Source organism: Natrinema sp. CGMCC1.2065 (genome assembly GCF_051225675.1).
In the GTDB taxonomy this organism is placed as follows: Archaea; Halobacteriota; Halobacteria; order Halobacteriales; family Natrialbaceae; genus Natrinema; species Natrinema thermotolerans.
Genome location: NZ_JBPJSJ010000001.1, coordinates 1 through 55767 on the forward strand (window position 1 = coordinate 1; position 55767 = coordinate 55767).

55 protein-coding genes and 1 pseudogene (1 of these 56 only partly in view) are annotated in these 55767 nt (G+C 66.6%); 33 read left to right on the forward strand and 23 right to left on the reverse strand.

What is annotated here, in order from left to right; all coding sequences use genetic code 11:
* The 3 genes and pseudogenes from ACSBP4_RS00005 to pheT form a co-directional block, all read left to right on the forward strand.
* Positions 1 to 629, forward strand: a pseudogene (locus ACSBP4_RS00005) (hypothetical protein); the annotation flags it as partial.
* Positions 630 to 909: 280 nt separating this feature from the next.
* Positions 910 to 2436 (forward strand): phenylalanine--tRNA ligase subunit alpha, encoded by a 1527-nt coding sequence (locus tag ACSBP4_RS00010; protein ID WP_435551005.1) that lies wholly within the window; start codon positions 910 to 912, stop codon positions 2434 to 2436.
* The gene (gene pheT / locus ACSBP4_RS00015) at positions 2436 to 4148 is read left to right on the forward strand and encodes a phenylalanine--tRNA ligase subunit beta (protein ID WP_435551006.1); all 1713 of its coding nucleotides are present in this window, start codon (positions 2436 to 2438) and stop codon (positions 4146 to 4148) included. The genes ACSBP4_RS00010 and pheT overlap by 1 nt, the downstream gene beginning before the upstream one ends.
* Positions 4149 to 4311: 163 nt before the next feature.
* Here pheT and ACSBP4_RS00020 read toward each other — a convergent pair whose 3' ends face one another.
* Positions 4312 to 4509 (reverse strand): hypothetical protein, encoded by a 198-nt coding sequence (locus ACSBP4_RS00020; RefSeq protein WP_006183297.1) that lies wholly within the window; start codon positions 4507 to 4509, stop codon positions 4312 to 4314.
* 222 nt (positions 4510 to 4731) lie between these two features.
* Here ACSBP4_RS00020 and ACSBP4_RS00025 point away from each other — a divergent pair, with 222 nt between their 5' ends.
* The 3 genes from ACSBP4_RS00025 to pheA all read left to right on the forward strand — a co-directional run bounded on the left by ACSBP4_RS00025 (position 4732) and on the right by pheA (position 7713).
* The gene (locus ACSBP4_RS00025) at positions 4732 to 5040 is read left to right on the forward strand and encodes a non-histone chromosomal MC1 family protein (RefSeq protein ID WP_006183296.1); all 309 of its coding nucleotides are present in this window, start codon (positions 4732 to 4734) and stop codon (positions 5038 to 5040) included.
* 451 nt (positions 5041 to 5491) lie between these two features.
* Positions 5492 to 6802, forward strand: a complete 1311-nt coding sequence (locus tag ACSBP4_RS00030) for an MFS transporter (protein ID WP_435551344.1) — start codon at positions 5492 to 5494, stop codon at positions 6800 to 6802.
* 92 nt (positions 6803 to 6894) lie between these two features.
* Positions 6895 to 7713, forward strand: coding sequence for a prephenate dehydratase (gene pheA, locus ACSBP4_RS00035; RefSeq protein WP_049965122.1), 819 nt, complete (start codon positions 6895 to 6897; stop codon positions 7711 to 7713).
* 24 nt (positions 7714 to 7737) lie between these two features.
* On the opposite strand, the gene ACSBP4_RS00040 is transcribed toward pheA, so the two are convergent.
* Entirely contained in the window at positions 7738 to 7899 is a 162-nt protein-coding gene (locus tag ACSBP4_RS00040) for a hypothetical protein (RefSeq protein ID WP_015298660.1), read from the reverse strand.
* Positions 7900 to 7990: 91 nt separating this feature from the next.
* Between ACSBP4_RS00040 and ACSBP4_RS00045 the strand changes: the two genes are divergently transcribed.
* The 3 genes from ACSBP4_RS00045 to ACSBP4_RS00055 all read left to right on the forward strand — a co-directional run bounded on the left by ACSBP4_RS00045 (position 7991) and on the right by ACSBP4_RS00055 (position 9892).
* Positions 7991 to 8449, forward strand: coding sequence for a peroxiredoxin (locus ACSBP4_RS00045; protein ID WP_435551007.1), 459 nt, complete (start codon positions 7991 to 7993; stop codon positions 8447 to 8449).
* Positions 8450 to 8511: 62 nt separating this feature from the next.
* Positions 8512 to 8931 (forward strand): Hsp20/alpha crystallin family protein, encoded by a 420-nt coding sequence (locus tag ACSBP4_RS00050; RefSeq protein WP_373633286.1) that lies wholly within the window; start codon positions 8512 to 8514, stop codon positions 8929 to 8931.
* A 160-nt stretch (positions 8932 to 9091) separates the two neighbouring features.
* Entirely contained in the window at positions 9092 to 9892 is an 801-nt protein-coding gene (locus ACSBP4_RS00055) for a hypothetical protein (RefSeq protein ID WP_049965125.1), read from the forward strand.
* Between the two features lie 13 nt (positions 9893 to 9905).
* Here ACSBP4_RS00055 and ACSBP4_RS00060 read toward each other — a convergent pair whose 3' ends face one another.
* Positions 9906 to 10676, reverse strand: a complete 771-nt coding sequence (locus tag ACSBP4_RS00060; RefSeq protein ID WP_435551008.1) for an SDR family NAD(P)-dependent oxidoreductase — start codon at positions 10674 to 10676, stop codon at positions 9906 to 9908.
* A gap of 90 nt (positions 10677 to 10766) precedes the next feature.
* The gene (locus ACSBP4_RS00065; RefSeq protein WP_435551009.1) at positions 10767 to 10982 is read right to left on the reverse strand and encodes a hypothetical protein; all 216 of its coding nucleotides are present in this window, start codon (positions 10980 to 10982) and stop codon (positions 10767 to 10769) included.
* A gap of 130 nt (positions 10983 to 11112) precedes the next feature.
* Here ACSBP4_RS00065 and leuS point away from each other — a divergent pair, with 130 nt between their 5' ends.
* The gene (leuS, locus tag ACSBP4_RS00070) at positions 11113 to 13809 is read left to right on the forward strand and encodes a leucine--tRNA ligase (RefSeq protein WP_435551010.1); all 2697 of its coding nucleotides are present in this window, start codon (positions 11113 to 11115) and stop codon (positions 13807 to 13809) included.
* A 304-nt stretch (positions 13810 to 14113) separates the two neighbouring features.
* On the forward strand, positions 14114 to 14878 hold the full coding sequence (locus ACSBP4_RS00075) for a YqjF family protein (RefSeq protein WP_435551011.1): 765 nt from the start codon (positions 14114 to 14116) through the stop codon (positions 14876 to 14878).
* Positions 14879 to 14924: 46 nt separating this feature from the next.
* On the opposite strand, the gene ACSBP4_RS00080 is transcribed toward ACSBP4_RS00075, so the two are convergent.
* From ACSBP4_RS00080 to rio1, 6 genes are all read right to left on the reverse strand, one after another.
* On the reverse strand, positions 14925 to 15923 hold the full coding sequence (locus ACSBP4_RS00080) for an ornithine cyclodeaminase family protein (RefSeq protein ID WP_006648623.1): 999 nt from the start codon (positions 15921 to 15923) through the stop codon (positions 14925 to 14927).
* 146 nt (positions 15924 to 16069) lie between these two features.
* Positions 16070 to 16393, reverse strand: coding sequence for a hypothetical protein (locus ACSBP4_RS00085; protein ID WP_435551012.1), 324 nt, complete (start codon positions 16391 to 16393; stop codon positions 16070 to 16072).
* 475 nt (positions 16394 to 16868) lie between these two features.
* Complete coding sequence (gene thsA / locus ACSBP4_RS00090; protein WP_006183280.1) at positions 16869 to 18533, reverse strand: thermosome subunit alpha; 1665 nt, start codon at positions 18531 to 18533, stop codon at positions 16869 to 16871.
* Between the two features lie 295 nt (positions 18534 to 18828).
* Entirely contained in the window at positions 18829 to 19386 is a 558-nt protein-coding gene (locus ACSBP4_RS00095) for a KH domain-containing protein (RefSeq protein ID WP_006648621.1), read from the reverse strand.
* Positions 19387 to 19493: 107 nt separating this feature from the next.
* Complete coding sequence (locus tag ACSBP4_RS00100; protein ID WP_006183278.1) at positions 19494 to 19994, reverse strand: metallophosphoesterase; 501 nt, start codon at positions 19992 to 19994, stop codon at positions 19494 to 19496.
* A 55-nt stretch (positions 19995 to 20049) separates the two neighbouring features.
* A complete protein-coding gene (rio1, locus tag ACSBP4_RS00105) occupies positions 20050 to 20925 on the reverse strand; it encodes a serine/threonine-protein kinase Rio1 (protein ID WP_049965130.1) in 876 nt (291 codons plus the stop codon).
* Positions 20926 to 21055: 130 nt separating this feature from the next.
* Between rio1 and nhaC the strand changes: the two genes are divergently transcribed.
* The 6 genes from nhaC to ligA all read left to right on the forward strand — a co-directional run bounded on the left by nhaC (position 21056) and on the right by ligA (position 27686).
* The gene (gene nhaC / locus ACSBP4_RS00110; protein WP_435551013.1) at positions 21056 to 22516 is read left to right on the forward strand and encodes a Na+/H+ antiporter NhaC; all 1461 of its coding nucleotides are present in this window, start codon (positions 21056 to 21058) and stop codon (positions 22514 to 22516) included.
* A gap of 136 nt (positions 22517 to 22652) precedes the next feature.
* On the forward strand, positions 22653 to 23024 hold the full coding sequence (locus tag ACSBP4_RS00115; RefSeq protein WP_006648618.1) for a 2Fe-2S iron-sulfur cluster-binding protein: 372 nt from the start codon (positions 22653 to 22655) through the stop codon (positions 23022 to 23024).
* A 60-nt stretch (positions 23025 to 23084) separates the two neighbouring features.
* Positions 23085 to 24497, forward strand: a complete 1413-nt coding sequence (locus ACSBP4_RS00120) for a selenium-binding protein SBP56-related protein (RefSeq protein WP_435551014.1) — start codon at positions 23085 to 23087, stop codon at positions 24495 to 24497.
* Between the two features lie 16 nt (positions 24498 to 24513).
* A complete protein-coding gene (locus ACSBP4_RS00125; protein ID WP_435551015.1) occupies positions 24514 to 24846 on the forward strand; it encodes a 2Fe-2S iron-sulfur cluster-binding protein in 333 nt (110 codons plus the stop codon).
* A gap of 63 nt (positions 24847 to 24909) precedes the next feature.
* Positions 24910 to 25335, forward strand: coding sequence for a DUF5518 domain-containing protein (locus tag ACSBP4_RS00130; protein WP_373633275.1), 426 nt, complete (start codon positions 24910 to 24912; stop codon positions 25333 to 25335).
* Positions 25336 to 25607: 272 nt separating this feature from the next.
* The gene (gene ligA / locus ACSBP4_RS00135; protein ID WP_435551016.1) at positions 25608 to 27686 is read left to right on the forward strand and encodes an NAD-dependent DNA ligase LigA; all 2079 of its coding nucleotides are present in this window, start codon (positions 25608 to 25610) and stop codon (positions 27684 to 27686) included.
* Positions 27687 to 27764: 78 nt separating this feature from the next.
* On the opposite strand, the gene ACSBP4_RS00140 is transcribed toward ligA, so the two are convergent.
* A complete protein-coding gene (locus ACSBP4_RS00140; protein WP_006648614.1) occupies positions 27765 to 27953 on the reverse strand; it encodes a hypothetical protein in 189 nt (62 codons plus the stop codon).
* A 226-nt stretch (positions 27954 to 28179) separates the two neighbouring features.
* On the opposite strand from ACSBP4_RS00140, the gene ACSBP4_RS00145 reads away from it, so the two are divergent.
* Entirely contained in the window at positions 28180 to 28917 is a 738-nt protein-coding gene (locus ACSBP4_RS00145) for a hypothetical protein (RefSeq protein WP_435551017.1), read from the forward strand.
* A 31-nt stretch (positions 28918 to 28948) separates the two neighbouring features.
* Positions 28949 to 29170, forward strand: a complete 222-nt coding sequence (locus tag ACSBP4_RS00150; RefSeq protein WP_435551018.1) for a hypothetical protein — start codon at positions 28949 to 28951, stop codon at positions 29168 to 29170.
* 95 nt (positions 29171 to 29265) lie between these two features.
* On the opposite strand, the gene ACSBP4_RS00155 is transcribed toward ACSBP4_RS00150, so the two are convergent.
* From ACSBP4_RS00155 to ACSBP4_RS00170, 4 genes are all read right to left on the reverse strand, one after another.
* Positions 29266 to 30240 carry an ArsA family ATPase gene (locus tag ACSBP4_RS00155; RefSeq protein WP_435551019.1) on the reverse strand — a complete coding sequence of 325 codons (975 nt, stop codon included), beginning with the start codon at positions 30238 to 30240 and terminating at the stop codon, positions 29266 to 29268.
* Between the two features lie 84 nt (positions 30241 to 30324).
* Positions 30325 to 31299 (reverse strand): ABC transporter permease, encoded by a 975-nt coding sequence (locus ACSBP4_RS00160; RefSeq protein WP_435551020.1) that lies wholly within the window; start codon positions 31297 to 31299, stop codon positions 30325 to 30327.
* Positions 31296 to 32228, reverse strand: a complete 933-nt coding sequence (locus tag ACSBP4_RS00165) for an ABC transporter ATP-binding protein (protein ID WP_006648610.1) — start codon at positions 32226 to 32228, stop codon at positions 31296 to 31298. The genes ACSBP4_RS00160 and ACSBP4_RS00165 overlap by 4 nt, the downstream gene beginning before the upstream one ends.
* Before the next feature lie 123 nt (positions 32229 to 32351).
* Positions 32352 to 32621 (reverse strand): hypothetical protein, encoded by a 270-nt coding sequence (locus tag ACSBP4_RS00170; RefSeq protein WP_006183266.1) that lies wholly within the window; start codon positions 32619 to 32621, stop codon positions 32352 to 32354.
* 120 nt (positions 32622 to 32741) lie between these two features.
* On the opposite strand from ACSBP4_RS00170, the gene ACSBP4_RS00175 reads away from it, so the two are divergent.
* The 9 genes from ACSBP4_RS00175 (at position 32742) to ACSBP4_RS00215 (ending at position 40674) form a co-directional block, all read left to right on the forward strand.
* A complete protein-coding gene (locus ACSBP4_RS00175) occupies positions 32742 to 33398 on the forward strand; it encodes a hypothetical protein (protein WP_435551021.1) in 657 nt (218 codons plus the stop codon).
* A 26-nt stretch (positions 33399 to 33424) separates the two neighbouring features.
* Positions 33425 to 35179, forward strand: coding sequence for an excinuclease ABC subunit C (locus tag ACSBP4_RS00180; RefSeq protein ID WP_435551022.1), 1755 nt, complete (start codon positions 33425 to 33427; stop codon positions 35177 to 35179).
* An 80-nt stretch (positions 35180 to 35259) separates the two neighbouring features.
* Positions 35260 to 35562, forward strand: a complete 303-nt coding sequence (locus ACSBP4_RS00185; protein ID WP_435551023.1) for a translation initiation factor — start codon at positions 35260 to 35262, stop codon at positions 35560 to 35562.
* Between the two features lie 76 nt (positions 35563 to 35638).
* The gene (locus ACSBP4_RS00190; protein ID WP_373633267.1) at positions 35639 to 36115 is read left to right on the forward strand and encodes a GNAT family N-acetyltransferase; all 477 of its coding nucleotides are present in this window, start codon (positions 35639 to 35641) and stop codon (positions 36113 to 36115) included.
* Between the two features lie 78 nt (positions 36116 to 36193).
* Entirely contained in the window at positions 36194 to 36676 is a 483-nt protein-coding gene (locus ACSBP4_RS00195) for an N-acetyltransferase family protein (protein ID WP_435551024.1), read from the forward strand.
* A 98-nt stretch (positions 36677 to 36774) separates the two neighbouring features.
* A complete protein-coding gene (gene nrfD, locus ACSBP4_RS00200; RefSeq protein ID WP_435551025.1) occupies positions 36775 to 38106 on the forward strand; it encodes an NrfD/PsrC family molybdoenzyme membrane anchor subunit in 1332 nt (443 codons plus the stop codon).
* Positions 38107 to 38295: 189 nt separating this feature from the next.
* Positions 38296 to 39522 (forward strand): putative manganese transporter, encoded by a 1227-nt coding sequence (locus ACSBP4_RS00205; RefSeq protein ID WP_049965144.1) that lies wholly within the window; start codon positions 38296 to 38298, stop codon positions 39520 to 39522.
* Positions 39523 to 39625: 103 nt separating this feature from the next.
* Complete coding sequence (locus ACSBP4_RS00210) at positions 39626 to 40087, forward strand: hypothetical protein (protein WP_435551026.1); 462 nt, start codon at positions 39626 to 39628, stop codon at positions 40085 to 40087.
* A 305-nt stretch (positions 40088 to 40392) separates the two neighbouring features.
* Positions 40393 to 40674: a hypothetical protein gene (locus ACSBP4_RS00215; protein WP_233274324.1), complete on the forward strand. Its 282-nt coding sequence runs from the start codon at positions 40393 to 40395 to the stop codon at positions 40672 to 40674.
* Here ACSBP4_RS00215 and uvrB read toward each other — a convergent pair.
* On the reverse strand, positions 40671 to 42728 hold the full coding sequence (gene uvrB / locus ACSBP4_RS00220) for an excinuclease ABC subunit UvrB (RefSeq protein ID WP_435551027.1): 2058 nt from the start codon (positions 42726 to 42728) through the stop codon (positions 40671 to 40673). The two genes, ACSBP4_RS00215 and uvrB, sit on opposite strands and share 4 nt — an antisense overlap.
* Positions 42729 to 42915: 187 nt before the next feature.
* Positions 42916 to 43653: a DUF4397 domain-containing protein gene (locus ACSBP4_RS00225; RefSeq protein WP_435551345.1), complete on the reverse strand. Its 738-nt coding sequence runs from the start codon at positions 43651 to 43653 to the stop codon at positions 42916 to 42918.
* 283 nt (positions 43654 to 43936) lie between these two features.
* Between ACSBP4_RS00225 and ACSBP4_RS00230 the strand changes: the two genes are divergently transcribed.
* Positions 43937 to 44206, forward strand: coding sequence for a DUF7553 family protein (locus ACSBP4_RS00230; protein ID WP_006648598.1), 270 nt, complete (start codon positions 43937 to 43939; stop codon positions 44204 to 44206).
* A gap of 27 nt (positions 44207 to 44233) precedes the next feature.
* Here the strand turns inward: ACSBP4_RS00230 and ACSBP4_RS00235 are convergent, their stop codons facing one another.
* Positions 44234 to 45364: an ORC1-type DNA replication protein gene (locus ACSBP4_RS00235; RefSeq protein ID WP_049965149.1), complete on the reverse strand. Its 1131-nt coding sequence runs from the start codon at positions 45362 to 45364 to the stop codon at positions 44234 to 44236.
* Between the two features lie 123 nt (positions 45365 to 45487).
* Here ACSBP4_RS00235 and ACSBP4_RS00240 point away from each other — a divergent pair, with 123 nt between their 5' ends.
* Complete coding sequence (locus ACSBP4_RS00240; RefSeq protein WP_373633260.1) at positions 45488 to 45826, forward strand: hypothetical protein; 339 nt, start codon at positions 45488 to 45490, stop codon at positions 45824 to 45826.
* Positions 45827 to 45874: 48 nt separating this feature from the next.
* Here ACSBP4_RS00240 and ACSBP4_RS00245 read toward each other — a convergent pair whose 3' ends face one another.
* Positions 45875 to 47917, reverse strand: a complete 2043-nt coding sequence (locus ACSBP4_RS00245) for a MutS-related protein (protein ID WP_049965407.1) — start codon at positions 47915 to 47917, stop codon at positions 45875 to 45877.
* Between the two features lie 210 nt (positions 47918 to 48127).
* Here ACSBP4_RS00245 and ACSBP4_RS00250 point away from each other — a divergent pair, with 210 nt between their 5' ends.
* Positions 48128 to 49087: a DUF368 domain-containing protein gene (locus ACSBP4_RS00250; protein WP_435551028.1), complete on the forward strand. Its 960-nt coding sequence runs from the start codon at positions 48128 to 48130 to the stop codon at positions 49085 to 49087.
* A 169-nt stretch (positions 49088 to 49256) separates the two neighbouring features.
* Here the strand turns inward: ACSBP4_RS00250 and ACSBP4_RS00255 are convergent, their stop codons facing one another.
* Complete coding sequence (locus ACSBP4_RS00255; RefSeq protein WP_435551029.1) at positions 49257 to 49826, reverse strand: DUF6789 family protein; 570 nt, start codon at positions 49824 to 49826, stop codon at positions 49257 to 49259.
* 114 nt (positions 49827 to 49940) lie between these two features.
* Between ACSBP4_RS00255 and larE the strand changes: the two genes are divergently transcribed.
* The gene (larE, locus tag ACSBP4_RS00260) at positions 49941 to 50786 is read left to right on the forward strand and encodes an ATP-dependent sacrificial sulfur transferase LarE (protein ID WP_435551030.1); all 846 of its coding nucleotides are present in this window, start codon (positions 49941 to 49943) and stop codon (positions 50784 to 50786) included.
* Between the two features lie 238 nt (positions 50787 to 51024).
* The gene (locus ACSBP4_RS00265) at positions 51025 to 51381 is read left to right on the forward strand and encodes a hypothetical protein (RefSeq protein ID WP_006183246.1); all 357 of its coding nucleotides are present in this window, start codon (positions 51025 to 51027) and stop codon (positions 51379 to 51381) included.
* A gap of 41 nt (positions 51382 to 51422) precedes the next feature.
* Here the strand turns inward: ACSBP4_RS00265 and ACSBP4_RS00270 are convergent, their stop codons facing one another.
* From ACSBP4_RS00270 to nasA, 3 genes are all read right to left on the reverse strand, one after another.
* Positions 51423 to 51707 (reverse strand): amphi-Trp domain-containing protein, encoded by a 285-nt coding sequence (locus ACSBP4_RS00270; protein ID WP_049965152.1) that lies wholly within the window; start codon positions 51705 to 51707, stop codon positions 51423 to 51425.
* Positions 51708 to 51785: 78 nt separating this feature from the next.
* Positions 51786 to 53552 (reverse strand): nitrite/sulfite reductase, encoded by a 1767-nt coding sequence (locus tag ACSBP4_RS00275; protein WP_435551031.1) that lies wholly within the window; start codon positions 53550 to 53552, stop codon positions 51786 to 51788.
* Between the two features lie 521 nt (positions 53553 to 54073).
* Positions 54074 to 55767: the 3' portion of an assimilatory nitrate reductase NasA gene (gene nasA / locus ACSBP4_RS00280; RefSeq protein WP_435551346.1), read on the reverse strand. The gene runs 421 nt beyond the window's last position; the window shows 1694 of its 2115 coding nt (coding positions 422-2115); its start codon lies off the right edge, out of view; the stop codon is at positions 54074 to 54076.

Here is a 55767-nt window from a genome sequence, read left to right on the forward strand (position 1 = left end):
GGCGCGAGCATCGTACCGAGCCGCCGGCGGGGAGCGTCGATGCGCTCATCGAGGAGGCAGAGCCCGCGCCGGGCGCGGCGGCGACCGACTCGAGCGACGGGGCGACGGCGCGAGCGTCGTCAGTCGACGGGTTCGAACTCCGGGGGACCCCGTCGGTCTCGCGGCGAGGCGAGGGGCCCGACAAGCGGGCCGAAGCGGGTGCTGCTGAGACTGGAGGGGCCGGTCGCTCGAGCAAGACTGGTGACTCACGAGCCGGCGATCGATCGACGGCCGTCGACGAGTCCGGGACGGATTCGGACGGGTTCGGGACACTCTCGGGGACCAGCGAGCGGACGCGGATCGGCGACGACTCGTTCGGAACCGATATCGAGGGTGCGTCGGCGCCCGATCGCTACCGCGCGCTCGGCGCGGCGCTCGATGCAGGCGGGGACGTCTCGGTCCGCGGGCTGCTCGAGGACGACGACTTTCTCCCCGAGTTGCCGGCCGCCGACCCCGACACGGTCCGCATCGAGTACGCCGACGGCTGCGATCCGGTCGATCCGTCCGAGGCGGCGGCCGTCGCCGAGGAAGACGGCTTCGAGTGGGTCGACGCTGGGGATCTCGAGACGACGCGGCTGGCCGGCGAGTAGCGACGGCGGTATGGTGAGGCGTATCACAACGTTTTTGCCCCACTCACGAGTGCCACCGAGTATGGCACCCGAATCCCACGAAGCCGGTGTCGGCGATCAGCTACGGCGACCGCGATCGGGATTCGGTTTCTTCTTCGCCCGGTGAGACCGGGCCGGTGGACCCGAGAGCGGTCACATCGATCGCTCGCGGCGAAACCGACCGTTCGCGACGCCGGCGGGACCCGTCCCGCACGGTATCGGAACCGCTAACTGACCGACACGCAGCCATTCAACCAAGCGAATGCAACTCCCATCACAACAGGTCGCGGTCCTAGAGGCCGCGAGCGCGGACGAGGCAACGTCCGTCGACGCCCTCGCCGCGGCGACCGACCTGCCCCCCGAAACCGTCACGGGGGCCGTCTTCGAACTCGAGGACGAGGGGCTGGTCGCCGTCAGCGAGCGGGTCGACGAAACGGTGACGCTCACCGACGAAGGTGTCGAGTATGCCGGCGACGCCCTCCCCGAGGTGCGACTCTACGAGGCCGCCCTTGAGGCCGGCGCCGACGAGGAATCGACCCAGATGGGGCAAGTCATCGGCACCTCCGGACTCGAGGGACCGCAGGTCGACATTGCGCTCTCGAACTACGCGCGGAAGGGATACGGCACGATCGACAGCGGTGAGATCACCGCCGATCCCGACGCCGACCCTGCGGCCGACGCCGAAGCCGACGCGCTCGCTGCCCTCGCCGACGCGGGCGAGACGCCGGTCGACGCCGTCGACATCGATTCGGACACCGTCGACCAGCTCGAGCGTCGCGGACTGGTCGACCGCCACGAGTCGACGGTTCGTGACGTCACGCTGACCGAACGCGCCGTCACCGAACTGATGGCGGGCATCGAGACCAGCGAGACGGTCGGTCAGGTCACGCCCGAACTCCTGACGAGCGGCGAGTGGGACGACGTCGAGTTCGCCGACTACAACGTCGAGGCCGACGCCGAGCGCTTCGACGGCGGCAAGGTCCACATCCTGCGCCAGACCGCCGAGCGGGTCAAAGACACCCTCGTCGGGATGGGCTTTCAGGAGATGGACGGCCCCCACGTCGACGCGGATTTCTGGATCAACGACTGCCTGTTCATGCCCCAGGACCATCCCGCTCGCACGCACTGGGACCGGTTCGCCTTAGAGCAGCCGACCCACATCGACGACCTCCCCGCGGACCTCGTCGACCGCGTCGAGCGCGCCCACAAGGAAGGCGTCGGCCCGGACGGCGAGGGCTATCACTCGCCGTGGGACGAGGACTTCGCTCGTGCGCTGGCCCTGCGGGGCCACACCACCTCGCTGTCGACCCGGTATCTCTCCGGCGAGGAAGTCGGCGATCTCGAGCCCCCACAGCGGTATTTCAGCGTCGAGAAGGTCTATCGGAACGACACGCTCGACCCGACCCACCTCCTCGAGTTCTTCCAGATCGAGGGCTGGGTGATGGCCGAGGACCTCTCCGTTCGCGATCTGATGGGGACCTTCGAGGAGTTCTACTCCCAGTTCGGGATCGAGGACATCCAGTTCAAGCCCCACTACAACCCCTACACCGAGCCCAGCTTCGAACTGTTCGGCACCCACCCGACGACCGGCGAGCTGGTCGAGATCGGCAACTCGGGGATCTTCCGCGAGGAAATGCTCGAGCCGCTGGGCGTCGAGTGCGACGTGATGGCCTGGGGACTGGCCCTCGAGCGGCTGCTCATGCTGATGTACGGCTTCGAGGACATCCGGGACATCCACGGAACGCTGTGTGACCTGGAACTGCTGCGGGAGACGGAGGTGACCTACTGATGCCCACGGTCGACATCGACCCCGACGAACTGCGCGAGCTGACCGGCAGCGAGGAGAAAGGCGACGAAGAACTCAAAGACGACCTGTTCGGGCTGGGCCTCGAGTTCGAGGGCCGGACCGAGGAGGGCGCGTTCGAACTCGAGTTCGCGCCCGACCGGCTCGACCGGCTCTCCGTCGAGGGCGTTGCCCGCTCGCTGCGGTACCAGTACGGCGACGCGCGGGGGATTCACGTCCCGTCGCCGAACTCGGCCGAGTGGACGATCGAAGTCGACGACTCCGTTCCCGACGAGCGGCCCTACGTCACGGGCGCGGTGATCCGCGACGTGGACCTCGACGACGAGGCCCTCGAGTCGGTCATCCAACTGCAGGAGAAGCTCCACGCGACGATGGGGCGCAAGCGCGCGAAGGGCGCGATCGGCATTCACGACCTGACGATGCTGAAAGGCACTGCCGCCACCGAAGGTAATCCGACCATCCAGTACGTCGGCCTCGAGCCCGACGAGGACCGGTTCGTCCCCCTCGATTCGGACGCGGAGATGACGCCCGCGGACGTCCTCGAGGACCACCAGACGGGCCAGACCTACGCCGACCTCGTCAGCGAGTATGAGCGGTATCCGGCGATCTACGACGACATCGGGCTGTTTTCGTTCCCGCCGGTGATCAACGGCCGGCGCACCGAGGTGTCGACGGACTCCCGTGACCTGTTCGTCGAGATGACCGGCACCGACCAGTGGACGATCGACAAGATGTTGAACATCGTCTGCTACGCGCTGTCGGCCCGCGGGGCCACCATCGAGGAGGTGAACGTGGAGTACCCGGATCACGAGGTCGTCCGACCCGACTTTGCGACGAAGACGAAGACGGTCGCCCACGACCGCATCGAGACGATCCTCGGCATCGGGCTCGATCCCGAGGAGGTCATCGACCTCGCCGAGCGCTCCGGGCTCGAGGCCGACCGCGAGGAGAACGACGCGGGCGACCTCGTCTACGAGGTGACGATCCCGCCCTACCGGGTCGACGTCCTCCACCCGCTGGACGTCATCGACGACCTCGGACGGGCCTATGGCTTCAACGACCTCGACCCGCGCTATCCCGACGTGGGGACCGTCGGCGGCCGTCACGAGCGCTCCCGGCTCGAGCGAGCGGCCCGCGAGCAACTCGTCGGGCTGGGCTTCGAGGACCTGCTGAACTTCCACATGATCAGCGAAGCGGAGAACTACGACCGGCTCGACGTGTTGCCCGGTGACGACGTCTACGGGGCCGGCGAACCCGCGACGATCAAAGAGCCCTACAGCGAGGACTTCACCATGCTGCGGACGTGGGTCATGCCTTCGCTGTTGATGGTGCTGGAGCGAAACACCCACCGCGCCTATCCCCAGAACCTCGCGGAGATCGGCTTCGCGGCCAACGTCGACGAGAGCGAGAATACGGGCGTCGCGGAAGGCCGTCGCGTCGGGGCCGTCCTCGCCCACCACGAGGCCGGGTACGAGGACGCCAAGGCCCGACTCCAGGCGCTGACCCGAAACTTCGGCGTTGACCTCGAGACGCCGCCGACCGACCACCCGACCTTCATTTCGGGTCGAACCGCGGCGGTCGTCATCGACGGTGAGGAAGTCGGCGTGATCGGCGAAGTCCATCCGAAGGTGCTGGTCGAACACGACCTCGAAGTGCCGGTGTCGGCCTTCGAGTTCGACCTCGAGGCGCTGCGCTGAGAGAAGGCGGTTTTCTCAGTTTAGCGGTTTGCCGCGATGGCGGCCCAGATACGGTACCGCGAGCGAAGCCGAAGGCTGAGCGAGCGGCCTTTTTGGTCCAGATTTTTGCGCTGAGTGGTTCGCTCGCGGAGCGAGCGAATCCCGAAGCGTAAAAAGGTGGGTCTTAGAACTCGTGTTCGACGTCGTCCTCGTCGGCTTTCTGGATGATGATCTTGCCGTCCCGGACTCGGACGAAGACTTCGTCACCGATATCCATGCCCGCGACCTCGAGTTCGTCCTCGTGGAGGTTCAGATGGACGTTGTGGTAGTTACCGTCTTCGTCTTTCGCACCGCTTGGACTCAGCTTCTTTTTCCGTACCATCGCGGGATTCTATCCCGAACTTCGCCGTAGGATATACTTAAGTGTTTTCGACGCCTTGGAGCGTGACCCGGACGGGTGGCGCACGCGGTGGCGGGACCGTCGACGCGGAAACTGCGGAAACGTGGCGGCCGCTGCTCACTTAAAGATACCGACGCAGTCGGTCGATTAGTGGGGATATCTTTATGTCGGATCGTGTGCTGGACTGACACGGAGGCGAAAATCATGGTACGCGAAGACGGGAAACGAAACTTTGCACTGCGCGAATCGGGCGGCGACGAATCGAGCGTCTTCTCGGGGAACACCCCCCGGCAGGCGGCGCTCAAGGCGGCCCGGCGACTCGAGCCCGGCTCGAGCGAGGAGTCGGCCGAGCGGGTCGAACTCAGACTGCGGGAGAAAGGTACCGACAAGGTCCACATCTACGACGGCTGGGCGTGGGAGGAGACGGCACCGGACGACAAGCCCGACTGGATGCCCGACGAGATCACGGAAGCGAACGTCTCGAAGAAGGGAATCGAACACTTAGACGAGTAAGTCGCCCGCTCGGTCGTTTTCTCGGTGTCTCGACGACACCGGCGTGGGCGCAGTGGAGAGCCCGTCACCAGCGTCGCCCGAAGCGACCGAGATGGGTCGGCCGCAACAGGAAGTCGACGATCGACCACCAGCCCTTCGTTATGATTTTGTATATCGATGGAAAGATCGTATAGTCTGCATTTGTCAGAACTACATATGGAATAATACTGGACGTACCTGTTGGGAAGTGACCCAACAGATGGGGTTGTTCTAATAAGTAGGTTTATACGGACGGTCGCGTTTCGCTCGAGCAGAGCATGTGGATGAACGTAGACTGTTTCACCGATTCATACAGCACAGATAAGAGTATATCGGCAATATTGGGGAAATTTGTCCCCTTATCTGCGCTATTAAGAGCCATATCGAAAAGAGGAATTGTTACCGTTTCAGGAGGTGAGCAGCCGTGATCAAGATGACCAAGTGGCGGACGTTGGTGTTGGCGACGATCGGGTTCAACTTCTCGTTTCTCATCTGGTTTTCCTTCGCGCCGTTTACCGGGCCGATGGCCGAGGAGTTCGGCCTCTCGGTGACTGAGATCGGGATTCTGGCGAGCGCGGCGATCTGGCTCGCACCGTTCGGTCGGATACTGACCGGCTGGCTCTCCGATCGCTGGGGCGCGCCGACGGTGTTCGCCATCGTGTTGGCGTACGTCGGCGTGTTCTCGATGGCGTCGGCGTTTGCCCAGTCCTACAGCGTGTTCTTCGTCACGCGGCTGATCGTCGCGACGGCGGGGATCACCTTCGTCATCGGGATCCAGCACGTCTCCGAGTGGTTCGACGAGGAACACCTGGGGACCGCCGAGGGGATCTATGCCGGCGTCGGGAACGCCGGTGCCGCCGGCGGCGCGTTGCTCCTCCCTCGCGTGTTCGGCGAGGGGTGGAGCGGCCCCCTCTTCGAGAGCAACTGGCGGGCCGCCTTCTTCTACACTGGGATCGTCTCGATCCTGCTGGCGATCGTCTACTACACGATCGGGGAGGCCGCCAAATCCGAGCAGCGCCGGCAGGCGACCGCCGAGAGCGCGACGCTCAAACAGTGGCTTCACACCGCTACTCGCTACGGAACCGTCGTCCTCGCGCTGGCGTACGTGATGAGCTTCGGCCTCGAGCTGTCGATGAACGGCTGGCTGGCGACCTACTACCGCGAGGGGTTCAACACGGAGAACCTCGTCCTCGCGAGTACGTTCGCGGCGACGTTCTCGGTCGCGGCCGGGCTGTTGCGGCCCTTCGGCGGCTACGTCAGTGACCTGCTCGCGCGCAAGGAGAAGAACATCCTGCCCGTCTTCACCGGCCGGTACCGCGAGCAGTGGACGTTCGTCTCGCTGTGTTTCATCGTGCTGGCAATGATTGGGATGACGCTGGCCGGACTGTCCGGACAGGTCATGCTCGCGGTCGCCGCCGGCTTCGTCGTCGGGATGGGCTGTGCGTTCGCCGAGGGCGCGATCTTCGCGCAGGTCCCGGCCATGTTCCCGAACAGTTCCGGGAGCGTCGCCGGCGTCGTCGGCGGCGTCGGGACGGTCGGCGGGATCGTCTACCCGCTCGTCTACGCCGCACCGGTGATGCCGAGCCTCCACACCGGCTACTCCGTCGTCGCGGCCACGATGATCCCCATCGTCTTGCTGTGTGCGTGGGTCTTCCAGCCCCACGTCGCCGAGCGGGCGACCGAGGACGGCTTCGTCGCCGCGAGCGCCGGGAGTACCGTCGCGGGCGAACCGTCCGACGACTGACCTGCGTTCGACGAGCCGCCGGCCGTGGAGCCGCCAGCACACCGCCGAGAAACCCAACGGTCTTTTGACCCGTAGCCTGCTATCGGTTGGTAATGGCTGCAGTCACGCTGGGACCCGAAGGGACCTACTCACACCGAGCGACGACGGCGGTCGCCGACGACGGCGAGATCGACTTCCGCCAGTCGGTCACGGCGATCGTCGACGCCGTCGACGGCGGCGAGTACGACCGCGGCGTCATCCCGATCGAGAACAGCATCGAGGGATCGGTCACCGAGAGCCTCGACGCCCTCGCGGAGTACGACGTCGCCGTCGTCCGCGAGATCGTCACGCCGATCAGACACGCCCTGCTGGCGCAAGGACCCGAGTTCGACACCGTCGCGAGCCACTCACAGGCGCTCGCACAGTGTCGCTCCTACCTCGAGCGCGAGTACCCCGACGCCACCCTCGAGGCCGTCGCGAGTACGGCCCAGGGGGTCGAGTTCGCCCGCGACGATCCGTCGGTCGCGGGGATCGGCCACCCGGCCAACGCCGACGACGGCGTCGACCTCGAGGTCCTGGCCGAGGACATTCAGGATCAGGACTCGAACGCGACGCGCTTTTTCGCGATCGCGCCCGCCGCGGAGCGATCGACGGGCGGCGGGAAGACCTCGCTGGTGGTCTACCCCAACGCCAACTACCCCGGCCTGCTACTCGAGTTGCTCGAGCCGTTCGCGGACCGCGACATCAACCTGACCCGCGTCGAGTCACGGCCGAGCGGGCAGCGACTCGGCGACTACGTCTTCCACGTCGACTTCGAGGCGGGTCTCTACGAGTCCCGAACGCAGGCGGCGATCGCGGACCTCGAGGAACTGGCCGAAAAGGGGTGGGTCAAGCGGCTGGGTTCGTACGATACCGAACACGTCGTCGAGTAGTCGACGGCACGACGACCCGGCGGATCAGTCGGTCGTCGAGCCGTCCGGGCGGAGCCACGCCCGAATGCGGTCTGCATACGCGAAGAGGCCGATCGCGAGCCCGGCGACGAACGAGAGCAGGGCCGGGACGACGATCCACAGGAGGTCGGGATGTTCCGTACCGGTGTGAAGAACGACGTCTTCCATGCGCGACCGTAGGCCGACGCCCGGCATAATAGTCGCGATCGATCCCGAACCGTACCGGAAGCCGTTTTCCGTGCCCCGCCGTAGCACGGGTATGGCACTCGATGCAGGCGACGACGCGCCGACCGTAACGGCACCGAATCAGGACGGCGAGGACGTCACCCTCTCGTTCGAATCGCCGACGGTCCTGTATTTCTATCCGAAAGACGATACCCCCGGCTGTACGGTCGAGGCAAACCAGTTCCAGCGCGAACTCGAGACCTACCGCGAGGCCGGCGTCGACGTCTACGGCGTCTCGATCGACGACGTCGACTCCCACCGTGCGTTCTGCGATTCGGCGGGACTCGAGTTCGATCTCCTCGCGGACCCCGACGCCGAGATTGCCGACGCCTTCGGCGTCGAACTGCGCGACAGCGGCGTGACGACGCGGACGACGTTCCTGCTTTCCGACGGCGAGGTACAGGCCGCTTACGACGGCGTCGATCCCGACGGCCACGCCCGCGAGGTGCTGCTCGACGCGCTCGAGGACGGCCTCGTGACGCTGCCGGAGTGACGACGACTTCTGTCGATACATCGCGGGCAGAATTTATCCCCGGTGGAGTTCTAGTAGTACGTATGCGACGAAATCCGTTCGACGAGATCGAGGAGATGCTCGACCGCGTGAGCAGTCAGGTCGAGGAGGGGATGACCGCCGGCGGGCTACAGGTCCCCGGCTCGGTGCCGGTCGACGTCGCCGACACCGGTGAGGAGTTCGTCGTCACGGCCGACCTGCCCGGCTACGAGACCGACGACATCGAACTGACGCTCGCGGACGGAACGTTGCGCCTCGAGGCCGCCCGGACCGACGAGGTCGAGGACGCCGAGAGCCGGTATATCCGCCGCGAGCGGACCGAGACTACCGCGAGTCGTCGGATCCGCCTGCCGGAGCCGGTCGACGAGGAGGCGGTCGCCGCCGGCTTCGAGAACGGCGTGCTGACGGTCCACCTCCCGAAGGTTTCGGAGGGCGAGGACTCGAAGCGGATCGATATCGAGTAGCCGGCGCCGGATCCCTCTGCGACGCCCGTTTTTTCGGTCGTGAGTACGAGGTCGACCAGCGACGCGAGCGCGGCGACGGCGTCCGCGCGGTCGCTGTGGCCCGCCGCCGAGATCGATCGTTTTCGGACAGTTATTATGTCTCGATGACAACAGCTCGGCCATGGTCCAAGTGTTCGCACTCGTCATCGCCGGGATCTTTCTCCTGTTCGGCGGTGTCACGTTGTCTCGAGCCGGCGAACTCGACGATCGAAGCGAAACGATCGGCGAACTCGCGTCGGCGAGCGACGAGCGGGTCGAGCCGGGCGGCGAAGCGACGATCAGCGGCCCGGTCCACGTCCTCGAGTCGGCGTCGCCGACGCGGACCGGCCCCGAACCGAACGGGGGCGAGTCGGCCGCGCTCTGGGCGTGGCGCGTTCGTCAGAAGGAGAACACGGGAAACGGCAGCCGGTGGCGGACCGCCGAGTCCGAACTGGCGATCGGCGAGTTCGCCGTCGATCAGGGTTGGGATCGCGTCCGCGTGGACGCAACGACGCTGGCGACCGACGCGGACGGCGACCCCTTCGACTCGCCGGGGCTGTTTCTGGGCGATCCCGAGACGGAGTCCTATCTCGGCGACCTCGATCCGGTCAATCGCTTCCTCGAGCGAACCGGGCTGGCGAGCGAGGACGGCGTCGTCAGCGACCTCGAGTTCAACGTGAGCGTCGGCGGAAAGACCACCATGCCCGACAAGTATCAGGCCACCGTCGTCCGTGACGGCGACGAACTGGTCGTCCGGGGCGAACTGATCGAGACGGCCGACGGCTACGCCCTCCGCGGAACCGACGAGACGCCGCTCGCGATCGCGGCCGGGAGCCTCGAGGACCAGCGCGAGCAGGTGCGCTCGTCGGTTCGGCTCCGTCGGGCGGCCGGCGGGGTTTTCGTCGGCGTCGGCCTGCTCGTCGCGGTTCTCGCCGTCCTCTGACTTCGGGCCGGCGCTAGTACCACGCCCCGCCCGACGAGACGTTGATGTCCTGGCCCGTGACGTGGCGCGACGCCGCGCTCGCGAGGTGGACGGCCATGTCGGCGACCTCCTCGGGCGGGACCAGATCGTCGATCATGAGGCTCTCGCGGACCTCGCCTTCGACCGCTTCGACGGGAACGCCCGCCTCCTCGGCCTGTCGCTCGAAGACGCCCCGAATGCGATCGCCCTCGACCGGGCCGGGACAGATCGCGTTGACTGTGACGCCGTCGTCGCCGAACTCGGCCGCCAGCGCGCGGGTCACGCCGATCAGCCCCATCTTCGAGGCGGCGTAGGGCCCCCGGTTGGCGTAGGGTCGCTTGCCGCCGATCGAGGAGATGTTGACGACGCTCCCTCGCTCGGACTCGCGCAGGTGCGGGGCCGCTGCCCGCGTGACACGTGCCACGCCGACGACGTTGACATCGAGCGTCTCGAGCCACTCGTCGTCGGTCGTCTCCTCGAGCGGCGCGGTGGGGCCGGCGATCCCGGCGTTGTTCACGAGACAGTCCAGCCCGCCGAAGGTCTCGATCGTCTCGTCGATGGCGTTTTCGACCGAGTCGGGATCGGTCACGTCCGTCTCGACCGTCAGCGTCCGCTCGGGGGCGTCGATCAGGTCTTCGGTCTCGTAGATCCCGTCGCTTCTGGCCGCGAGGACGACGTTCGCACCCTCATCGGCGAACGCGATGGCGATTTCTCGGCCCAGTCCCTGGCTCGCGCCCGTGACGAACACTGTGGAGTCTGCTACCATGACTCGAGATGGCGTGAGACGGGACTAAAATTCCTCGGCTACCGGAACCGCCGACGCCACCGATAGCCGGGCACCGGCGGCGACCGACCGCTACCGCTCGAGGTGGCGAAAGAGCTTCGCGGCGTTGTCGGCGGGGTCGGCCCGCCGCCACTCGAGTTCGAGCAGGACCAGCCGGTCGTCGCCGATCCCCGCGACGTCGACGGGGGTGCCGGCCAGCCGGTGTTCGACCTGCCACTCGAGGGCGGGATGCCGGGCGGCGAGGGCGTCCCGGAGCCGTCCCTGCGTCTCGCGTGCGAGTTCGCCCACGAGCTGGAGCTGGCCGCGGGGCGTCGTAAACGTTGCTCTCGACGACCGACCCGCGGGCGTTCGACCGGTCGATGGGGGTACGGTATGGAAAGCTATAGGGCGGCGTCCCCGCCTAGAGCTATATAAGCAAATGAGCGACGCGGGATACGACCACGCGACGGTCGAACGGCGCTGGCAAGAGGCGTGGGACGAGGCGGACGTCTACCGGACGCCCGACGACGTCGAGGATCCGACGTACGTCCTCGGGATGTATCCGTACCCGTCGGGCAAACTCCACATGGGCCACGTCCGCAACTACACGATCACGGACGCGTACGCTCGCTTCCGACGAATGCAGGGCGACGATGTCCTCCATCCGATGGGGTGGGACGCGTTCGGCCTCCCCGCGGAGAACGCGGCCAAGGAACGCGACACCAACCCCCGCGACTGGACGTTCGACTGTATCGAGACGATGACCGACCAGATGGAGTCGATGGGCTTTGGCTACGACTGGGATCGGGAGATCACCACCTGCACGCCCGACTACTACCAGTGGAACCAGTGGCTCTTCTCCCGGTTCTACGAGGAGGACTTGGTCGAACGCCGCGACGCCGAGGTCAACTGGTGTCCCCACTGCGAGACCGTTCTGGCCGACGAACAGGTCGAAGGCGAGGCCGAACTCTGCTGGCGCTGTGACACGCCGGTCGAACAGCGCGAACTCGAGCAGTGGTTCCTGCGCATCACCGAGTACGCCGACGACCTGCTCGAGGCGATCGACGACCTCGAGGGGTGGCCCAACTCGGTCCGGCAGATGCAGCGCAACTGGATCGGCCGCCAGTACGGGGCGGAGGTCGATTTCGAGGTCAGCGAGGCGCCACGCGCCTCGAGCGGACGCGGCGAGGGGAGCGAGCCGCGGGAGTACGGCCCGGTCACGGCCTTCACGACCCGCATCGACACCATCCACGGCGCGACCTTCTTCGCGCTCGCGCCCGACCACCCGATCAGCGAGGAACTGGCCGAGGAGGACGAGGAGATCCGCCGGTTCATCGAGGAGGAGGCCGACCCCGACGGCGACGAACCCAACGGCGTCGAGACGGGGCTGACCGCTACGAATCCCGCCACCGGAGAGGAGATCCCAGTCTACGTCGCCGACTTCGTCCTCTCGGACGTCGGGACCGGTGCGCTGATGGCCGTCCCGGCCCACGACGAGCGCGACCATGCCTTCGCCGAGAAGAACGGAATCGAGATCAGACCCGTCGTCGCACCCGACCCCGACGACGGTGAGGAGCCTACTGTGCCCGACGTCGAAGACGAGGCGTTCACCGAGGACGGCGTCCTGATCGACTCCGGCGAATACAGCGGCCTCGAGAGCGAGAGCGCTCGCGAGCGACTCACTGCGGACATCGAGGGCGCTGCGGAGGCCACACAGTATCAACTGCGTGACTGGGGGATCTCCCGCCAGCGCTACTGGGGGACGCCGATCCCGGTCGTCCACTGCGACGACTGCGGCCCCGTCATGGTTCCCGAGGCGGACCTGCCCGTCGAACTGCCGGAGTTCATCAACACGACCGGCAATCCCTTGGACGCCGCCGAGGAGTGGAAGCAGACGACCTGTCCCGACTGCGGCGGCGAGGCGACCCGCGAAACGGACACGATGGACACCTTCGTCGACTCCTCGTGGTACTTCCTGCGCTACGTCTCGCCGGACTTAGAGGACGCGCCCTTCGACCTCGAGCGGGCCAACGACTGGATGCCCGTCGACCAGTACGTCGGCGGCATCGAACACGCCGTGATGCACCTGCTGTACTCGCGGTTTTTCACCAAGGTGCTGGCCGACCACGAGGGACTCGACCACCGCGAACCCTTTACCAACCTGCTGGCACAGGGGATGGTCCAACTCGAGGGCGAGAAGATGTCCAAGTCCAAGGGCAACGTCGTCTCGCCCCAACGGATCGTCGAGGAGTACGGGGCCGACACCGCGCGGCTGTTCATGATGCAGGCCGCCCAGCCCGAGCGCGACTTCGACTGGAGCGAGGAGGGCGTCCAGTCGACCTACGCCTTCCTCGAGCGCCTGCAGGGGATGGTCGAGGAGTACGCCGCCGAAACGCCCGACGGCGACGACGACGCGATCGCGAGTTACGTCGACGCGGAGATCGACGCGACGGTCGCCATCGCCACGGCGGAGTACGACGACCTGACGTTCAACAAGGCGTTGCGTGAAACGCAGGACCTCGTGCGAACGCTGCGCCAGTACGTCGATTACACCGAGCCCCACGCCGAGACCTACGAGCGCGGGCTGTCGGCCGTGGTCCGCTTGCTCGCGCCGGTCGCACCCCACATCGCCGAAGAACTCCACGAGACGCTCGGCGACGACGGGTTCGTCGCCGAGGCCGAGTGGCCGACCGCCGAGATCGACCGCGACCGGGTCGAAAAGCGCCGGCAGTTGGTCGAGAACACCCGCGAGGACATCCGCGACATCGTCGAGGTCGCCGGGATCGAGGACCCGACGGGGATCGAGGTCGTCGTCGCCCCCGACTGGAAGTACGACGCCCTGGAGATCGCGATCGAGAGCGACGCCGACAACCTGATCGGCGAACTCATGAGCGAGTCCCACATCCGCGAGCAGGGCGACGCTGCGGCCGATTACGGCCAGGACCTGCAGGTCGAACGGGAAGCGCTCTCGATGACGCTCGGCCCCGACGAGGAACACGCGGCACTGGAGTCGGCGGCGTGGCTGATCGAACGCGAATTCGACGCCCCCGTCGACGTCGTCCACGCCGTCGACGCCGACGAGGGCACCCTCGCCAACGCCGAACCCGGACGACCGGCGATCGAGATCGACGACTGATACCGGTTGCCGTACCGGTGGAACACAGGGCGGTCGCGATCCCATTGCTCGTCGTTTCCGCGCTCTTTCTGGGACGCTCGGGAACGGTCGGTCCGACGGCCGAGGACCACTGTACCAACCGACCGACATCACCGTGTCCTGGCTCGAGTCGCCCGAAGAGTCGGTCGTCGACCCGGCCGACTGACGCCGAGGAGCGGCTTCGCTCCTCGGAGCCGCCGACGACTGCCATCGGAACTGACAGCTTGCTATCTAGTTTATACGCCACGCAGTCGTACGGGTCGCTACAGACCTGTTGGTTTCGAGGATGACCGAACAACGCACGGACCCCGTTCGATGGTCGTTTGCGAACGGCTCGTCGCCGAACGCACCACACGTCGTCTCGATGACCTGGCGAGACGGCCTGTTCGTCCACTGGCCGGTCGATCCCGACCGACTGCGCCCGCACGTACCTGACCGGCTGCCCCTCGAGACGCGGGACGGCCGTGCCTGGCTGAGCGTTCTCCCGTTCGTCCTGACGAAGGTCGGACTGCGCGGGACCCCGTCGGTGCTGCGACTCGCCTTTCCGGAACTCAACGTCCGAACCTACGTCCGCTACCGGGGCGATCCCGGCCTGTACTTCTTCAACATCGACGTCGACAACGCGCTGGTCGCGGCGACGGTCGGGCGGACGACCCAGTTACCGGTCTCCCGCGCACGGATGCGGGTCGGGGCAACCGACCAAAACCACGTGGCCTTCGAGAGCGAACGGGTGAGACACGAGGGAGGCGGACCCCCCGCCCGGTTCGCCGCGACCTACCGGCCAGACGGCGAGGTCTTCACCGCAGACCCCGGCACGCTCGCGTACTGGCTTGCGGAACGCCGGCGGTTCTACGCGCCCGATTCCACCGGCGTCCTGACCGGCGAGATCGCACACGACCCGTGGCCGCTCCAGCCCGCCGCCGTGACGATCCACGAAAACACGCTGCTCGAGGCCGCCGGCCTGCCGACGCCGACCGGCGAACGGGTGGTCCACTACGCCGACGAACTGTCGATGACGGGGTCGATTCCGCGGCGGTTGCGCGGTCGGTGAGTCGGTCGCCGATCGGTCGGCCGGCGACGTCGAGAACGGACGTCCCTTACGCCGAGTCGTCGACGCCGACGATATCGAAGGGGTGGCCGTCACCGTCCGCCGACGCCCGCTCGTAGACGACCCGTGCGGCGGCGACGTCCTGGATCGCGAGCCCGGTCGAGTCGAAGACCGTGTTGCCCGTCTCCGCCGTCCGTCCCGCTTTCGACCCGACGACAAGTTCGCCGATCTCGCCGTGGATGTCCGCGTCGGTCAGCACTCCTTCGTGGTACGGGACGTTGATCTCGCCCGAGTGGGTACACTGTTCGTGGTCGTCGATGACGATCCGCGCCGCCTCGAGCAGGGCGTCCTCGAGTTCGTGTTTCCCCTCGGCGTCGGCCCCGATGGCGTTGATATGCGTGTGGTCGCCGACGTCGTCGGGGCCGACGATCGGGTCCTCGACGGGCGTCACCGTCGACAGCACGTCGCAGTGGCCGGCCTCCGAAATCGAGCCCCCGCGAACGTCGAACCGGTCCTCGTAGGTCTCGACGAACCGTTCGACACGCTCGTCGTCGGGATCTGAGACCACGACTTCCTCGATCGGTCGCACCTCGCTGATCGCCTCGAGCTGGGTGTAAGACTGGACGCCGGCCCCGACGAGGCCGAGACTCGTGGCGTCCTCGACGGCCAGGTAGTCAGTGGCGACGGCCGCGGCGGCACCGGTCCGTTTCATCGTGAGCGTCGTCCCGTCCATGATCGCCAGCGGGAAGGCGGTCTCGGGGTCGGAGTAGATCATCGTCCCCAGAACGGTCGGCAGGTCGTGGTCCGCGGGGTTGTCGGGGTGGACGTTGACCCACTTGAGCCCGGCGGCGTCCCAGTCGCCGGTATCGAGGTAGGCCGGCATCGACCGGAAGTCGCCGTTGTACTGCGGTAGATCGATGTAGGACTTGGCCGGCATCTGCGTGTCACCGCGTTCGAAGGCCCCGAAGGCCTCCTCGACGGCGTCGATGACGGCCGCGAGTACAGCGTGTTCGTCGACGTCATCGCTGTCGAGTAGAAGTGTGTTCATACCCGCGAATATTGCGGGCTCGTACTTAGTTCGTCGTGACTCGAGGGCACCGTGTCAGACGGTAACTCGAGGCCGCCATGGCAGACGGGATCGCCCGGTATGGCCTCTGCTTCCATTCCCACAGTAACAGGTCCGGTTTCGGGGCCTCAGCCCGTCGCCCGAACCAACACCATGCCGGTCCGATACGACTCGAGTCGGCGCTCGTCTCCGCCGTCGTCGGCGGTCGCCGTCGCGACCATCTCGGGGGAGAGGTCGGCCGCGACGACCCGCGGAACGTCCCGGTCGGCGACGGCACCGGCGACGTGGCCCGCGCCGGTGGCCACGTCGAGTGTCCGCGTCGCGCCCGCGGTCCAGTCGGCGAGGCGCTCGAGGTCTGCGCCCGCCTTGAGGACGGTCCCGTTACGGTAGGCGTCCATCGCGCCGCTGAAGGCGGTCGCTACGTCTCGCTTTCTGTCAGCGTCGTTCGTCACGACTACTTCTTGTATCTAAATATACATGAGAGTTGGGAGGCGCCGGCGCTCGAGTCTCGAGCGATTCGTGGGAGCGCGAACTGCGGGAGTCGGTGTTCCGGGAGCGCTACCGAAAGAGAAAGTGATCAGATGGGCCGACTGCAGTGGGCGACTCGAACGGATCGACACTCAGTAACTCCGCTCGAGTCGGGCATCGGCGAGTGAGCGCAGCGCCACGCGCCGCGGAAATGCGAACGGGCGCGAAGCGCCCGTGAGCGGTTTGGAGAACCCGAACGACGCCGTTCACCGAGCGCGGCAAAGCCGCGCTCGGGCCGACGACCGATGTGAGCGGAGCGAACGGAGGGAGGAGTGCTTTTATACTAAATTTTGCCGAGGGGCGGCTTCGCCGCCCCGCAGAGCAAAATTTAGGTTTAGCTCGCGGGTCACTCCGTTCCCCGCTCGCCTTTCAGAGGTCTTCGCTTCGCTCAGACCTCTCTTACATCATGCCGCCCATGCCGCCGCCCATACCGCCCATGCCGCCGCCCATGCCACCGGGGCCGCCGGCGGGCATGTCGTCGTCATCGTCGTCGTGGGAGACCGCGAGGTCGCCCGCGGCGATGACGTCGTCGATGCGCAGCAGCATGACTGCGGCTTCAGTAGCGGACTCGATGGCCTGGGTCTTCACGCGCAGCGGCTCGTAGACGCCCTCGGCGTCCATGTCGATGGTGTCGCCGGTGTAGGCGTCCAGCCCGGCGCCGGTGTCGCCACCGTCGTGGGCGCTGCGGAGTTCGACCAGCGAGTCGATGGGGTCGAGCCCGGCGTTCTCGGCCAGCGTGCGCGGGATGACCTCGAGCGCGTCGGCGAAGGCCTCGACGGCCAGCTGTTCGCGGCCGCCGACGGAGTCGGCGTAGTCACGCAGCGCGAGCGAGAGTTCGATCTCGGGTGCGCCGCCGCCGGCAAGCACCTTGCCGTCCTCGATGGTCGTCCGGACCACGCCCAGCGAGTCCTCGATGGCGCGGTCGATCTCGTCGATGACGTGTTCGGTGCCACCACGGAGGATCAGGGTGACGGCCTGGGCGTCGTCGACGTCCTCGACGAAGATGCGCTGGTCGCCGGCGATCTCCTTCTGAGCGACACTACCTGCGGCACCGAGGTCGTCCTCGGTCAGGTCGTCGACGCTCGAGACGGGCGTCGCGCCGGTCGCGCGGGCCAGCTGAGACTGGTCGCTGGATTTGACGCGACGGACCGCGATGATGTTCTCCTGTGCGAGATAGTGCTGGGCCATGTCGTCGATGCCGCCGTCGACGAAGACGACGTCGGCGCCGGCGTCGGCGACTCCCTGGGCCATCTCCTTGAGCTGCTGTTCCTCCTGTTCGAGGAACTGCTCGAGCTGGTCGGGGTCGGTGACGTTGACCTCGGCGTCGATCTCGGTCTCTTTGATCTCGAGGTCGCCGTCGATGATCGCCACGTTGGCGTCCTCGGCGAAGTACGGCATGTTCTCGGAGACCCGTTCCTTGTCGACGATGACGCCCTCGACGAGTTCGGAGTTCTCGATGGAGCCGCCGACGACCTTCTCGACTTTGATGTTGTCCGTGTCGACGCCGTCGTCGCCGGCGACCGCGCGAACGGCCTCGACGACGAGTTCCGAGAGCAGGTCCTTGGCGTTCTCCGCGCCCTTGCCGGTCATCGCCGTCGCGGCGATCTGCTCGAGGACATCAGTGTCGTCCTCGTCGACGTCGATGGCGACTTCTTCGAGGGCCTCGGTGGCCTCCTCGGCGGCCTCTCGGTACCCCTGGGCGAGGGTCGTGGCGTGGATGTCCTGGTCCAGCAGGTCCTCGGCCTGGCTGAGGAGTTCACCGGCGATGACGACCGCGCTGGTCGTGCCGTCACCGACTTCCTCTTCCTGGGTCTCGGCGACTTCGACGATCATGTCGGCCGCGGGGTGGTCGATCTCCATCTCCGAGAGCAGCGTGACACCGTCGTTGGTGACGATGACGTTGCCCGAGGAGTCGACGAGCATCTTGTCCATCCCCTTCGGGCCGAGCGTCGTCCGAACCGACTCGGCGACGGCCTTCCCGGCCTGCACGTTCATCGACTGCGCGTCCTCCCCGGAGGTGCGCTGGCTGTCCTCCGAGAGTACGATAAGGGGCTGGTTGCCCATCTGCTGTTGAGCCATAGTCAGTCGAAGGATTGATTGTGATTCTATATAAGCTTTTTCCTATCCGACGAACAGGGACGGCTGAAGATGCCCCCGTACGGCGGTTTCGGTCCGAACGACGTAGGGGTATATATACTCACACTCGCTGAGAACCAGCGCGGAGACGGGCTATCGCGTGGAATTCCGACGGGCCGTGACTAACGATAGAAAAGCGGTTCGACGAAAACGGCGACGGTGGACGGACTCGACCGCTCGTTCGCAGGGCCGCCGACTGAAGCCAACCGACCGACCGCAGGGATCAGGACTGACCGCCGGGGAACCGGTGGTACTCCATCCCCTTGTGTTTCATCTCGTTGTGCTTCTCCTCGAGGAACGAGTACACCGCCCCGTGGGGGGCCCCATCGAGGAGCATCTCGGCGGCGGTGCGGACGGCGTCGACCTCCTGTGGTGCGCCGATGACCCCGAGCGTCGAGCCGTAGATGACGACATCGGCCCCGGTCAGTTCCTCCATCAGTTCGCGGGTCCGGCCGCCCTCGCCGATGAGCCGGCCCTTCTTGCGTTTCATGTCGTTTTTGTTGCGCGACGCGGCGTCGATATCGACGACGTCGAACAACATCATGTCGTCCTCGAGCAGTCGCAGGGCATCCTCGGGCGCGAACCCGCGGCCGATCGCGCGAACGATCTCGGGACCTTTGAGGCCGAGTACGGGGTCGCCGACGGTTTCGACGGCGACGGAGCCGTTCTCCGAGTCGATGTCGAGTCGCACTTCGGCTGCCGCCTCGATCTCGCGCATCGTCTCGCCACCTTCACCGATGAGAACGCCGATGCGGTCCTGCGGAATCTTCACGTGCTGCATACTGTTCGATACTCACTGGGCGAGGTTAAGCGCTTGGTCCGCGAGTACCGGGTGTTCCGTGCCACCGTCACGCGCGCCGTCTCGAGTCGTCGCGCGGCCGAACGGTCCTACTCGAGAAGAGAGCGGAACCGCACCGACTGCGATCGGGTATCGACGATCGCGACCGTCCGGTCGTCGTCGGCCGCCAGTACGTGTGCGCCGGGGTTGAGGACCGTCGTCCGGCCGTCCGCCGATAGCTCGCGCTCGTGGTGGTGGCCGTAACAGACGAAATCGTAGCCGTCGCCGGCCGCGATGGCGTCGACCTCCGCCTTGCTCTCGCCGTGGAGAACGGCAAAGGAGAGCCCGTCGAACTCGAGGTCGGCGAAGCGGCCGTGGAGTTGGCTCTCGCCGCCCAGCGAGTCGAACGCGCGCTGGAGGTTCCGGACGTCGCCGTCGTTGTTCCCGAGGACGCCGTGGAGTTCGAACCCCTCGAAGTAGTCGACCATCAGGGGTGCGACGAAATCGCCGCAGTGAACGACGATTTCGACGCCCTCCTCGGCGAAGATCTCGGTGGCGCGTTCGATGGCCTCGACGTTGTCGTGGGTGTCGGAGACGATACCGATGTGCATACGCGTTTCCGCGATAGCGATCCACTAAGGCGTTTGGACGACCGCGCGAACGCGATCAGTTCCGCGAGGGATCCGGCTCCGGGCTCGTGACGAACTCGAGTAAATCGTCTTCGGTCACCTCGAGCCCCTGTCGGGAGAAATAGCCCGCGACGTTCCGGCAGTCCCGCTCTAAGAACTCGCGGCTGTTGGGGTGGTGGACCGTGACGGCCTGTCCCAGATCGATCAGCACCAGTTGGCCCTCGCTCTCGTCGAAGACGACGTTGTACTCGCTCAGATCGCCGTGGATCAGCCCGGCCGAGTAGAGCCGACGCATGTACTCGCGCATGACCTCGTAGGCGGTTTGTGGGTTCTCGATGTGGACCTCGCCGAGCCGTTTCGCGCGGCCGTCGTCGGTGCCGATGTACTCCATGACCAACACGTTGCGCTCGGTGGCGAGCGGTTCGGGGACTCGGACCCCAGCCGCCTGCGCTCGCCGGAGGTTCGCCAGTTCCTTTTTCGTCCACGCGAGAACGACGTCTTTCTTTTTCCCACCGAGGCCCTCGAACCGGGGGTCGCCCTCGAGGTAGTCGCGCATCTGCCGGAAGTTCGAGGCGTTGATCCGGTAGATCTTGACCGCGACCTCGCGGTCGTCGCCCAGCGCGTGGTAGACGTTTGCCTCCTTGCCGGTCGAGAGCGGCCCGCCGAAGGCCTCGACGTAGCCGTCCTGGACGAGTTTGTACAGCGCCGCGAAGGTCGCGTCGTCGAAGACCGACTGCTCGACCTTGAACTGCTCGGCGTCCTTGATCCGCTCCTCGAACTGCTCGAACTCGCGGTCGCGCTTGCGGGCGATCCGGTCGGCTTCGGTATCCGAGACGTCGATCTCCTCCCACTCGTCGCCGGGCGAATCGACGTCCTCGAGGTCGACCAATCCGAACTCCGTTCCCTGACCCATCTGCTCGATCCTAGGCGCCCCAACGGGTAAAGTACCGGGTCCGGCCGACGGCCGTCGCCGGGCACTGGGCCCGGCGTCCGAAAGAAGATCTATTTATACCCGGTTTCGCAAACACGGACGAGACTCGCACATGGGAGTTGACTTCACACCGAAAGCCTACGACGACATTCCCGAGGACGAGCGACCGAGCCTGGGGGAAGCGCTCGTCCCGATCGCGGGCATGATACTGTTCCTCTCGGTCGGGATGATCTGGCTCGAGATGGACCCACAGATGCCGTTGTTGTGGGGGATCGCCTTCGCGGGGCTGCTCGGGCGGTACTACTTCGGCTATTCCTGGGAGCGGCTCTACGATGGCATCAGTCGCAGTATTCTGACCGGACTGCAGGCCATTCTCATCCTGTTCGTCATCTACATGCTCATCTCGTCGTGGATAGATGCCGGGACGATCCCCACGCTCATGTATTACGGACTGGAGTTCCTGTCGCCGGGGATATTCCTCCCCTTTACCGTCGTCCTCTCGGCGGTCGTCGCCTTCGCGATCGGGTCCTCTTGGACGACGGCCGGAACCCTCGGCGTCGCGATGATCGGGATCGGCTCCGGGCTCGGGATCCCGGAGGCGATGACGGCCGGTGCCGTGCTGTCGGGGGCCTACACCGGCGACAAGAACTCCCCGCTCTCCGATACCACGAACCTCGCCGCCGCGGTCACGAACACGGATCTGATGGACCACATTCGGGCGATGCGTCCCGGAACGATGATCGCGTTTACCGTCTCGCTGGTCCTGTTCGTCGTGTTGGGACTGAACACGAGCGGGACGATCCCCGTCGACCGCGTCGCCGAGATGCAAGCCGGCCTCGCGAACAGCTACGTCGTCTCACCGATCACGCTCCTCCCACTGATCGTCACGTTCGCGCTCGCGTTCTATGGGTTTCCGGCGCTGCCGTCGCTCGGCGTCGGCATCTTCGCCGGCGTCGGGATCAGCACCACCGTTCAGGGAGCGAGCTTCGCCGCCGCCTGGGAAGCCGTCCACAACGGAACGAGCCCAGAGACCGGCCTCGAACTCACGAACGAACTGCTCGCGAGCGGCGGCCTCTCGGGCTCCGTGTGGGTCATTACGATCATCGTCGCCGCGCTGGCACTCGGCGGGATCCTGCAGGAGATCGGCGTGCTGGCATCGATCGCGTACCACATCGGCCAGGCCGTCAGTAGCGTCGCCGGGCTGACCGCCGGGACGGCCGCCGGGACGATCGCGATGAACTTCCTCGCCGCGGAACAGTTCATGGCGATCGTCGTGCCCGGGATGACCTTACAGAACCTCTACGACGAGTACGACCTCGAGAGCCAGAACCTCTCGCGGGCGGTCGAAGCCGCCGGGACGACGACGTCGGCGTTCGTTCCCTGGGGATCGGGCGGCGTCTTCATGGCGTCGACGCTCGGCGTGCCGGTCATCGAATACGCGCCGTACTACTTCTTCGGGATCCTCTCGCCGCTGGTCCTCATCGCGATGGGCGTGACCGGCTGGGGAATCGTCTACAAGGAGTCCGCCGAGGCGGAACCGACGGCGGAGACGGCGACGCCGTCCGTCGACTGAGCCGACTCGTCGCACGGCCGGACCGTCGCGGCACCGGTCATCGAACCGGAACCGACTTTTTCCTCTCGGCCCTCGTAACGGTACACAGTGTCATGGACGAACTGTACGCACGACGGACGATAGCGGGAACGGACCGATGACGAGCCACGAGGTAACCCTCGAGTGGACCGACGGCCGGACGCGGACGCTCGACGTGGCCGAGAGCCAGACGGTCCTCGAGGCGGCCCAGCGGGTCGGCGCGCGACTGCCCTACGACTGCCGGAGCGGGACCTGTATCACCTGCGTCGGCCGACTGCTCGGGCTCGAAGACGGCGAGACGGACGCGGAGGACGGGGCGCGGCCGGACGTGAGAGATGCCTTCGCGTATCGCCGGCAGCCGCGGGCGCTGACCGACGACGAGCAAGGTGAGGGCTACGTCCTGTTGTGTATCGCCTCGCCGCAGGCCGACTGTCGCATCGAGGTCGGGCCGCGGGTGCGCGCCGAGGTCGGCGACAGCCCCTGGGCGTAGGTCCGTCCGCTCGCGTCATCCCCGACCAGATTTATTTACCCGCTCGTGGTCGGGAGTGCCATGAGTGACGCTAGCACGCCAGACGACGTCGAACCCGGCCACGACCACGAACACCACCACGAGGGGCCCGGCTACGCGACGCCCCAGGCCGCGATCGAGGAGAGCGAGCGGGAACGGTTGGCGTACGTGATGAGCCTCTACGTCGGTACGGACGTCGACGCGCCGGATTTCGTCGCGGTCGTCGATCTCGATCCCGACTCCGAGACCTACTGCGAGATCGTCGACCGGGTCGAGATGCCCGAGCGCGGGGACGAACTCCACCACTTCGGGTGGAACGCCTGCTCGTCCTCGTGCCACATGGACGGCCTCGAGCGGCGACACCTGATCGTCCCCGGCCAGCGCTCCTCGCGGATCCACGTCCTCGACGCCGCCGACCGGCGGAATCCCGAACTCGAGACGGTGATCGAACCCGAGGACGTCTTCGAGTACGACCTCTCGGCACCCCATACCGTCCACTGTATCCCCGACGGACAGATCCTGATCAGCATGCTCGGCGACGCCGACGGCGAGCTTCCGGGCGGGTTCCTCGAGCTGAACGAGGACTTCGAGATCGAGGGACGCTGGGAGCCGCCGGGCGAGATCGAGATGAACTACGACTACTGGTACCAGCCCCGCCAGAACGTGATGGTCTCGAGCGAGTGGGCCGCACCCAAGACGTACTATCCGGGCTTTGACCTCGAGGACGTCGAGGCGGGTAACTACGGCCGGAAGCTCCACTTCTGGGACTGGGAGGACGGCACCGTCGAGCAGACGATCGACCTCGGCGAGGAGGGGCAGATTCCGCTCGAGGTGCGATTCCTTCACACGCCCGAATCGACCCACGGGTTCGTCGGGGCCGCGCTCTCTTCGAACATGTTCCACTTCTGGCGGGACGAGAGCGCGGATGACCGGCAGGGAGCGTACCGCGCGGAGAAAGTGATCGACTTCGAGGCACGCGACCACGAGGACTGGGACATGCCCGTGCCGGGGCTGACGACCGACATCCTGATCTCGATGGACGACCGGTACCTGTTCGGTTCGAACTGGCTCCACGGTGAGGTCTGGATGTACGACATCTCGGACCCCTCGAACCCGCGGCGGGCCGATTCGCTGTCGGTCGGGGGAACCTTCGGCGAGATCCAGGAGGTTCAGGGCCGGGAACTCGCCGGCGGCCCGCAGATGCTCCAGCTCTCGCTGGACGGCGAGCGCCTCTACTGGACTACCTCGCTGTTCTCCTCGTGGGACGACCAGTTCTACCCCGAGGAGGCCGAGCGCGGCTCGGTGATGCTGAAAGCCGACGTCGACCCCCGCAAAGGGACGATGGAACTCGACGAGGACTTCCTCGTCGACTGGGGCGACTGTCCCGAGGGACCGGCCCGCGCCCACGAGATCCGGTGGCCCGACGGCGACTGCACGAGCGACGTCTGGCAGTGACTCACCGCGCCGGCAGATGACGAGCCACGACGTGACCCTCGAGTGGCCCGACGGCCGCATTCGAACCATCGAGGTTCGCGAGGGCGAGACGGTCCTCGAGGCGGCCGAACGGAACGATATCGGACTTCCGTTCGGCTGTCGCACCGGTGCCTGCGGGACCTGTACGGGTCGGCTACTCGAGGGTGCCGCCGACGATGCCCTCACGCACCGCCGACGGCCTCGAGCCCTGAAGGACCGACACCTGTCGAACGGCTACGTCCTGCTGTGTCTCGCCGCGCCGCGGGCCGACTGTCGGATCGCCGTCGGCTCGAGCGTTCACACGGAACTGGTGGACAACCCGTGGAAGTAATTCAGTAGATCTTCCATTGTCCATCCCGGCGAAAATATATACTATTAGAACGGAGAAACGAATATGGTGTCACCTCCCCTCGTCCACACTCTTCCTCCGGCATGGCGATTCGCGCTCATCGGTTCAATAGCTTCGCTACCCGTCATCGCCGTGCTAAACTGGCTTCCGAATTCGGAGGCGACCATCGGCGGTGGTATAATGATAATCGGAGCGTTCGTCGCAGGAGTCATCGCTGCGATCCGCTCGTCGGACCCAGGTGCTGCTGGACTCCGCGCTGGTCTCATTGGTGGCGCCCTCGGACTGCTCGTAGTCATCGTGACGGCAGGGACGACGGCAACATGGTCGCTACAGAGGGTCGTGTTCGTCGTCTTCGCCAGTGGATTGGTGGTGTGTGTTGCACCCCTATTCGGCCTCGGATCCGGTCGTGTCGGTGGGTGGGTAGCAAACACCGTTGGCTCCCGACGAACGACCAACGCGGACGCATCATAACGGATTGTCGGACAGCGCTTCTATACTGACCGTTCGAAGTGATCGGTCGATATCGTGAATGAGACAAACGATAGCGAGTTCACGGAACTGCTTCCACCACCGTCGTGATCGAACGAACGCATAGTCGAAGGACACTCGAGTGACTCGCGTCGCGAATCCATCTCCCCGCTGGAACTGATCGACGACGACAGCCGCCTCGAGAAACGCGGAACGACGCGGGTAGGCCCCAGTCAGTACCATTAACGGGTCCGAGCGGCAACCCTCGAGCAAGAATGCCAGCCGCCGACGAGGACGAGGCGAACCCCTATCTCCGAGAGCCGCCAACCGACTTCGAGCCGGTCGAGGATCTCTCCGAGGACGAGGCCCGCGAGCAGGTCACACTGCTCCGGGAGGCCGTCCGCGAACACGACCGCCGCTACTACGTCGAGAACGACCCGATCATCGGCGACCGGACCTACGACGACCTCTTTTCCCGGCTGCGCGACCTCGAGGAGGCGTTCGGTCTCGACCACCCCGACAGCCCCACCCGCAGGGTCGGGGGCGAGCCGATCGAAGCGTTCGACACCGTCGAACACGTCGCGCCGATGCTCTCGATCGAGGGCAGCGGCGAGGAAGAAGACATACGCGAGTTCGACGAGCGGGTGCGACGAGAGGTCGGCGACGTCGACTACGTCTGCGAGCCCAAGTTCGACGGCGTCTCGATGGAGGTCGTCTACGAGGACGGCCGCCTCGAGCGCGCCGTGACCCGCGGAGATGGCCGCGAGGGCGACGACGTGACCGAAAACGCGCGCACGATCGGCTCCGTGCCGCAGCGGCTCCGCGGCGATCACCCCGAGTTCCTCGCGGTCCGGGGCGAGGTCTACATGCCCAAGGACGCCTTCCAGGCGTACAACCGCGAACGCATCGAGCGCGGCGAGGACCCCTTCGCCAACCCGCGGAACGCGACCGCTGGCACGATCCGCCAGCTCGATCCGACCGTCGTCGCCGAGCGCCCGCTCGCGGTCTTTTACTTCGACGTCCTCGAGGCCAGCGACCTCGCGGACAGCCATCGGGACGAACTCGAGCGGTTCCCCGACTACGGGCTGCGGACCAACGACCGCGTCGAGGTCGTCGGAGACATCGAGGACGCGATCGACTACCGCGACCGCATGCTCGAGGCTCGCGAGGAGTTGGACTACGAGATCGACGGCGTCGTCATCAAGGTCGACGACCGCGAGGCCCGCGAGGAACTGGGGCGAACGGCCCGTCACGACCGCTGGGCCTTCGCCTACAAGTTCCCCGCCCGCGCGGAAGTGACGACGATCGCCGACGTGGCGGTCCAAGTCGGCCGAACGGGCCGACTGACTCCCGTCGCCCTGCTCGAGCCGGTCGACGTCGGCGGCGTCACCGTCTCGCGGGCGAGCCTGCACAACCCCGAGGAGATCGCCGAGAAAAACGTCAATATCGGTGACACGGTTCGCGTCCAGCGGGCCGGCGACGTGATCCCCTACGTCGAGGAGGTCCTCGAGAAGGGCAGCGAGGGCCACTACGAACTGCCCGATCGCTGTCCCGTCTGTGACAGCCCCGTCGAGCGCGACGGCCCCATGGCCTTCTGTACCGGTGGATTGGGCTGTGACGCCCAGCTTCGTCGGTCGATCGAGTACTACGCGGGCGACGACGGCCTCGACCTCGAGGGACTCGGCGAAAAGAGCGTCCGCCAACTGGTCGACGCGGGCCTGCTCGAGTCGGTCGCGGACCTCTACGCACTCGACCAGGCGGACCTCACCGACCTCGAGGGCTGGGGCGAGCAAAGCGCCGAGAACTTGCTCGCCGAGATCGCGGCCAGCCGCGAGCCGCCGCTTTCCGACTTCGTCTCCGCGCTCGGGATTCCCCTCGTCGGTCCGGCGACGGCCCGCGAACTCGCCCGCGAGTTCGGTACCTTCGCGGCCCTCCGCGAGGCCGCGGAAAGCGAGCCCGAACGGCTCGAGGGCGTCGACGACGTGGGCGAGACCGTCGCCGAGACGGTCCACGACTTCTTCACGAGCGAGGCCAACGCGGCCGTGGTCGACACCGTCCTCGATCACGTCTCACCGCAGGAAGTCGACGTCGAGACCGGCGGGGACGAACTCGCGGGGCTCACCTTCGTCTTCACCGGCTCGCTCGAGGGCGTGACTAGGGACGAAGCCCAAGCAACGGTCGAGGCCCACGGGGCCAACGCGACGGGCAGCGTCTCGGGGAACACGGACTACCTCGTCGCCGGCGAGAATCCGGGTGCGACGAAGCAGGGCGATGCGCGCGACAACGACGTCCCGATCCTCGAGGAGGGCGAGTTCCGGGACCTGCTCGCGGAGAGGGGGATCGACCTCGAGTGAGCGCCGCCGGTTCGATGGATGCTGAACTCGGTTCTGACGGAACCGAGCAAGCGGTCCCTCGAGGCGACGAGGTCCGTCTCACTCGCGACGAGCGAGGACCGCGACGACCGCGATTGCGACGGCGACGACGCCGATGACCGTCGGCACGAGTCGGCCGTCTCCCCACTCCCAGCCGAGGAACTGCGTGCCGACGATCGCAATGAGCGCGACGGCAACGCCGATCGCCGTGAGCAGCGGGGACGAGTTCCGTCCGAGCGAGCGTGCCATGGTCGAATGAAGAACGGTTGACATCATAAGCCTGTTGGGAAAGCCGACACCGCATTGAACGCGCTCGTAGGCGGACTGGATCCGAGTATATCTCTATTGATAGTTGATGCGACCCGTCGATGTCCTGCGGAACGAGGCAGTACTACAGTTCGTCCCGTCTTATTACATTCATATGTCTACTTTTAGAATGGTATTTAACCTAGTGTGATTTGCATTTAGTTACGGTATGAAAGATAAAGCATCCAATTACAATCGTAGAAGAATTCTACAAATAACAGCAGCAACAACTGCAAGCATCGGTGCCGTCGGTGTTGCTGCAGGATCCGAACACGGTCGAAGGGATACTACGCCTGAAGACTACGATGTGGTAGGCAAAAGCGAGAGGGAAAATCACCGGATCGTCGTCGTAGAATCGGCTGATCGAGTAGCAGGAGTCAAAATTTTCACCGAGGGAGAAAAGGAAGGGGTCGTTGAACATACGGTAATCAGTGACAGGATTACAGCCTCTACCGAACGGGATGGTTTGACCGAAATAGCTGCGAATGTGGACGGGTATTCAGCAGTCATCGAGAAGAGGAAATCCATTTCGAGGAAAATCGGATCATGTGGCCTCAATTATTGTAAGACGGATAACTGGCCACACTACCAGGAGGGGACAGCGATTAAATTAAGCAAACCTGCTGATGTGATAGGCAAAGCGACGCTAACCGAAGTCATCGGTGGACTCGTCGCCGTTACGAAAAGTGCGATCTTGGGCGGGGTCGTTGGCGTCATTGTAGCGACAATGCTTACCCTTGGAACCGGACGGAACTATACAATAACCGAGTATGACCGTGATGGATGGGTATTTCCGAGGGTGAGTGCTGGCGTAGCGAACAGTTGGGACGCGAATCCAGGCCAACACCAAACTGTGATCCAAAGTCGAGCCCGGCACGTCTACGAGTGTCACGAAGACCTCCCGTAATAGACTTTACCAACCGCGGACATGGAGTAATATGAAGAAAATAGAGATCGTAAAACGCCTCCTTCTGTTTGCAGCTGTTCCCGGCATACTTGCACTGCTGCTCGTTCCGTTGGTTACCGGGGTTGTCGAAGGCTGGGTCGATCTTCGGTTTACGATTTACATCGCTGTGGGGTCCGCATTGGGTATGGGCCTCTTCATGCTTGGAGTTGCGATACTAGCCCCGGAAACGTTCGAGAATATATCACTGGTGTGACCCACGGACTCCGTTTTGGGTTCACGCCTCCAGCGATCGAAGGTCACTCGAACGACGAACTCAACGGTGAGTGGGTCCGCGACTGATGCGCACGGTCACCGCTCGCTTCGAAGTCGGCCGCCGACCGAAAGCAGCGTCTCGAGGCCCTGTACCTCGCCCTCGCGCTCCGGCAGCGTCACGACCTCGAGATCGGGGAAGGTCTCTCGAATCTCCGCGACCCGCTCGAGATGTCGCTCGTGACGTGACTGACACCGCGAACAGCCGTCCTCGGGGTCCTCGAACACCCGATTGACCACGAGCCGGTCGACCCGCACGTCGGCCTCCCGCAGCGTCGCCACCAGTCGCTCGGACTCGGCGATCGCCATCGATTCCGGCAGTAAGACGACCCGGAACTCGGTGCGCTCGGGATCGGTCAGCAGGTCGCGGGCGCGCTCGAGGCGAGCCCGGAACGACTCGAGGCTCTCTTCGTCGTCGCGGCCGCTCCCGAACATCGACATCGGGCCCAGCACCGCCGTCCGGGCGGCGTCGCCGATCCGCTTTGCCTGTCCCCGGAGAGACTCGGCCGTCTCGAGGGCCAGCCCCATCACCTCGGGGGTGTCGAACAGCCGGAGAGTGTGGCCCGTCGGCGCGGTGTCGAAGACGACGACGTCCCACTCGCCGTCGTCGACGTACTCGACGAGCAGATCCAGCGCCGCGATCTCGTCGCTGCCGGCCGGCGCGCCGCCGGCGAACAGCCGGCCGACTTCCTCGTCGTCGAGCCGGATACCGGCGCTGCGCAGGTCGGCGGCCAGCGCCCGCGCCAGCCGTTCGTAACGCTCCTTTCGCGCGTCGGGGTCGATCTCGACGGCCCACAGGCTCCCGCTCGCCGCGTCGATCCCCGCCGCCTCGGCCTCGAGTTCGCGTGGCTCGGGACCGAGATCGGTCTCGAGCGAGTCCGACAGCGAGTGGGCGGGGTCGGTCGAGACGACGAGCGTGTCTCGGCCCGCGTCGGCGAGCCGAAGGGCCGTCGCGGCCGCACACGTCGTTTTCCCGACGCCGCCTTTGCCGCCGTAGAAGATGCAGTCGGTCACGGGCGGGGGTATCACGGCGGGTACGATAAATCGCCCTGCCGAACGGGAGCAGAACGCGAAAATCGGATCGATGCCGTCGACCGATCAGATGTCGACGCGGTCGAACCGGTAGAGCGCGACCGCGAGCGGCACGACGACCCAGAACAGCAGGATCAGGAACGAGAACCAGTCTTGGAGGAAGATCGGCAACTCGCCGCCGAACATCTCGGCGCTGACCGCGGACTGTTGTTCGAGCGCCTCGACGTCCGTCAGCAGCGTCAATCCGTTACTGTACGCCTGTCCGGGATCGAGATTCAGGACGAAGTACGCCCAATCTTCGGGCCGGGTGAGTTCGAAGGTCCGTCCCCCCGACTCAACCGTGTACGTGACGGTATCGAAAAAGAGGATGTCGCGCTCGCCGAGCAGTCTGAAGACCCCCTCCAGACCGTTCCAGACGCCGTAGAACATGAGGAAGACGCTTCCCATCGCGGCTCCGGCGATGGTCGTCGAGGGCGTCAGCGACGAGAGCGCGACGGCGATGCTCATGTAGGCGACGCCGTAGATGATCGACATCACGAGCAGTCCGGCGTAGTCGGCGATATCGAAGCCGCCGAGCAACGCGGCGACGACGACGGCGGCGAGTACGAAGCCGACCGTCAGCGACAGCGAGAGGACGGCAGACCGTCCGAGCAGCTTCCCGAGCAGGACGTCCTTTCGGGAGTGGGGCAGCGAGAGGAGGACTTTGATGCTCCCGGACTCGCGCTCGCCCGCGATCGACTTCCAGCCCAGTACCAGCGCGATCAGGGGGACGATGACTTTCGTGATCTGGCTGACGAAGACGACCAGCATGTCCGTCGTCGCTCCCTGCGCTGCGATGTCGTCGCCGAAGTACGAGAGCGCCCCGGTCACGACGACGAGGATCGTGAAGAAGAATACGGACAGCCCCCAGAACAGCCACGAGCGGACGGCGTCCTGAAAGTCCTTCTTCGCGACCGCACGAACGCTCTCTGGGTTGATCGAACTCGAGGCCGACCCGCTCGTGCCTGCCGACTCCGCCGGCGTCCCGGTTTCGGAACTCATCGAGCATGCACCTCCGTCCCGGCGTCGGTCGTATACGACTGGAAGACGTCCTCGAGCGACGCCTCGGTCGTCTCGAAGTCCGTGATCTCGATGCCGCGGTCCTCGAGCGCCGAGAGGACGGCCGTCTTCGAGCCGTCGACGGTGACGACGACCGTCGGCGGCTCGTGTCCGTCGACGGTGGCGTCGCTTACGTCGGGTAGCGAGCGGACCGCCTGGAGGGCGTCGTCGTCGATCCGATCGACGGTGACGCGGAGCGTCGTGCCGCCCTCGACGGAGTCGCGCAGCCCCTCGACGGAGTCTTCGGCGACCATCCGGCCGTCGCGCAGGATGCCGACGCGGTCACAGACCGCCTCGACCTGCTCCATGATGTGGCTCGAGAAGAAGACGGTCGCACCGCGTTCGTTTTCCTCGCGGACGATCTCGCGCATCTCGCGGGCCCCGTTGGGGTCGAGGCCGGTAGAGGGCTCGTCGAGGATGAGGAGATCGGGCTCGCCGACAAGCGCCATCGCGAGCATGAGCCGCTGGGCCATCCCCTTCGAGTAGCCGCCGGCCTTCCGGTCGATCGCGTCGACCAGACCGACGCGTTCGAGCAGCGCTTCGGGGTCGTCGTCGGCGTCTTTCGATTCGATGGCGAACTCGAGGTGTTGGCGGGCGGTCAGGCGGTCGTAGAGTTCGACGCCTTCGGGGAGGACGCCGGTTCGACGCCGGATCTCGCGGCTGTTGTGCTGGGCGTCCATACCGAGGACGCTGACCTCGCCCGCAGTCGGCCGGGCGAAGTCCAGGATGACGTTGATCGTCGTCGACTTGCCAGCACCGTTGGGACCGAGGAAGCCGAACACCTCGCCCTCTTCGACCTCGAAGGAGAGGTCCTCGAGCGCGAGGGTCTGACCGTATCGTTTGGTCAGCTCGTCGACTGTGATAGCGGGCATGGGCGTGTGGTCGCAGCGTTTGCCGATAAGGTTTGTGCATCATCGAGACGGTTACGATCGGCCATATACACCGTTACAGCCCGCGAGAGTCGTTATTTCTCCCTTCAAAACGGAGAATGTTTCCTAGATCGGGTCGTCGGGATCGTATTTGTCCGCGGTCCGGTCGACCTCCGTTGCGTAACGCGTGCGGGTCTCCTCGTCGGGCACCGGCTCGAGTTCGTCCTCGGGGACCTCGGTGGCCGCGGTGACGGTCGCGCCGGTCCGCAGCGCCGTCGAGGAGCGCTGTCGTTGCTGGTAGCGCGAGCCGTCCGGCGTCGCGTAGACGAGCGTGACGAAGTCGCGGTCGCCCAGTTCCCGTTCGACGAGCCAGCACTGTACCGTCGAGTCACTCATACGCGTCGGGTTGTCCCCCGACGACCGAGAATGTACCGTGTTCGAGCGGCTCGGAAGGCGCTCCCTACTCGCGTGAACGGAGCCCGACGTACTTGGGCCGCGGGCTGGGAGCGGCGACCGATGGCCAGAGCGCAGGGCGATCGGGCCACCGCGTGGACCGAGCGCGTCGAGCAGTTGTGTGACGAAGGCGAGCGGATCGACCACCGAGCCGACCTCGAGGCGGCGACGCTCGTTGTCACGAACCGCCGGCTGTTGGCGTTCACTCCCGACCGGGACGGCCGGAACTTCCGCGCCGTCGATCGACCGAACGTCGGCACGGTGACCGCCGAGTCGACCGACCGACTCGCGTGGCTCGTCCTGTCGCTTGCCGCGGCAGTCGTCGGCGTCGGCCTGCTGGAGGCGTCGCAGGCGACCCTCGGCGGTCTCGTGCCGGTCGGGCTCCCGTCCGCGCCGGACCTCCCGCCGGTGTCCGACCTCGTCGGGGCCGTCCGCGAGGGCGTCGGGACGGCGCTGCTCGTCCTCGAGTGGGGCGCGGTCGCGCTCGCCCTCACCGCGCTGCTCTTTGCGGTGGTCTTCGCCGTGGCCTACGTCCGCTCGCGGTCGCGGCGGCTGGTGATTCGGGTCAGCGGCGGGGCCGATCTCGCGGTTCCCGTCACCGACACAGCGGTCGAGGACGGCGTCGTCGCCGACCTCGAGGCCGCGATCCGACCGGAGCCGATCGACAGGGGCGGCGGTCGGAGCGAGGGACACGAAGCGGACGGCGAGGAGTCAGGCTGAAATTCCCTGCCTCCATAGGGCCGCCGATGGAAGCCGATGGGGTTCGCGAGCGCGCCGGATCGTTGCCCCGCGAGCCCGGCGTCTACCAGTTCCGGGACGGGGAGACCACCCTCTACGTCGGGAAAGCCGTCGATCTGCGCGACCGGGTGCGGTCCTACGCCGACCCCCGCAGCGCGCGGATCCGGCGGATGGTCGATCGGGCCGACGACGTCGAGATCGCGGTCACCGACACCGAGACGCAGGCCCTGCTGCTCGAGGCGAACCTGATCAAGCGCCACCAGCCCCGCTACAACGTCCGGCTCAAGGACGACAAGTCCTACCCGATGGTCCAACTGACCGACCACGACGCACCCCGGATCGAGATCACCCGCGATCCCAGCGAGTCGGCGACGGTATTCGGGCCCTACACCAGCAAGACGCAGGTCGAGACGGTCGTGAAGGCCCTGCGGGAGACCTACGGGATCCGCGGGTGTTCGGATCACAAGTACTCGGGTCGGGACCGGCCGTGTCTCGACTACGAGATGGGGCTCTGTACCGCACCCTGCACCCGCGAGATCGATATCGAGAGCTACCGCGAGGACGTCACCGCCGTCGAGCGGTTCCTCGAGGGCGAGACTGGGATCCTCGCGGACCCGCTGCGCCGCGAGATGGAGGCCGCCGCCGAGAGTCAGAACTTCGAGCGCGCGGCGAACCTGCGGGACCGGCTCGAGACCGTCGAGGCGTTCCACGGCGAGGGGGGCGAGGCCGTCCAGTCGGTCGGCGACGAGCGGGGCGTCGACGTGCTGGGCGTCGCTATCGAGGGCGAGGACGCCACCGTCGCCCGCCTGCGTGCCGAGGACGGCAAGCTGGTCGACCGGGACCGCCACACGCTCGAGGCCCCCGGCTCCGCGGGAAGCGATAGCGCGATCGGCGGGGGCGTTCCCGCGGTGCTGTCGGCGTTTCTCGTCCAGTACTACGCCGAGCGCGAACTGCCCGACGCCCTTCTCCTACCCGAGCGCCACGGCGACGAGGAGGTCGCCGACTGGCTCGCAACCGAGGGCGTCTCGGTCCGGGTGCCGGGCGCGGGCCGGGAGGCCAAGCTAGTCGAACTCGCGCTGAAGAACGCCCGGCGCAACGTGGGTCGGCGCGACGAGTGTGGCATGCTCGCCGACGCCCTCGAGATCGAGTCGGCGAGCCGGATCGAGGGGTTCGACGTGAGCCACGCCCAGGGGAAGGCGGCGGTCGGCAGTAACGTCGCTTTCGTCGATGGCAGCGCCGAGAAGGCGGAGTATCGGCGGAAGAAACTCACCGATCAGAACGACGATTACGACAACATGCGAGCCCTGCTCGAGTGGCGCGCGACCCGCGCCGTCGAGGGTCGCGACGACCGGCCCGATCCCGATCTCCTGCTGATCGACGGCGGCGCGGGTCAGCTCGAAGCGGCCCGGGACGCGCTCGCCGAGGCGGGCTGGGAGGTGCCGGCGATCGCGCTGGCCAAGGCCGAAGAGCGCGTGGTCACGCCCGAGCGGTCGTTCTCGTGGCCCAGCGACGCGCCACACCTTCACCTGCTCCAGCGGGTCCGCGACGAGGCTCACCGCTTTGCCGTGCAGTACCACCAGACCGTCCGCGACGAGGTCTCAACGGTGTTAGACGACGTGCAGGGGGTCGGTCCCGAGACGCGCAAACGGCTGCTGGGGCGGTTCGGCAGCGTCGAAAACGTCCGCGAGGCGAGCCTCGAGGACCTCCGGAGCGTCGAGGGGGTCGGCGAGAAGACGGCCGAGACGATCAAATCGCGGCTGTAGGCCGGCGCGTCGGCGGTCGCGTCGACCCCGTTGCGAGGGCAAGGACAGGGCTATCCCCCGGCCGGACCCCATGATACCGTATGGCAGGCAACGACGACGACCTCGACGACCTGCTCGACGAACTCGACAGTCAGGGCGACCTCGAGACGTCCCAGCAGGTGCTGTCGATCCGGACCGAGAGCCGCCGGTACGACAAGCCGGTGACGATCGTCGAGGGGTTCGACCTCTCGAAAGCGGAGATCGAATCGACCGCCTCGGACCTGAAGAGCGCGCTGGGAACCGGCGGGACGGTCGCCGACGGGGGACGTATCGAACTTCAGGGTGACCACCGCGATCGGGTGCCGGAACTGCTTCGCGAGCGGGGGTTCAACGTGCGGGAGTGAAATCGGTCGCGATGGCAATATTCGCCGGCCCGGCCATGTCAGCGAGTTATTTATGTCTCACGTTCGATGATGCGGTATGAACGTTCGATCCGCGACGGAAGACGATTTCGACGCGATCACGGCCGTCGCTCGCGCGACGTGGCACGACACCTACGACGAACTCGACGCCGAGACTATCGACGAGACCGTCGACGCGTGGTACACCGACGACTCGATGCCGCTCGAGGCACCCGGGACGGTCGTTCTCGTCTGCGAACGCGACGACGAACTCGTCGGCTTCACCCATGCGGTCGCACAGGGAGAGACCGCCGACGTCCTCCGGATGTACGTCCACCCCGACCACCAGGGCGAGGGGGTCGGCTCGGCGCTTCACGAGCGGCTGATGGCGACCCTCGAGGAGACCGAGGCCGAGGAAGTCCGCTCGTTCGACTTCGCGTTCAACGACGCCAGCCGCCGGTTCTACGAGGGGCTGGGCTTCGAGCAGACCGACGAGGGTGAGGTCGAGATCGACGGCGAGTACTACCCCGAAGCGGTCTACACGCTCGAACTGTAGCCACCCGCCGAGCCGATCGACGAGGGGACCTAACTGAGCGGGTGGAAGGGCTTTGTTACTCGCTATCGTAGTCCCGGTATGGAACTCCGACCAGCCACCCGCGAGGACCGATCGGCGATCAGACGCGTCGCCCGGGCGACGTGGCACGACACCTACGACGAACTCGACGCCGATACCATCGACGAGACCGTCGACGAGTGGTACGGCGACGAGGCCCTCGAGATGGCGCTGTCAAAACCCGGCACCGCGTTCCTCGTCGCCGAGAAAGACGGAGACATCGTCGGCTTCACCCACGGCGTCGTCACCGAGGACGAGGGCGATGTTCTGCGGATGTCCGTCCACCCCGACCACCAAGGCGAGGGGATCGGCACCGGACTCTACGAGCGGCTACGCGAGGACCTCCAGGACTTCAACATGGAACGGATGCGGGCGATCGATCTCGCCTCGAACGAGGGCGGCCGCGAGTTCTACGAGGATCACGGGTTCGAGCCGACCGGCGAAGACGACGTCGAGATCGGCGGCAAGCAGCGGCGCGAAGTCGTCTACACGCTCGAGCTGTGAGCCCACCGCTCGGCCGGTGGGATCGCGGCGATCGGCATTGACCTTGCAAATTCATAGCACGGACGCAAGTGGGACGCTAGTGAGAGATAGTGTCGCACATGGGGACGAAAACGCCGAGCGAGGCCGACATTCTGCGGCCGATCGGGTCGACATCGACAACGTACTTCGTCATGGTCGCCATCGCCGGGCTGGCGTTTCTCGCCTTTCTCGTCGGGTGGGCCTACCAGCTCCAGGAGGGGTTAATCGTCACTGCCCTCGGTGACTGGGGAAGCGGCGGTGGCGCCACGTGGGGGATCTACATCGGTGCGTTCATCTGGTGGGTCGGCATCGCCCACGGCGGAATCATCCTCTCGGCCGCCGTCCGCCTGTTGGGGATGGATCGGTACATGCCGGTCGCCCGCCTCGCCGAGTTGCTGACCATCGCCGGCCTCTCCGCAGCTGGCTTTTATATCATCGTCCACCTCGGTCGGCCGGACCGGATGGTCACGAGCGTCATCGGTCACTACCACATCACGATCCACGGCTCGCCGCTGGTGTGGGACGTGACCGTCATCACGGCCTATTTCGTGTTGACGGCGACCTATCTCTCGCTGACGCTGCGGTACGACGTCAGTCGGCTCCGTGATGACCTTCCGGATCGCCTGGATCCGATCTACCGGTTCATGACGATCGGCTACACCGAAAAAGAGGACGCGATCGTCGAGCGGATGGTCTGGTGGCTCGCGCTCGCGATCATCATCATGGCCCCGCTGCTCCTCCATGGCGGCGTGATCCCGTGGCTGTTCGCCGTGTTGCCGAACTATCCGACCTGGTTCGGCGGCGTGCAGGGGCCCCAGTTCCTTACCATCGCACTCACGTCGGCCATCAGCGGCGTCATTATCCTCGCCTATTCGTTCCGACGCGCGTACGACTGGGATCACATCATCACCGACGACATCTTCCGCGGACTGCTCCTCTGGCTCGGCTTCTTCTGTCTGCTCTTCCTGTGGCTGCAACTCCAGCAGAACATTACCGGCCTGTTCCAGGCCCCTACCGACCTGACGATCGCAGCGTTCGCCAGAGCCACGAACCCCATCTACCTCACGTCGATGTCGTTGGTCTTCCTGACGCTGTCGTACATCTTCGCCCAGGCGATTCGCCCGACGCTGTTTACCAAGCGACGAGCGATCGTCTCCGGCCTCGCCGTCCTCACTGCGACGATCATGGAGAAGGTGCTGTTCGTCGTCGAGGGGTTCCTTCACCCCACCTTCGACATCTACGAGGCCGTCCCGGGCGTCTACGTCCCGGGACTGATCGAGGTCCTGTCGATCCTCGGGACGATCGGCATGGTGGCGCTCATCTTCCTGACCGTCTCCAAGGTCTTCCCCGTCGTCGAACTCCACGCGATCGAACACCTCCGGGACGACCACCACCGGGACGACCGCGAATAGCGACGACGCCGTTTTCGACCGCCACCGTCGTGACCCCTTCCGCGCCCGTCTTCGTACTCAGCGGCCGCCTCGAGCCTCCGTCACAGCCCGACTGTCGCCACCAGCAGCTATTTACCTGATGGTGCTAAACCTAGGTTTAGAGATGTCTAATCTTTCGGTCGATCGGCCTCACAGTAGGGGTGAGGTCGCGTGAACGAGGTCCTGACGGTCCTCCTCGGGTCGCTGCGGGACGGCTACGTACAGGTGAGCGCGTTCGTCGCGGTCACGGTGCTGGCGTTCGGCCTGGTCCAGTACTGGACCGGCGGGGCCGTGATTAGTGCCATCGAGGACAACGAGCGGCTACAAGTCGCCTTCGGCGGATTACTGGGACTGACGCCGGGCTGTGGCGGCGCGATCGTCGTGATGCCGCTGTACGTCCGCGGGACGGTCAGCTTCGGGACGGTGGTCGCGACGCTGGGTGCCACCGCCGGCGACTCGGCGTTCGTCATCCTCGCGCTCGCGCCCGAAGCGGCGCTGTACTCCTATGCCATCGCGTTCGCCGCATCGGTCGCGACCGGCTACCTCGTCGACTCGTACGGCCTCGGCGTCTCCCGGATCGACGCCGCAGTGGCCCAGCTCTCGCCCGCCGCGACGCCGGACGGCGGCACCGTCGTCAACGGCGGCGTCGGACCGAACCCGGCCCACGACTACGGCGGTCCGGCCCCGACTCACGCCCACGAGAGTGGCCCCGACCGGGAGTCACGGATCCTCACGCCGCTGTCACACCTCGCACACGTCGTGTGGTGGATCGCCGCCGCGGCTGGGCTCGTCCTCGGCTCGCTCTATCTGTTCCGCGGCGGGCCCGAAATCCCGCTCACAACCGGCCTCGGCTTCGACGGCCTCTTTACCATCGTCGGGATCACCGGCGCGGTCCTGTCGCTGTACCTCTACCTGATCGGCCGCCACTACGTCGGTGAAGGGGAGATCGCGCGGGCTCGAGACTCCTTCAAGTCGGCCTACGATACGCTCACCCACGCGGCGATGGAGACGAGTTTCGTCACCGTCTGGGTGCTGGTGGCCTTCCTTGTCTACGAGTACGTCGTCCTCTTCAGCGGGGTCAACGTCGCGACGCTCGCGGCGACGGCCGGCGTGCTGGCCCCGATCGGCGGCGCGGCGGTCGGGCTGATCCCCGGCTGTGGTCCCCAGATCCTGCTGGCCAGCGTCTACGCCGAAGGCGGACTGCCCTTCTCGGCGCTGACCGCGAACGCGATCGCACAGGACGGCGATGCCCTGTTCCCGCTGCTGGCCGTCGACGCCAAAGCAGCCATCGTCGCCACGATATACAACTTCCTGCCGGCGGTCGTCGTCGGCGTTGCGCTCCACCTGCTGTGGGGGCCGGTCTTCGGGATGGCGGAGTTCGGGTTCGGCGTGCTGTGAGGTTCCTGCGATCAGAGACGCCGATCGACTCCGTGTTCCGATCGACTGATTGTTGCCTTCTCTCGTCGGAAAGTATTTGCTGACGATCGCTCATACGACGGGTATGCACCGCCGCGCCCTCCTCGGTCACACTGCGAGTACAGCGGGCATCGCCGGGCTCGCCGGGTGCGACCTGCCGTCGACGAACACCGGGCCCGAGCGGAGCGACCGCGCGACGCTCGAGCGCATCGTCCTCGAGACCGAGACGGGCCAAGCGGAGCAGATGGCGCTGACCCTCGTCTATGCGCCCCGGGACGACTCGACGAGCCGTCCAGTCTGGGGGGAGTACACCGTTCCGGCGTCCGGCGAGGCACTGACGGTGAGCGATTTCGACGGCGCGCCGGGCGTCTACAGTTTGACCGCTCGGTCCGTTACCCACGACACTGTCGCGGTGGTGTCGTTCAATTCCTATGGCGACGCCGTCGGGAGCGGACCCCACCAGTTCGAAGTCGTGATCACGGGATCGGGCGACGTCTGGACGAACCTGAACGAGGCCGGCAAACCCGTCTCGGTACCCGGACAGTAGGCGTTCACTGCCGGTATTTGTCGCTCGAGAGCGCTCGGCGGCAGAGAACGAGACGAATCGTGTTCGTCGACGACGGACGGGAGCGCTCGAGGCGTCCGCAGTAGTTTCCACACAGTTAACAGTAGTTATAAGTTACAGTGTGCCAACATTCAACTGGAAGCCCGTCTCCGAACGCACGACCGGTTGGGGGCGGCCGTCGAAACGCCCCGGGTGCTGGAACCACCCGAGACTGGCTTCCAATCCCACGAGGGATTCAAAGCCATGAAATCGTACATTCTACCGGGATATAAACGTCCCGCACGACGGTGGAATCAACTCCAGCGACCAGCGACGGCACCCGATCGCGGGGATCGGCCACGCCCCCCGCGGAGGAACCGATGAGCGACGCCCCCGACTCGAGGCCGGTCCACTCCGAACCGGCCGACGATCCGGCCGACGAGTGGTCGGTCCCCGACTGCCCCCGCTGCGGTCGCCCCGTCTGGGTCGTGACCGTCACCGGCCCCGGCGTCGGCACCGCTTCGCCCTGTGGCTGTCCCGTGGTGCCGGGTAGCCTCGAGCGGGAGAACGGCACGGAATCGAAGCGCTAGAACTCCTCGGTCGGCGGCGCGATCCCCTCGTCTTCCTCGCCTGCGAGGTCGAACTCCGCCCGAACCTCCCGAATCCGATCCCGAATGTCGGCAGCCAACTCGAACTCGAGGTTGTTCGCGGCCTCCTGCATCTGGGTCTCGAGTTCGTCGATGTAGCGGGCGGCGTCGTCCTCGTCCTCGAGTTCCCGGCCGGAGACCTCCGTGGTGTCGGTCTTGGCCCCGGGGAGGTTGGTCTCGCCGATCTCCTTCTCGATGGTGGTCGGCTCGAGGTCGTGGTCCTCGTTGTACTGCTGCTGGATCTCCCGGCGGCGCTGGGTCTCCTCGATCGCCGACTCCATCGCGTTCGAGGGTTCGTCGGCGTAGAGGACGACCTCGCCGTTGACGTTTCGCGCGGCTCGGCCCATCGTCTGGACGAGCGTCGTTTCGCTCCGGAGGAAGCCCTCCTGATCGGCGTCCAAGATCGCCACTAGCGAGACCTCGGGGATGTCGAGTCCCTCCCGCAGGAGGTTGATGCCGACGAGGACGTCGATCTCGCCCAGCCGGAGCGAGCGGATGATCTCGTGGCGCTCCAAGGTGTCGGTCTCGTCGTGCATGTAGGCGACGTCGACCCCCGCTTCCTCGAGGTACTCGGTCAGGTCCTCGGCCATGCGCTTAGTGAGCGTCGTCACGAGGGTCCGCTCGCCGCGGTCGATGCGGTCGTCGATGCGGTCCAGCAGGTCCTCGACCTGCCCCGTCGCGTCCGCGACTTCGATCGCGGGGTCGACGAGGTGGGTCGGCCGGACGATCTGTTCGACGATCTGCTCGCTTTCCTCGCGTTCGTAGTCGGCCGGCGTCGCCGAGACGTACAGCGTCTGATCCGTTTTCTCCTCGAACTCCTCGAAGGTCAGCGGGCGGTTGTCGTACGCGGTAGGAAGTCGAAAGCCGTTCTCGACCAGCGAGTCCTTGCGGGACTTGTCGCCCTCGTACTGGCCCTTGATCTGGGGCAGGGTCTGGTGGGACTCGTCGACGACGGTGAGGAAGTCGTCGGGGAAGTAGTCGAGCAGGGTGTAGGGCGCTTCGCCCGACCGGCGGTCCGAGAGGTAGACCGAGTAGTTCTCGATCCCCGAACAGTAGCCCGTCTCTTCCATCATCTCGAGGTCGAACGTCGTCCGCTCCTCGATGCGCTGGGCGGCGATCATGTCGCCCTGCCGTTCGAAGTAGGCGATCCGGTCGTCGAGATCGTCGCGGATCTCGTCCATCGCCCGCTCGAGTTTCGTCTCCGGGATCGAGTAGTGTTCCGCGGGGTGGACCAGCACCGCCTGCTGGTCGCCCTGCGTCTTGCCCTCGAGGGGATCGACCTTGACCATGCGGTCGATCTCGTCGCCCCACAGCTCGACCCGCACCGCGTACCGGCCGTACATCGGGTAGATCTCGATGGTGTCGCCCCGGACTCGGAAGGTGCCCTGCGTGAAGTCGACGTCGTTGCGCTCGTAGTTCAGGTCGACCAGTTGGGCGAGTAGCTCGTCGCGGCCGATCTCCTGGCCCACCTCGAGGCGCAGGGACATGTCGACGTAGTTGCGCGGGTCACCGAGGCCGTAGATCGCGGAGACGGAGGCGACGACGATGACGTCCTCCCGGGTGAGCAGCGAGCGGGTTGCGGAGTGGCGCAGGCGGTCGATCTCGTCGTTGATCGAGGCGTCCTTGTCGATGTAGGTGTCGCTCTGCTCGACGTAGGCCTCGGGCTGGTAGTAGTCGTAGTAGGAGACGAAGTACTCGACGGCGTTGTCCGGGAAGAGGTTGCGAAACTCCTCGTAGAGCTGGGCCGCCAGCGTCTTGTTGTGGGCGATCACCAGCGTCGGTTTCTGGATCTCCTCGACGACCCACGAGACGGTGTTGGTCTTCCCGGAGCCGGTCACACCCAGCAGGGTCTGTTTGTCCATCCCCTCGCGGAAACCCGCGGCCAGCTGTTCGATCGCCTCGGGCTGGTCGCCCGCGGGCTCGAACGGCGCGTCGACCGAAAACGGCCGGTCGACGTCGGGACGGTCCGGCTGGAGGGGTCCTTGCGCGTCGCTCATTAGCGGGATCAGGGGCTCGAGCCACTTGACCCGCTCGCATGTCGCGTCGGGTCAGCCGCGGGTCGTGGCGACCGCGGCAACCGCCGGAGCCGTCGGTCGGCTTCCAGCACCCAGTTGGTCGACCGGCCCGCCGGTTTCGATGGTGCGCCACCACTGAAACGACCGCGCCGTTCGTGGCGCGCTCCCGTTAGTGGGACGTGTCCATCCCGTCGTCCTCGTCGGCGTCGGCCATCGGCCCGTCGACCGTCGGCTCGACGGCGAACATGGGATCGTCCGCGGTCGGCGGCTCGAGGTAGCCGATCGCGTAGGCGGTGTAGGCGGTGCCCCGCTCGAGGGTCACGTCGAACGAGGCGACGGCCGCCTCGCCGCCGGCCGGTCGGACCGAGACGGTGCGTGCCCCGGCCGGCACCGGGACGTAGTCGGTCGCGTCGGTAAATGCCACGTCCTCGAAGACCGGCTCGCCGTCGGCGTAGACGTCGACGGCCGGCGCGTCCGGCGACGCGTGAACGAGCCGGACGAGCGCCGAGCCGGCGTCGACCAGGACCGCTGGCTGGAAGGTGTCGGCCTCGAGTTCGCCGATCGCGGCGACGGTGTAGAACGCGGCGCCGAACGTCACGTCGCCCTCGAACGCGACCGTCTCCGGATCGCCTGCGGCCGTGATCATCACCGTGTAGGTTCCCGGGTCGATCTCGAGATAGGGCGAGACGTCACCGTAAGCCACGTCCGAGAGGACGCGGTCGCCCGCGACGTAGACGTCGACGTTCGGTGCGTCCGGCGAGAAGTGTGCGATCCGGACGGCCGCTCCCTGCGTGCCCGTCGAGCCATCGTCGTCGGATTTCCCGTCGACCGATCGCTCGTCGTCTTTATATTCGCCGACGGCGAACGCGGTGCCACTCACCGCAGTCAGTCCGCCCGCGATGCCCATCGTTTTCAGGGCCGTTCGTCGTGATACTGGCATGATGCAACCGGATCCGGGGACTGGGACCGAAAAAAGCCCGCAGTCAGTATCACGAGTAGTGTCGCCGTTTCCACGGGACGACCCGCGCGTATCCGGCTCCTGTCGTCGGTAGGCCCCTCGTATTCGAGACGTGCCAGTCCGTAGCGGACGGCTACAGCACTCGCAGTCTCACCCCGAGCGGCCGCTCGTTTGCCCCCACGTGGCGATTGCCCGCCCAATCGTTATGACTCGAGTCGCCGTCGGTCCGCCCATGACGGAGCAACTCCAGCAGGCCCGAGACGCCCTCGAGGCGGCCGCGAAGTCGGCCGAGAGCGACGAGGTCCGCGAGGACATCCGCGAGACGACCGACGCGTTCGCCGACTACGCGATGAGCGACACGAAACCCGACCACGCCGTCCTCGACGAGCGGCTCAACGCCCTCCGGCAGGCCCGCGAGCGGGCCGACGGCGACACGGAGGCGAAACTCGAGTCGGCCATCGAGGCGGCCGAGGACTACCGCAGGACCATCGACCAGGTCTGAGCTGGCGGTATCGACCGCGGACAGGTGCTACTCGAGTCGTTCCAGTACCGCGTCTTTCTCGTAGGACAGCGAGAGCGACCGGGAGCGGCCCCGCCCCTCGACGTCGGCGTAGTCCGCGTCGATCAGCCCGAGCTGGTCGAGCTTGTTGACGATCTCGGAGTAGCGCGTGTAGCCCAGATCGGTCCGCTCGTGGAAGGCCTCGTAGACCGCGCCGGCCTGCTCGCCGTCGTTGTGGGCGATGACCTCGAGCAGCGCCTGCTCGGTGTCGGTCAGCCCCGACAGCGACCGCGAGAGGTTGATGTATTTGGACTTCTCGTAGGCCGTCTCGACGTCCTCGCGCTCGACGGTACGGCTGGCCCGCATCTCGGCGTTGAGTCCGGCCCGGCGCAGCAGGTCGATCCCGACCCGCAGATCGCCGCTCTCGGCGGTAAGTTCGGCGACGTACTCGAGGGTATCGCGGTCGATGACGCCCTCGTGGAAGCCCCGTGTGACACGTTCCGCGAGGATGTCGACGATCTCGGGTTGATCGTAGACCGGGAAGTAGACGTCCTCCGGGCGGAAGACGCTCTGGACTCTCGAGTCGAGTTCGTCGATCACGTCGAGCGCGGGGTCGGAGGAGACGACGACGACGCCGATCTTCGCGCCGGGATACTCCTCGTGGGCGCGCAACAGCGAATAGAGCGTGTCGCTCGCCTCGTTCTCGTAGAAGAGGTAGTTAACGTCGTCCAAGGCGACCACGAGGACCTTGTCCTCCTCGACGAGTTTCTCGGCGATCTGGCCGAACAGCTTCTTAAAGGAGATGCCGGAGGAGGGCGGCTCGTAGTCGAAGGTACCCTCGAAGAGCCGCGAGAACACGGAGTAGCGGGTCGCGTTGACCTGACAGTTGACCCGAATCGTCCGCGCGTCGCTCGTCTGGGCCCCGACCTCGTCGAATAGCTTCTGGATCGCCGTCGTCTTGCCCGTCCCGGGCGGGCCGCGGACGACGACGTTCAGCGGGCGCGACCCCCGCACCGCCGGGCGCAAGGCATAGGTCAGACTCTCGGTCTGGCCCTCGCGGTGCTTGAACGTCTCGGGGACGTAGTCGATCTCGAAGACGTGTTCGTCCCTGAACACGGATTCGTCCCACGACAACATCCCCTCTTCGGGGTCGTCTCCCATCACTTTCACCCTGCTTCCGCAGCGTCTTAAGGGTTGGTGACCGGCTCACACGCTCGATCGATACCAATCATGCCTCTGTGTAACAATACATAATTGTTAATATTCACCATATGGATGGGTATCATGGATATGATCGGACCGGACCCACCCGAGGCGATCCCCGACTTCCTGCTCGAGCAGTTCGAGGACTGCTCGCCCGAGACCCTACGGGGAATCGGCGAGTACGCCCGCTCGGAGACGTACATCGCACCCGACGGGATGCCCGACTCGGTGAAGGAGGCGTTCGCACTCCAGGACGACGAGACGGTCGCCGCCGTCGCCGCCTACGTCGACGACCTCGCCGAGTTCCTCGAGATGAACGACGCCGAGTCGCTCGCGGCGCTGACCGACGACGGGGATGACGGCGAGAAGTGGGGGCACAAGAACATCCTCGAGTGGCACGGCGGGAGCCCACAGAAGTAGGGTGAGCCGGGAGGCCGACTGCTCACGTCGCCGGTTCGTCCCGCTGTACTAGTCGAACTTCTCGAGCAGGCGATCGTAGAAGACCGGCTCGGGGTCGCCGTCGTTCGGAGCGCCGCCGTTCGCTGCGACCGCCTCGTCCCGGGCCTCGTCGGCCAACTTCTCGACGATCAACTCCGGCGTCGACCGCGCCAGGTGGTCTTTGACCGGCGAGCGGTTGACCTCGAGTTCGCCATCGACGAGACCCACCGCCTCGATGCCGTCGACGGTCACGTCGAAGCCGGCCATCTCGCGGATCTCGCCCGCCAGATGGGAGACGAACACCGCGGTCGCGCCGTTCTCCGACAGTGCCTCCAAGATGCCCGCGATGATCTTCGCCGAGGCGCCGGGCTCGGTGATGCTCTCGAGTTCGTCGACCAGCACCAGCGACCCCTCGCCGCCCTGGGCGAGGTCGGCGAACTCCCGCACCGTCGATTCGAAGGCCCCCGCGTCTAGCGTCCCCTGGGTCTTGGCGTGATAGTGCAGGTCGTCGAACCGCCGCAGGCGCACGTTCTCGGCGGGGACCGGCAACCCCATGTGGGCCAGCACGACGACGCTTGCCACCAGGTCCAGCGTGGACGTCTTCCCGCCGCTGTTGACCCCCGACAGCAAGGCGACGCCCGAGACCGCGTAGTCGACGGGGTCGATCGCCTCGAGGGGTTCGTCGAGCAGCGGCGACCGGCCGCCCTCGATCGCGAAGCCGGTCCCTCTCGCCTCGCCCGCCGGGACGAACTCGGGCATCGTACACCCGAAATCCCGCGCGAAGCGGGCGATCGCCAGCTCCACGTCCAGCTCGAGTGCGTCCCGGACCAGTTGGCGGGCTCCCTCGCGCTGGTCGGCGAGGTCGGCAGCGAGCTCGCGTTTCAGGCGGCCGGCGCGGCGCTCCTTGGCCGCGGTCAGCTCCTCGCGAAGCCGGCCGATCGCGTCCTCGTCGCGTTCGACGGGAAACGTGGGCTCGTCGCCGAACGCGCGGCGGGCGATCTCGCTCTCGCCCTGATCGAGATCGAGCGCGTCCACGAGGTGGTCGCGGGCGGCCTCGACGGCCGCGGCGTACTCGTCGGCCAGCTCCCGCGAGAGCAAGGAGTCGACGCCGGCCCCGCGCTCGACCAGCGATAGCAGGTCCGAGCCCTCGATCGTGACGTCCTGCTCACGGATCGCCTCCCGTAGGCGGTCGTTGGCGACGCTCTCGGCCGCGCTTGCCGCCGCGTCCAGATCGTCGACCGCCGTCGTCAGGCGGTCGAGTTCGTCGTCGCCCGCGACCGTGCCGTCCTCTGCCAGCCGCGAGAGGCCGTTCTCCAAGGCCGCGAGGTCACAGGCCGCGTCCATGTCGGCGGCCCGGTGGACCGCGACGGCGGCCCCCAACCGATCGCGGTTCCGCGCGAAGAACGCGAGGGGACGCTCGGGAACGACTTCGGCCGGGTTCTCGAGGGCGTCGGGCCGGACCTGCACGTCGCCCTCGATGGTGACCCCGGCGAAGGACTCGTCGAGGGCGATCACCGTCGAGTACCCCCGCGCGAGTTCGGCCAGCCCCTGTGCGTCCTCGACGACCTCGACGGAGAGTTCCGGAATCGCCTCGCGGGCCGCCGAGTAGCGCTCGGCGTCGGTCGTCGCCAGACACCGCTCGCGGACCCGCACGTCGCCCGGCTCCCGGAGCGGCTCGAGCCCCTCGAGGGCCTCGAGGACGGCGGGATCGGGCTCGCGCTCGAGGGCCTCGGCCGCGAACGCCCGCACCTCCTCGATGCGCGAGCGCGTCGGACTCGGGTAGATCGTCTCGAGGCGCTGGGCGGCGTAGTCGGTCACGGTACGCTCCTCGAGCAACGCGAGGACCTCGCGGTAGATCTCCCGGGCACGGTCGGTCGCGAGGAACCCGCCAGGGTCGTCGTGATCGCGACGGATTGCCCCCCGCGCGATGCGGGCGGCCCGCCCCTGTGAAATCCCCGGCGCGGCCGCGATCGCGGCCACGTCGCCGGCCCGCAGCGCGCGCTCGGGATCGTCGAGTTCGGCCAGCGCTCGGGCCGTCTTCTCGCCGACGCCCGGAATCGACTCGAGGTCCATAGTCTCGACCGGCGTATCAAACCGGAGCGAGAAAAAGTTCCCGCCCACGTCGGCAGGCGCACGATCAGGCTCACGTGTCGTCCCCGCGACACACGGGCTGACAGCGTTGTCGACCATTTATACGAGTGGACGGGAACCTACCGGACATGCAGTCGAACCGGCGATCGCGACCGACCCCCACTACAGGACCGGAACGACGGAACCGAACCCATGGAGTATGACCGATCCGAGGCCGTCGGCGACCGCCTCGAGTTGCTTCGGACCTACGGCTACGGGCTTTGTATGGGGACCGCCGACGCCCTGCCGGGCGTCTCGGGCGGCACCGTCGCGCTCCTGCTGGGCTTTTACGGCCGGCTGATCGCCGCCGTCACCGCGTTCACGCCGGGCCGGGCCATCGCCGTCCTGCGTGGCTACCATCCCGATCGCCGGGCCCGGGCGCGGGAGGCACTCCTCGAGTTGGATCTCGACTTCCTGCTTCCGTTGGGCGTCGGAATGGTCACCGCCGTCGTCCTCATCGCCGATCTCGTCTCGTCGCTGGCCGAATCCCATCCGGTCGCGATCTTCGGCTTTTTCACCGGGCTGATCGCCGCCTCGGCGATCACGCTCGGGCGCAGCCTCGAGTTCGCCTCGCCGACCCACGTCGCCGCTGGGATCGCGGGAACGACGCTGGCCCTACTGGTCGCCGCCGATGTCGTCCAACTGCCCGGAAGCGGCCCCGTGGTGATCCTCGTCGCCGGCGCGGTCGCGATCAGCGCGATGATCCTCCCCGGCATCTCCGGTTCGCTCATCCTGATCCTGCTGGGCCAGTACGTCTACCTCTCGGGCGAGCTGAGCGCGTTCGTCCGCGCCGCGTTGGACCTGCTCGGCGGCGGCTCGCTCTCGGCCGTCGTCGATCCGGGGACGACCGTCGCACTGTTCGTCACCGGTGGCGTCGTCGGCCTCGTCACGATCGCCCGCGTCGTCCGTGCCGCGCTGACGCGCAATCGCGGGGTGACGCTGCTCTTCCTGGTCGGTCTCATCGCCGGCTCCGTCCCCGCGCCCCTGCACAACATCAGTGAAACCCACGCCTGGACGGCCGAGACGACGGCGTTGACCGCGGCGTGGGCCGCCGTCGGCGCGATCGCCCTGTTCGCGCTCGAGCGGCTCGTCGGCGGCTTCGATCCGGAGTGACCGACGACCGCGCCGACGTATCGCGTTCCGCGCCTCGTGTCGAGGCCGACGGCGGCGTCGCGACGAGACAGCGGAGTCGGGGAAACGCGTTCGTTCAGATCCCGCTGATCGTCACGAGGGTGGAGACGAAACTGAGGGGGCCACCGAAGACGCGCGATCGGAGCCGCGGTCAGTTGCCGTCGTCGTACTCGTACTCCCGTTCGGGGTCCGCGACGCCCTCGGTCCGGGAGCCGACCCAGGCCCCCAGCGACAGGCCGTAGACGAGGTGGCCGGCGTGGAACAGGGCGAGTTCGTCGGCCTCGAGGCGGACATCGAGCAGTTTCTCCAGCATGACCTGCGCGCCGAACGCCGACAGGACCATGCCGTAGACCGAGCCCCAGACGAGGCCGCGCTGTTCGGGTTCGATGGACCGTCCGGCGGTGTACAGGGAGAACAGCCCGCCGAAGATCGCGCCCGAGCTAACTCCGTAGACGAGATGCAAGACGAGGCCGGCCAGCGGCTGCTCGTCGGGGTCGCCGCCGGCGACGTACTGCGACCAGAAGTTCGCCGACGGCGGCAGCGATCGCAAGAGTGGGAGTCTGAAGGCGGTCATAAGCAGCGTCGCGACGACTCCGCCCTGGAGCCCGCGGGCCACCGCGTCGGCGAGGTGTTCCTCGCGGGAGTGGGCGTCGACATCGCTGGTGTGGCCCTCCGTGTCGGTGATCGACCGCAACCGTCGCAGGTGATCTGAGACAGCCATGATGGTCTGAACACGCGCCCTACCACCGACGGCGTCTTAACGGCTCGGCGCGCGGATTACGGCCGTCGGACCGACGACAACGTGCTTTTGCCCGTCGGGACCCAACGCCGGACCATGACAACGCTCGAGGCGAAACTCGAGGCCGCCCGCGCGGATCTCGCCGCACGTGACGGGGTCGTCGTGGCCTTTTCCGGCGGCGTCGACTCGAGCGCCGTGGCCGCGATCGCCCACGACGCGCTCGGCGAGGACGCGATCGCCTGCACCGCCAAAAGCGAGACCCTCCCCGAGGCCGAACTCGCGGACGCCCGCCGGGTAGCCGACGAGATCGGGATCCGCCACGAGATCGTTTCCTTCTCCGAACTGGAAAGCAACGCGTTCGTCGAAAACGACGACGATCGCTGCTATCACTGCCGGACGATGCGGCTGGGCGAGATGCTCGAGACCGCCCGGGAACTCGGCGTCGGGACGGTCTGTGACGGGACGAACGCGGACGATCCGGGCGCTGGCCACCGGCCCGGGCTGCAGGCCGTCGAGGAACTGGACGTCCACTCGCCGCTGCTGGCTCACGACATCTCGAAGGACGAGGTCCGCGAGATCGCCGACCGATACGATCTCTCGGTCGCGGACAAACCCTCGATGGCCTGTCTCTCCTCGCGGATCCCGACCGGACTCGAGGTCACCGAAGACCGACTGACCCGGATCGAGCGGGCCGAGGCCCTGCTCCGACAATGGGGGTTCGACCAGTTCCGGGTCCGTGACCACGACGGGCTGGCCCGCATCGAAGTCGCACCCGACGAACTCGAGCGGGCGCTCGAACGCGAGTTCGTCGAGACGGTCCGCGCGGAACTCTCGGAGCTGGGGTTCGACCACGTCACGCTCGATCTACACGGCTACCGGACCGGCAGCGTCAGCCCCGACGAGGCGTCCGGCGGCGAACAGACCGTCATACGGGACGACTGACCGCCCCGGGTGCGCGCCGTCGGAACCGACCGGTGGCGACCGACCGGATATCGAACCCCGCCGTCGATTTCCGGGAGTTCACCGATCGTCCGAATAGACCACGGATACGAACACGCACAGTCAGAATATAATCCAATTCTCGGCAGGAAATTCCCCATCTCTCGAATACCTGGACTACCGTCCGATAATATTGCACATTGCGATACGAACGTGGCACTCGGGTCGGTATCAGTGACCGATGGAAGCCGACGTGCCGCTCGAGTGGACCACCGAAGAGTCTCGGACGTATACCCCGGCCGATACGGACCGAGAGATGCAGTATCGGACGTATCGTCACGAATCGGGAGACCTGCGGCTGAAGGTCGCGCCGGCCTCGCTGGAGGGCGAGGACCACCCCGGCTACGCGCTGACGGCCACGAGCTATCCCGGGCTCGATCTCTCGGAGACCATCCGGGTCAGAACCGTTCTGACGTTCGAACGCTGTAACCGGATCGCCAGCGATTTCATGGACCTGTTTTCGGCCAGCTACGACGGCCCGGGCTCGCTCGAGGAGGCGCTGGACTACGCCCACGAGCGAACGCGCGAACACCGCTGACGGCGCGCTTCGGGGCCGATCGGGGGCCGGCCGGCGGTCGCTTACTCGATCTCCAACTCCCCGCTCCCGCCGTCTCCACCGTTGTCCTCGTCCCACTCGAGTTCGAACTCGACGCTCAGTTCGCCCGGACCGTCGGCCGGTCCCTCGCGCTCGGCCTTGACCTCGAAGGTGGGCCGGGCGGGCGGCTCCATCGTCACGGAGTCGGCACCGGCCGTGAGCGTGATCGATTTTCCGTCGTCCAAGTTGTCGGCGACGCGACGCAGCATCGACGCGATCTCCGCTCGGCTCTGTTCGGTTTCCGATTTGAAGAGTACTTCTTCGGGCATGGGTGACAGTACGGTCCGTGAACTGATAAACACACGCTCGAAGAAGCGACTCACCGAGCCCGTGGCATCGCCGGTGTCTCAGTCGTCCGAGGGAACCGCGGACCCCTCGCCGGCGGCGGCCGCGGACTCGCTCTCGGCGAAGGGGTACCACGACTGCTTGGCGTCGGCCATATAGGGGGCCTCGAAGTCCGTCTCCTCGGGCTCGCAGAACTCGACGAGCTGTTCCTCGGCAGTGGCGTCGACCCACTCACGAAACGACTGCCCGTCGACACGGTGGGCCGCGTAGGCCTCGAGCAGGTTCCGGATCGCGCCGGGGGCCTCGTCGGCGGGGACCCGTTGCTGGACCCAGTCGATGAACGAGGGGTCCTCGCCGACGCCGCCGCCGACGCCGATGTCGAAGGCCTCGACCATCTCGCCGTTCTTGCGGGCGCGCATCCCCTGCAGGCCGATGTCGGCGGTCATCGCCTGCCCGCAGTCCGCGGTACAGCCGGAGTAGTGCATCTTGATCTTGCCGACGTCGTCGGGCAGTTCGACGTTCGCGTTGAACCAGCGCAGCATGCGGGCCATCCGCGCTTTCGTCTCGGTCAACGCAATCGAGCAAAATTCCGTTCCCGTGCAGGCCATCGCGCCACGCTCGAAGGGGCTCGGTTCGGCGGGATACGTCTCGAGGAGCGGCTCCGCGAGCAGGGCCGCGAGGTCCTCGTCGGCGACGTCGACGATGACGGGGTTCTGGCGGCGGGTCAGTCTGACCTCGCCGGAGCCGTACTCGTCGGCCAGATCGGCCAGTTCGATGGCGTCCTCGGCGGGGAGGCGACCGACGGGGACGCTCAGGCCGACGTAGTTCCCCCCGTCTTTCTGGTCGCCGACGCCGACGTGATCGTGCTGGCCGTCCTCGACCGGGCGGCCGGCGTTGTAGGTGTACTCCTCGCGGAAGTCCTCGCCCGCGGTGTGCATCTCGAAGTCGACGTACTCCGCCTGGAGCGTGTCCCGAATTTTCTCCATCCCCCAGTCCTCGGCGAAGAACCGGGCGCGGTTCTTCGAACGGTTCTGGCGGTCGCCGTAGTCGTGGTACAACTCGACGAAGCCGCGGCCGACCTCGTAGGCATTCTCCGGGCGGACAAAGATGTCAAGCGGCGTCGCGGCGCGGGGCTGGCGACCGCCGAGCCCACCGCCGATCCGGACGTTGAACCCGCGGACTTCCTCGCCCTCGATCTGCTTGGTCGCCGGCTCGAACCCGATGTCGTTGAGCGAGTCCTGGGCGCAGCCGACCGTACAGCCCGAGGCACTGATGTTGAACTTCCGGGGCATGTTCGCCAGCGAGTCGTCCGTGCGAAGCTCCTCCTCGAAGCGCTCGAGCAGCGGGCCGGCCTCGACGAACTCCTCGGCCTTGCCGTGGAGCGGACAGCCCGAGATGTTGCGCATCGTGTCCCCGCCCGCCGAGCGGGAGTGGACGCCCGCGGCCTCGAGTTGCTCCCAGATCTCGGGGATGTCCTCGAGTTTGAGCCAGTGTAGTTGCACCGATTGGCGGGTCGTCAGGTCGATCCAGCCGTTGCCGAACTCGGGGTTTGCGACTGGCCCCTTCGCGTACTCGCGGGCGACCTCGCCGATCGTCCGGAGCTGGTCGGGCTCTAAGATGCCGCTGGCGTTGGTCAGCCGCATCATGAAATACGACTCTTGCCCGTCGCGCTGGTGGAACAGCCCCCAGAACTTGAAGCGGGTGAACCACGTCTCGCGTTCGTCCTCGGGGATGGCCTCGTAGCCGCCGTTGTCCGCGAACTCGAGGATGTGGTCGCGGACCTCGTCGCCGTAACAGTCCTCCTTGCGCTCCTCTTTCTTATGCGCCATCGACGACCACCTCACTGACCTGACGATCGGACTCGAAATCGCGAGTTTCCTCTCCAACCATGTCGTAATTCACGTTTTGTTGGCACGGTACTGAATCATATAACAGTAATCGTTCACATTCAATTGGTTTTCTCCCAGTTTCAGTGGTGGGCGTCGTATCTCCAATGGAATATAGTCTGTATAAGGACGTATGTCGCGAGACACGCGAGCAGAGACTGGGGAATGTCAACCGCGATGGGCGCGACCGATCCTGATTCGCGGGGACGGACGACGCGACCGACTCGAGACGCGTCCGCCGCCGGACGGGACAAAAATGCCGGTCGTGAGAACACAACAGTGACGAACCGGCGGAGCCTTCGACGAACAAACAGTTTGAGCCTCAACGCGTGGATGGGTTCACCCGCCGGTCGGCATCGGCCCGTCCGGCGACGGCGCGACGCGGGTCCGATACAGTCTGCCGGGAAGGACGACCGAGAAGACCGCGAGCCCGAGGAAGACAACAGCGTCGTTAGCGTCGGCGATCAGGCGCTCGCTTCCGCGACCGCCGCGACGTCTCGGTCCCGCGGGGGCTCGAGACGGACCGCACACTGCTTGAAGTTCGGTTCGTTCGAGCGGGGATCGACGGCGGGCAGCGTGAGGTCGTTGACGGCGGGGTGGTGGATCGGCAGCCAGACGACGCCGTCGGGGATCACCTCGTCGACCTCGACACGAGCCATCACTGACGCTCGCCGGGAGACGACGCGGGCGTACCGCTCGTCGCCCTCGTCGGCGGTCTCGACCCGACTCTCGAATTCGTCGGCGAACGCGGCCGCGGTCGCCGGGCTGACCCGGGCCGTCGGCGGCTCGTCCTCGCGGGTCCGCACGCCGGTGTTGTACGCGTCCGGCCGGCGGGCAGTCGTCAGGGTGAACGGATAGGACTCGTCGGTCGGCTCCGGCAGCGGGCGGGCCTCGCCGGTCGAGAACGCGGCGCGTCCCGAGGACGTGTAGAACGACCACGACTCGTCGAGGTCGTCGGCAGCGCCGTCCCGCTCGTCGGCGTCGGGCCCCTCGTAGTATCGGTAGCCACCCGAGACGTCCGGCTCCGGGGCCGGCCAGCGGACCGCGGTCTCGTCCTCGAGGCGGTCGTAGCTGATCCCCGAAAGGTCCGCGGGGGTGCCCTCGGTCAGCCCGACGAACTCCGCGAAGACCGACGCGGGCTCGAGCGGGTCGTCGAACAGGTCGGGCACGAGCCGGTCGGCGAGCAGGCCGATCAGTTCGAGATCGGTCTTGACCCCCGGAGGCGTCTCGGTCGCGGCCCGCACGCGGGAGACGGTCCGTTCCATGTTGGTCGTCGTCCCCTCGGACTCGCCCCACGTCGCCGCGGGGAGAACGACATCGGCGTACTCGACGGTCTCGCTGCGGAAGGCGTCCTGCACGACGAGGAACGCGTCCTCGAACGTCTCACGGACGCGGGTCGCGTCGGGCATGCCCGCAACGGGGTTAGTCGCGACCGCATAGACGGCCTCGACGTCGTCGCCGACGGCGTCGACGATACCGACCGGGCCCGGGCCGGAGTCGTCGGGAAACCGCGAGACGGGAACGTCCCAGGTCTCGGCGACCTCGCGGCGGTGGGCCGGATCGCCGAACGGGCGGTGGCCGGGCCAGGACCCCTTCGAGGAGCAGACGCGAGTCCCCATCGAGTTGGCCTGTCCGGTCAGCGAGAACGGGCCGGAGCCGGGCCGGAGGTTGCCGGTCGCCAGACAGAGATCGATCAGCGCGCCGGCGGCCGCGGTCCCGTTGACGCTCTGGTTGATCCCCATTCCCCAGTACAGCAGGGTGGGATCGTCGAGCGCCTCGGCCAGCCGGTCGACGTCGGCCAGGGAGACGCCCGCTATCTCGGCCGCCTCGGCGGCGTCGGGCAGTTCCGCGCGGAGCTCCTCGAAGCCGACGGTCGCCTCGTCGACGAACTCGCGGTCGATGCGGCCGGTCTCGACGACCCGCGCCAGGACGGCTCGAGCCAGCGCGAGGTCCGCGCCCGGCTCGAGCGGAACGTGGTGGTCGGCGGCCTCGGCGGTCTCGCTGTGGACGGGATCGACGACGATCAGTTCCGAGTCGTCCGCGTCGGCGGACTGCCGGATCCAGCGAAACATGACCGGGTGGGCGGCCGCCGGGTTCGCTCCCCAGACGACGTGGCTCTCGGCCTCGGGGATGTCGTCGTAGGTCGGCGGCGGCGCGT

Excerpts from the sequence above, each read along its gene's own strand:
- ACSBP4_RS00010 (WP_435551005.1), top strand. The coding sequence starts at position 910 with ATGCAACTCCCATCACAACAGGTCGCGGTCCTAGAGGCCGCGAGCGCG.
- pheT (WP_435551006.1), top strand. The coding sequence starts at position 2,436 with ATGCCCACGGTCGACATCGACCCCGACGAACTGCGCGAGCTGACCGGC.
- ACSBP4_RS00020 (WP_006183297.1), bottom strand. The coding sequence starts at position 4,509 with ATGGTACGGAAAAAGAAGCTGAGTCCAAGCGGTGCGAAAGACGAAGAC.
- ACSBP4_RS00025 (WP_006183296.1), top strand. The coding sequence starts at position 4,732 with ATGGTACGCGAAGACGGGAAACGAAACTTTGCACTGCGCGAATCGGGC.
- ACSBP4_RS00030 (WP_435551344.1), top strand. The coding sequence starts at position 5,492 with ATGACCAAGTGGCGGACGTTGGTGTTGGCGACGATCGGGTTCAACTTC.
- pheA (WP_049965122.1), top strand. The coding sequence starts at position 6,895 with ATGGCTGCAGTCACGCTGGGACCCGAAGGGACCTACTCACACCGAGCG.
- ACSBP4_RS00040 (WP_015298660.1), bottom strand. The coding sequence starts at position 7,899 with ATGGAAGACGTCGTTCTTCACACCGGTACGGAACATCCCGACCTCCTG.
- ACSBP4_RS00045 (WP_435551007.1), top strand. The coding sequence starts at position 7,991 with ATGGCACTCGATGCAGGCGACGACGCGCCGACCGTAACGGCACCGAAT.
- ACSBP4_RS00050 (WP_373633286.1), top strand. The coding sequence starts at position 8,512 with ATGCGACGAAATCCGTTCGACGAGATCGAGGAGATGCTCGACCGCGTG.
- ACSBP4_RS00055 (WP_049965125.1), top strand. The coding sequence starts at position 9,092 with ATGGTCCAAGTGTTCGCACTCGTCATCGCCGGGATCTTTCTCCTGTTC.
- ACSBP4_RS00060 (WP_435551008.1), bottom strand. The coding sequence starts at position 10,676 with ATGGTAGCAGACTCCACAGTGTTCGTCACGGGCGCGAGCCAGGGACTG.
- leuS (WP_435551010.1), top strand. The coding sequence starts at position 11,113 with ATGAGCGACGCGGGATACGACCACGCGACGGTCGAACGGCGCTGGCAA.
- ACSBP4_RS00075 (WP_435551011.1), top strand. The coding sequence starts at position 14,114 with ATGACCGAACAACGCACGGACCCCGTTCGATGGTCGTTTGCGAACGGC.
- ACSBP4_RS00080 (WP_006648623.1), bottom strand. The coding sequence starts at position 15,923 with ATGAACACACTTCTACTCGACAGCGATGACGTCGACGAACACGCTGTA.
- thsA (WP_006183280.1), bottom strand. The coding sequence starts at position 18,533 with ATGGGCAACCAGCCCCTTATCGTACTCTCGGAGGACAGCCAGCGCACC.
- ACSBP4_RS00095 (WP_006648621.1), bottom strand. The coding sequence starts at position 19,386 with ATGCAGCACGTGAAGATTCCGCAGGACCGCATCGGCGTTCTCATCGGT.
- ACSBP4_RS00100 (WP_006183278.1), bottom strand. The coding sequence starts at position 19,994 with ATGCACATCGGTATCGTCTCCGACACCCACGACAACGTCGAGGCCATC.
- rio1 (WP_049965130.1), bottom strand. The coding sequence starts at position 20,925 with ATGGGTCAGGGAACGGAGTTCGGATTGGTCGACCTCGAGGACGTCGAT.
- nhaC (WP_435551013.1), top strand. The coding sequence starts at position 21,056 with ATGGGAGTTGACTTCACACCGAAAGCCTACGACGACATTCCCGAGGAC.
- ACSBP4_RS00115 (WP_006648618.1), top strand. The coding sequence starts at position 22,653 with ATGACGAGCCACGAGGTAACCCTCGAGTGGACCGACGGCCGGACGCGG.
- ACSBP4_RS00120 (WP_435551014.1), top strand. The coding sequence starts at position 23,085 with ATGAGTGACGCTAGCACGCCAGACGACGTCGAACCCGGCCACGACCAC.
- ACSBP4_RS00125 (WP_435551015.1), top strand. The coding sequence starts at position 24,514 with ATGACGAGCCACGACGTGACCCTCGAGTGGCCCGACGGCCGCATTCGA.
- ACSBP4_RS00130 (WP_373633275.1), top strand. The coding sequence starts at position 24,910 with ATGGTGTCACCTCCCCTCGTCCACACTCTTCCTCCGGCATGGCGATTC.
- ligA (WP_435551016.1), top strand. The coding sequence starts at position 25,608 with ATGCCAGCCGCCGACGAGGACGAGGCGAACCCCTATCTCCGAGAGCCG.
- ACSBP4_RS00140 (WP_006648614.1), bottom strand. The coding sequence starts at position 27,953 with ATGGCACGCTCGCTCGGACGGAACTCGTCCCCGCTGCTCACGGCGATC.
- ACSBP4_RS00145 (WP_435551017.1), top strand. The coding sequence starts at position 28,180 with ATGAAAGATAAAGCATCCAATTACAATCGTAGAAGAATTCTACAAATA.
- ACSBP4_RS00150 (WP_435551018.1), top strand. The coding sequence starts at position 28,949 with ATGAAGAAAATAGAGATCGTAAAACGCCTCCTTCTGTTTGCAGCTGTT.
- ACSBP4_RS00160 (WP_435551020.1), bottom strand. The coding sequence starts at position 31,299 with ATGAGTTCCGAAACCGGGACGCCGGCGGAGTCGGCAGGCACGAGCGGG.
- ACSBP4_RS00165 (WP_006648610.1), bottom strand. The coding sequence starts at position 32,228 with ATGCCCGCTATCACAGTCGACGAGCTGACCAAACGATACGGTCAGACC.
- ACSBP4_RS00170 (WP_006183266.1), bottom strand. The coding sequence starts at position 32,621 with ATGAGTGACTCGACGGTACAGTGCTGGCTCGTCGAACGGGAACTGGGC.
- ACSBP4_RS00175 (WP_435551021.1), top strand. The coding sequence starts at position 32,742 with ATGGCCAGAGCGCAGGGCGATCGGGCCACCGCGTGGACCGAGCGCGTC.
- ACSBP4_RS00180 (WP_435551022.1), top strand. The coding sequence starts at position 33,425 with ATGGAAGCCGATGGGGTTCGCGAGCGCGCCGGATCGTTGCCCCGCGAG.
- ACSBP4_RS00185 (WP_435551023.1), top strand. The coding sequence starts at position 35,260 with ATGGCAGGCAACGACGACGACCTCGACGACCTGCTCGACGAACTCGAC.
- ACSBP4_RS00190 (WP_373633267.1), top strand. The coding sequence starts at position 35,639 with ATGAACGTTCGATCCGCGACGGAAGACGATTTCGACGCGATCACGGCC.
- ACSBP4_RS00195 (WP_435551024.1), top strand. The coding sequence starts at position 36,194 with ATGGAACTCCGACCAGCCACCCGCGAGGACCGATCGGCGATCAGACGC.
- nrfD (WP_435551025.1), top strand. The coding sequence starts at position 36,775 with ATGGGGACGAAAACGCCGAGCGAGGCCGACATTCTGCGGCCGATCGGG.
- ACSBP4_RS00210 (WP_435551026.1), top strand. The coding sequence starts at position 39,626 with ATGCACCGCCGCGCCCTCCTCGGTCACACTGCGAGTACAGCGGGCATC.
- uvrB (WP_435551027.1), bottom strand. The coding sequence starts at position 42,728 with ATGAGCGACGCGCAAGGACCCCTCCAGCCGGACCGTCCCGACGTCGAC.
- ACSBP4_RS00225 (WP_435551345.1), bottom strand. The coding sequence starts at position 43,653 with ATGGGCATCGCGGGCGGACTGACTGCGGTGAGTGGCACCGCGTTCGCC.
- ACSBP4_RS00230 (WP_006648598.1), top strand. The coding sequence starts at position 43,937 with ATGACGGAGCAACTCCAGCAGGCCCGAGACGCCCTCGAGGCGGCCGCG.
- ACSBP4_RS00235 (WP_049965149.1), bottom strand. The coding sequence starts at position 45,364 with ATGGGAGACGACCCCGAAGAGGGGATGTTGTCGTGGGACGAATCCGTG.
- ACSBP4_RS00240 (WP_373633260.1), top strand. The coding sequence starts at position 45,488 with ATGGATATGATCGGACCGGACCCACCCGAGGCGATCCCCGACTTCCTG.
- ACSBP4_RS00245 (WP_049965407.1), bottom strand. The coding sequence starts at position 47,917 with ATGGACCTCGAGTCGATTCCGGGCGTCGGCGAGAAGACGGCCCGAGCG.
- ACSBP4_RS00250 (WP_435551028.1), top strand. The coding sequence starts at position 48,128 with ATGGAGTATGACCGATCCGAGGCCGTCGGCGACCGCCTCGAGTTGCTT.
- ACSBP4_RS00255 (WP_435551029.1), bottom strand. The coding sequence starts at position 49,826 with ATGGCTGTCTCAGATCACCTGCGACGGTTGCGGTCGATCACCGACACG.
- larE (WP_435551030.1), top strand. The coding sequence starts at position 49,941 with ATGACAACGCTCGAGGCGAAACTCGAGGCCGCCCGCGCGGATCTCGCC.
- ACSBP4_RS00265 (WP_006183246.1), top strand. The coding sequence starts at position 51,025 with ATGGAAGCCGACGTGCCGCTCGAGTGGACCACCGAAGAGTCTCGGACG.
- ACSBP4_RS00270 (WP_049965152.1), bottom strand. The coding sequence starts at position 51,707 with ATGCCCGAAGAAGTACTCTTCAAATCGGAAACCGAACAGAGCCGAGCG.
- ACSBP4_RS00275 (WP_435551031.1), bottom strand. The coding sequence starts at position 53,552 with ATGGCGCATAAGAAAGAGGAGCGCAAGGAGGACTGTTACGGCGACGAG.